Annotated in this window: 57 protein-coding genes and 2 pseudogenes; 23 read left to right on the top strand and 36 right to left on the bottom strand. The window is 51.7% G+C overall.

What is annotated here, in order from left to right; genetic code table 11:
* The first annotated feature begins 52 nt into the window (after positions 1-52).
* A complete protein-coding gene (gene chaA / locus HA49_RS03135) occupies positions 53-1,144 on the top strand; it encodes a sodium-potassium/proton antiporter ChaA (RefSeq protein WP_038020509.1) in 1,092 nt (363 codons plus the stop codon).
* 557 nt (positions 1,145-1,701) lie between these two features.
* Here chaA and kdsA read toward each other — a convergent pair.
* The 6 genes and pseudogenes from kdsA to hemA form a co-directional block, all read right to left on the bottom strand.
* Positions 1,702-2,556, bottom strand: coding sequence for a 3-deoxy-8-phosphooctulonate synthase (kdsA, locus tag HA49_RS03130; RefSeq protein ID WP_038020508.1), 855 nt, complete (start codon positions 2,554-2,556; stop codon positions 1,702-1,704).
* A gap of 35 nt (positions 2,557-2,591) precedes the next feature.
* Positions 2,592-3,401 carry an invasion regulator SirB1 gene (gene sirB1, locus HA49_RS03125; protein WP_038020507.1) on the bottom strand — a complete coding sequence of 270 codons (810 nt, stop codon included), beginning with the start codon at positions 3,399-3,401 and terminating at the stop codon, positions 2,592-2,594.
* Positions 3,398-3,796, bottom strand: a complete 399-nt coding sequence (locus HA49_RS03120) for a SirB2 family protein (protein ID WP_038020506.1) — start codon at positions 3,794-3,796, stop codon at positions 3,398-3,400. The genes sirB1 and HA49_RS03120 overlap by 4 nt, the downstream gene beginning before the upstream one ends.
* A 15-nt stretch (positions 3,797-3,811) precedes the next feature.
* Positions 3,812-4,645 (bottom strand): peptide chain release factor N(5)-glutamine methyltransferase, encoded by an 834-nt coding sequence (gene prmC, locus HA49_RS03115; RefSeq protein WP_038020505.1) that lies wholly within the window; start codon positions 4,643-4,645, stop codon positions 3,812-3,814.
* Positions 4,645-5,728, bottom strand: a pseudogene (prfA, locus tag HA49_RS03110) (peptide chain release factor 1). The gene prmC and the pseudogene prfA overlap by 1 nt, the downstream one beginning before the upstream one ends.
* Positions 5,729-5,770: 42 nt before the next feature.
* Positions 5,771-7,027, bottom strand: a complete 1,257-nt coding sequence (gene hemA / locus HA49_RS03105) for a glutamyl-tRNA reductase (protein WP_038020501.1) — start codon at positions 7,025-7,027, stop codon at positions 5,771-5,773.
* 211 nt (positions 7,028-7,238) lie between these two features.
* Between hemA and lolB the strand changes: the two genes are divergently transcribed.
* The 4 genes from lolB to HA49_RS03085 all read left to right on the top strand — a co-directional run bounded on the left by lolB (position 7,239) and on the right by HA49_RS03085 (position 11,176).
* Positions 7,239-7,865: a lipoprotein insertase outer membrane protein LolB gene (gene lolB / locus HA49_RS03100; RefSeq protein WP_038020500.1), complete on the top strand. Its 627-nt coding sequence runs from the start codon at positions 7,239-7,241 to the stop codon at positions 7,863-7,865.
* Positions 7,862-8,731, top strand: a complete 870-nt coding sequence (gene ispE, locus HA49_RS03095) for a 4-(cytidine 5'-diphospho)-2-C-methyl-D-erythritol kinase (RefSeq protein WP_038020499.1) — start codon at positions 7,862-7,864, stop codon at positions 8,729-8,731. Before lolB ends, ispE begins: the two co-directional genes overlap by 4 nt.
* Before the next feature lie 111 nt (positions 8,732-8,842).
* Entirely contained in the window at positions 8,843-9,790 is a 948-nt protein-coding gene (gene prs, locus HA49_RS03090) for a ribose-phosphate diphosphokinase (RefSeq protein WP_025901877.1), read from the top strand.
* A 234-nt stretch (positions 9,791-10,024) separates the two neighbouring features.
* Complete coding sequence (locus tag HA49_RS03085) at positions 10,025-11,176, top strand: GGDEF domain-containing protein (RefSeq protein WP_038020497.1); 1,152 nt, start codon at positions 10,025-10,027, stop codon at positions 11,174-11,176.
* Here HA49_RS03085 and HA49_RS03080 read toward each other — a convergent pair.
* The gene (locus tag HA49_RS03080) at positions 11,156-11,425 is read right to left on the bottom strand and encodes a DUF2583 family protein (RefSeq protein ID WP_414716476.1); all 270 of its coding nucleotides are present in this window, start codon (positions 11,423-11,425) and stop codon (positions 11,156-11,158) included. The two genes, HA49_RS03085 and HA49_RS03080, sit on opposite strands and share 21 nt — an antisense overlap.
* Before the next feature lie 187 nt (positions 11,426-11,612).
* Here HA49_RS03080 and pth point away from each other — a divergent pair, with 187 nt between their 5' ends.
* The 5 genes from pth to HA49_RS03055 all read left to right on the top strand — a co-directional run bounded on the left by pth (position 11,613) and on the right by HA49_RS03055 (position 15,383).
* Entirely contained in the window at positions 11,613-12,200 is a 588-nt protein-coding gene (gene pth, locus HA49_RS03075; RefSeq protein WP_038020496.1) for an aminoacyl-tRNA hydrolase, read from the top strand.
* Positions 12,201-12,315: 115 nt separating this feature from the next.
* Positions 12,316-13,407, top strand: a complete 1,092-nt coding sequence (ychF, locus tag HA49_RS03070) for a redox-regulated ATPase YchF (protein ID WP_038020494.1) — start codon at positions 12,316-12,318, stop codon at positions 13,405-13,407.
* 738 nt (positions 13,408-14,145) lie between these two features.
* On the top strand, positions 14,146-14,682 hold the full coding sequence (locus HA49_RS03065; RefSeq protein WP_038020493.1) for a carboxymuconolactone decarboxylase family protein: 537 nt from the start codon (positions 14,146-14,148) through the stop codon (positions 14,680-14,682).
* 160 nt (positions 14,683-14,842) lie between these two features.
* Positions 14,843-15,088, top strand: a complete 246-nt coding sequence (locus HA49_RS21575) for a cupin domain-containing protein (RefSeq protein ID WP_211259041.1) — start codon at positions 14,843-14,845, stop codon at positions 15,086-15,088.
* A 1-nt stretch (position 15,089) separates the two neighbouring features.
* Positions 15,090-15,383, top strand: coding sequence for a LysR family transcriptional regulator (locus HA49_RS03055; RefSeq protein ID WP_038020492.1), 294 nt, complete (start codon positions 15,090-15,092; stop codon positions 15,381-15,383).
* Positions 15,384-15,575: 192 nt separating this feature from the next.
* On the opposite strand, the gene HA49_RS03050 is transcribed toward HA49_RS03055, so the two are convergent.
* From HA49_RS03050 to HA49_RS03035, 4 genes are all read right to left on the bottom strand, one after another.
* The gene (locus HA49_RS03050; RefSeq protein ID WP_038020490.1) at positions 15,576-16,772 is read right to left on the bottom strand and encodes an L-dopachrome tautomerase-related protein; all 1,197 of its coding nucleotides are present in this window, start codon (positions 16,770-16,772) and stop codon (positions 15,576-15,578) included.
* A gap of 64 nt (positions 16,773-16,836) precedes the next feature.
* Complete coding sequence (locus tag HA49_RS03045) at positions 16,837-17,838, bottom strand: zinc-binding alcohol dehydrogenase family protein (protein WP_038020489.1); 1,002 nt, start codon at positions 17,836-17,838, stop codon at positions 16,837-16,839.
* Positions 17,839-18,016: 178 nt separating this feature from the next.
* Positions 18,017-18,871: an N-acyl homoserine lactonase family protein gene (locus tag HA49_RS03040; RefSeq protein ID WP_038020488.1), complete on the bottom strand. Its 855-nt coding sequence runs from the start codon at positions 18,869-18,871 to the stop codon at positions 18,017-18,019.
* Positions 18,872-18,946: 75 nt separating this feature from the next.
* Positions 18,947-20,152: an MFS transporter gene (locus tag HA49_RS03035; protein ID WP_038020487.1), complete on the bottom strand. Its 1,206-nt coding sequence runs from the start codon at positions 20,150-20,152 to the stop codon at positions 18,947-18,949.
* A 158-nt stretch (positions 20,153-20,310) separates the two neighbouring features.
* On the opposite strand from HA49_RS03035, the gene HA49_RS20545 reads away from it, so the two are divergent.
* From HA49_RS20545 to HA49_RS03005, 6 genes are all read left to right on the top strand, one after another.
* On the top strand, positions 20,311-20,868 hold the full coding sequence (locus HA49_RS20545) for a TetR/AcrR family transcriptional regulator (RefSeq protein WP_052752422.1): 558 nt from the start codon (positions 20,311-20,313) through the stop codon (positions 20,866-20,868).
* A 54-nt stretch (positions 20,869-20,922) separates the two neighbouring features.
* Positions 20,923-21,888 (top strand): LysR family transcriptional regulator, encoded by a 966-nt coding sequence (locus tag HA49_RS03025; RefSeq protein WP_038020485.1) that lies wholly within the window; start codon positions 20,923-20,925, stop codon positions 21,886-21,888.
* A gap of 151 nt (positions 21,889-22,039) precedes the next feature.
* Positions 22,040-22,978: a GlxA family transcriptional regulator gene (locus HA49_RS03020; RefSeq protein ID WP_038020483.1), complete on the top strand. Its 939-nt coding sequence runs from the start codon at positions 22,040-22,042 to the stop codon at positions 22,976-22,978.
* A 153-nt stretch (positions 22,979-23,131) separates the two neighbouring features.
* Positions 23,132-23,947 carry an SDR family NAD(P)-dependent oxidoreductase gene (locus tag HA49_RS03015; protein ID WP_038020482.1) on the top strand — a complete coding sequence of 272 codons (816 nt, stop codon included), beginning with the start codon at positions 23,132-23,134 and terminating at the stop codon, positions 23,945-23,947.
* A 55-nt stretch (positions 23,948-24,002) separates the two neighbouring features.
* Positions 24,003-24,764 carry an SDR family oxidoreductase gene (locus HA49_RS03010; protein WP_038020481.1) on the top strand — a complete coding sequence of 254 codons (762 nt, stop codon included), beginning with the start codon at positions 24,003-24,005 and terminating at the stop codon, positions 24,762-24,764.
* A gap of 45 nt (positions 24,765-24,809) precedes the next feature.
* Entirely contained in the window at positions 24,810-26,012 is a 1,203-nt protein-coding gene (locus HA49_RS03005) for an MFS transporter (RefSeq protein WP_038020480.1), read from the top strand.
* Positions 26,013-26,063: 51 nt separating this feature from the next.
* Here the strand turns inward: HA49_RS03005 and HA49_RS03000 are convergent, their stop codons facing one another.
* Positions 26,064-26,621 carry a TetR/AcrR family transcriptional regulator gene (locus HA49_RS03000; RefSeq protein ID WP_038020478.1) on the bottom strand — a complete coding sequence of 186 codons (558 nt, stop codon included), beginning with the start codon at positions 26,619-26,621 and terminating at the stop codon, positions 26,064-26,066.
* 106 nt (positions 26,622-26,727) lie between these two features.
* On the opposite strand from HA49_RS03000, the gene HA49_RS02995 reads away from it, so the two are divergent.
* Positions 26,728-27,564, top strand: coding sequence for an SDR family oxidoreductase (locus HA49_RS02995; protein ID WP_038020475.1), 837 nt, complete (start codon positions 26,728-26,730; stop codon positions 27,562-27,564).
* 284 nt (positions 27,565-27,848) lie between these two features.
* Here HA49_RS02995 and HA49_RS02990 read toward each other — a convergent pair whose 3' ends face one another.
* From HA49_RS02990 to HA49_RS02970, 6 genes are all read right to left on the bottom strand, one after another.
* Positions 27,849-28,373, bottom strand: a complete 525-nt coding sequence (locus HA49_RS02990) for a VOC family protein (protein WP_038020473.1) — start codon at positions 28,371-28,373, stop codon at positions 27,849-27,851.
* 183 nt (positions 28,374-28,556) lie between these two features.
* Positions 28,557-29,432, bottom strand: coding sequence for a DUF7281 domain-containing protein (locus HA49_RS02985; protein WP_038020471.1), 876 nt, complete (start codon positions 29,430-29,432; stop codon positions 28,557-28,559).
* The gene (locus HA49_RS21105) at positions 29,429-30,256 is read right to left on the bottom strand and encodes a hypothetical protein (RefSeq protein ID WP_156994527.1); all 828 of its coding nucleotides are present in this window, start codon (positions 30,254-30,256) and stop codon (positions 29,429-29,431) included. Before HA49_RS21105 ends, HA49_RS02985 begins: the two co-directional genes overlap by 4 nt.
* A gap of 80 nt (positions 30,257-30,336) precedes the next feature.
* Positions 30,337-32,193 carry a hypothetical protein gene (locus HA49_RS02980; RefSeq protein ID WP_052752420.1) on the bottom strand — a complete coding sequence of 619 codons (1,857 nt, stop codon included), beginning with the start codon at positions 32,191-32,193 and terminating at the stop codon, positions 30,337-30,339.
* Positions 32,190-32,783, bottom strand: coding sequence for a condensin complex protein MksE (locus HA49_RS02975; protein ID WP_038020469.1), 594 nt, complete (start codon positions 32,781-32,783; stop codon positions 32,190-32,192). The genes HA49_RS02980 and HA49_RS02975 overlap by 4 nt, the downstream gene beginning before the upstream one ends.
* Positions 32,780-34,036, bottom strand: a complete 1,257-nt coding sequence (locus HA49_RS02970; protein WP_038020467.1) for a hypothetical protein — start codon at positions 34,034-34,036, stop codon at positions 32,780-32,782. The genes HA49_RS02975 and HA49_RS02970 overlap by 4 nt, the downstream gene beginning before the upstream one ends.
* A 143-nt stretch (positions 34,037-34,179) precedes the next feature.
* Between HA49_RS02970 and HA49_RS02965 the strand changes: the two genes are divergently transcribed.
* Complete coding sequence (locus HA49_RS02965) at positions 34,180-35,118, top strand: BrxR family helix-turn-helix transcriptional regulator (RefSeq protein WP_245610146.1); 939 nt, start codon at positions 34,180-34,182, stop codon at positions 35,116-35,118.
* A gap of 916 nt (positions 35,119-36,034) precedes the next feature.
* Here HA49_RS02965 and HA49_RS02960 read toward each other — a convergent pair.
* The 4 genes from HA49_RS02960 to HA49_RS02945 all read right to left on the bottom strand — a co-directional run bounded on the left by HA49_RS02960 (position 36,035) and on the right by HA49_RS02945 (position 39,563).
* Positions 36,035-36,442, bottom strand: a complete 408-nt coding sequence (locus HA49_RS02960; RefSeq protein WP_038020465.1) for a GNAT family N-acetyltransferase — start codon at positions 36,440-36,442, stop codon at positions 36,035-36,037.
* A 113-nt stretch (positions 36,443-36,555) separates the two neighbouring features.
* Positions 36,556-37,122 carry a phosphoglycerate mutase family protein gene (locus HA49_RS02955; RefSeq protein ID WP_245610145.1) on the bottom strand — a complete coding sequence of 189 codons (567 nt, stop codon included), beginning with the start codon at positions 37,120-37,122 and terminating at the stop codon, positions 36,556-36,558.
* 143 nt (positions 37,123-37,265) lie between these two features.
* On the bottom strand, positions 37,266-38,060 hold the full coding sequence (locus tag HA49_RS02950) for a PhzF family phenazine biosynthesis protein (RefSeq protein ID WP_038020461.1): 795 nt from the start codon (positions 38,058-38,060) through the stop codon (positions 37,266-37,268).
* Positions 38,061-38,129: 69 nt separating this feature from the next.
* Entirely contained in the window at positions 38,130-39,563 is a 1,434-nt protein-coding gene (locus HA49_RS02945) for an aminotransferase-like domain-containing protein (RefSeq protein ID WP_156994525.1), read from the bottom strand.
* Between the two features lie 97 nt (positions 39,564-39,660).
* On the opposite strand from HA49_RS02945, the gene HA49_RS02940 reads away from it, so the two are divergent.
* A complete protein-coding gene (locus tag HA49_RS02940) occupies positions 39,661-40,431 on the top strand; it encodes an arylamine N-acetyltransferase family protein (protein ID WP_038020457.1) in 771 nt (256 codons plus the stop codon).
* Between the two features lie 240 nt (positions 40,432-40,671).
* Positions 40,672-41,400 carry a MerR family transcriptional regulator gene (locus HA49_RS02935; protein WP_038020455.1) on the top strand — a complete coding sequence of 243 codons (729 nt, stop codon included), beginning with the start codon at positions 40,672-40,674 and terminating at the stop codon, positions 41,398-41,400.
* A 59-nt stretch (positions 41,401-41,459) separates the two neighbouring features.
* Here HA49_RS02935 and HA49_RS02930 read toward each other — a convergent pair whose 3' ends face one another.
* Positions 41,460-42,074, bottom strand: a complete 615-nt coding sequence (locus tag HA49_RS02930) for a TetR/AcrR family transcriptional regulator (RefSeq protein ID WP_038020453.1) — start codon at positions 42,072-42,074, stop codon at positions 41,460-41,462.
* Between the two features lie 165 nt (positions 42,075-42,239).
* Here HA49_RS02930 and HA49_RS02925 point away from each other — a divergent pair, with 165 nt between their 5' ends.
* Together HA49_RS02925 and HA49_RS02920 are read left to right on the top strand one after the other, a co-directional pair.
* Entirely contained in the window at positions 42,240-43,730 is a 1,491-nt protein-coding gene (locus HA49_RS02925; protein WP_038020452.1) for an MFS transporter, read from the top strand.
* Positions 43,731-43,988: 258 nt separating this feature from the next.
* Positions 43,989-45,164 carry an MFS transporter gene (locus HA49_RS02920; protein ID WP_038020450.1) on the top strand — a complete coding sequence of 392 codons (1,176 nt, stop codon included), beginning with the start codon at positions 43,989-43,991 and terminating at the stop codon, positions 45,162-45,164.
* A gap of 65 nt (positions 45,165-45,229) precedes the next feature.
* Here HA49_RS02920 and HA49_RS02915 read toward each other — a convergent pair whose 3' ends face one another.
* From HA49_RS02915 to HA49_RS02860, 13 genes and pseudogenes are all read right to left on the bottom strand, one after another.
* A complete protein-coding gene (locus HA49_RS02915; RefSeq protein WP_038020449.1) occupies positions 45,230-45,415 on the bottom strand; it encodes a tautomerase family protein in 186 nt (61 codons plus the stop codon).
* Between the two features lie 13 nt (positions 45,416-45,428).
* Positions 45,429-45,977 carry a YbhB/YbcL family Raf kinase inhibitor-like protein gene (locus tag HA49_RS02910; protein ID WP_038020447.1) on the bottom strand — a complete coding sequence of 183 codons (549 nt, stop codon included), beginning with the start codon at positions 45,975-45,977 and terminating at the stop codon, positions 45,429-45,431.
* 244 nt (positions 45,978-46,221) lie between these two features.
* Positions 46,222-46,812 carry a cupin domain-containing protein gene (locus HA49_RS02905; protein WP_156994523.1) on the bottom strand — a complete coding sequence of 197 codons (591 nt, stop codon included), beginning with the start codon at positions 46,810-46,812 and terminating at the stop codon, positions 46,222-46,224.
* 145 nt (positions 46,813-46,957) lie between these two features.
* A complete protein-coding gene (locus HA49_RS02900; protein WP_038020445.1) occupies positions 46,958-47,794 on the bottom strand; it encodes an aldo/keto reductase in 837 nt (278 codons plus the stop codon).
* Positions 47,775-48,293 carry a hypothetical protein gene (locus HA49_RS21725; protein WP_156994521.1) on the bottom strand — a complete coding sequence of 173 codons (519 nt, stop codon included), beginning with the start codon at positions 48,291-48,293 and terminating at the stop codon, positions 47,775-47,777. Before HA49_RS21725 ends, HA49_RS02900 begins: the two co-directional genes overlap by 20 nt.
* The gene (locus HA49_RS02895) at positions 48,202-49,140 is read right to left on the bottom strand and encodes an NTP/NDP exchange transporter (protein WP_156994519.1); all 939 of its coding nucleotides are present in this window, start codon (positions 49,138-49,140) and stop codon (positions 48,202-48,204) included. The genes HA49_RS21725 and HA49_RS02895 overlap by 92 nt, the downstream gene beginning before the upstream one ends.
* Before the next feature lie 412 nt (positions 49,141-49,552).
* On the bottom strand, positions 49,553-50,632 hold the full coding sequence (lptG, locus tag HA49_RS02890; RefSeq protein ID WP_038020444.1) for an LPS export ABC transporter permease LptG: 1,080 nt from the start codon (positions 50,630-50,632) through the stop codon (positions 49,553-49,555).
* Positions 50,629-51,699, bottom strand: a complete 1,071-nt coding sequence (gene lptF, locus HA49_RS02885) for an LPS export ABC transporter permease LptF (protein WP_038020443.1) — start codon at positions 51,697-51,699, stop codon at positions 50,629-50,631. Before lptF ends, lptG begins: the two co-directional genes overlap by 4 nt.
* 75 nt (positions 51,700-51,774) lie before the next feature.
* Positions 51,775-52,338, bottom strand: a complete 564-nt coding sequence (locus HA49_RS02880) for a YtfJ family protein (protein WP_038020442.1) — start codon at positions 52,336-52,338, stop codon at positions 51,775-51,777.
* 25 nt (positions 52,339-52,363) lie between these two features.
* On the bottom strand, positions 52,364-53,194 hold the full coding sequence (locus tag HA49_RS02875) for a hypothetical protein (RefSeq protein WP_038020441.1): 831 nt from the start codon (positions 53,192-53,194) through the stop codon (positions 52,364-52,366).
* Between the two features lie 2 nt (positions 53,195-53,196).
* Positions 53,197-54,531: a lipopolysaccharide biosynthesis protein gene (locus tag HA49_RS02870; RefSeq protein WP_038020440.1), complete on the bottom strand. Its 1,335-nt coding sequence runs from the start codon at positions 54,529-54,531 to the stop codon at positions 53,197-53,199.
* 126 nt (positions 54,532-54,657) lie between these two features.
* Entirely contained in the window at positions 54,658-55,353 is a 696-nt protein-coding gene (locus HA49_RS02865; protein WP_038020439.1) for a nucleoside/nucleotide kinase family protein, read from the bottom strand.
* 59 nt (positions 55,354-55,412) lie between these two features.
* Positions 55,413-56,040 (bottom strand): annotated as a pseudogene (locus HA49_RS02860) (nucleoside/nucleotide kinase family protein).
* 374 nt (positions 56,041-56,414) lie between these two features.
* Between HA49_RS02860 and HA49_RS02855 the strand changes: the two are divergent.
* A complete protein-coding gene (locus HA49_RS02855; RefSeq protein WP_038020862.1) occupies positions 56,415-57,146 on the top strand; it encodes a nucleoside/nucleotide kinase family protein in 732 nt (243 codons plus the stop codon).
* Positions 57,147-57,171 lie beyond the last annotated feature (25 nt).

Below are 57,171 nucleotides of genomic sequence, written 5' to 3'. Positions count from 1 at the left end.
GCAGAAAGATCCGCAAATAGTCCACTCTATAAATAACGCGTGAGGAAACAGAATGCCAGCGCATGAAAAAACTCGTCATACGGAATACTCGCTTATTTTCCCGATTGTCGCTTTGATAGTCTTATGGTTTTTTAGCCATCAGACCTCAATGCCCGTGGTCATCGCCATTAATATTCTGACGCTGGTCGCCATTCTGTGCAGTGCATTCAGTGTGGTCCGTCACGCTGATGTGCTGGCTCACCGCTTAGGCGAACCTTTCGGATCGCTTATCCTTACCCTGTCAGTTGTCATCCTCGAAGTCAGCCTGATTTCTGCGCTGATGGCTACCGGTAATGCTACCCCCGGGCTGATGCGTGATACTTTGTACTCAATCATTATGATTGTCACCGGCGGGCTGGTCGGTTTCGCCTTACTGTTAGGAGGACGAAAGTTCGCGACTCAGTACGTCAATCTGGCCGGAGTAAAACAGTATCTGATTGCTATTTTCCCGCTGGCGATTCTGGTGCTGGTTTTCCCTGATGCGTTGCCCGGCGGAAACTTTAGCACCGGTCAGGCGTTGTTAATTGCCGCTGTCTCTGCGGCCATGTACGGGGTATTTTTGCTGATACAGACCAAAACCCATCAGAGTCTGTTTATTTATGAGCATGAAGATGAAAGCGATGATGGCGACCCACATCATGGAAAACCCTCCGTGCATAGCAGCAGCTGGCACTCTGTCTGGCTGATTATTCACCTGGTGGCGGTTATTAGTGTCACGAAAATGAATGCCCCGGTGCTGGAGCAGTTGCTGGGAGACCTGAATGCACCAGAGCAGTTCACCGGCTTCCTGATTGCGCTGTTAATCTTATCCCCTGAAGGGTTAGGTGCGATAAAGGCGGTGCTGGCCAACCAGGTACAACGGGCAATGAATCTGTTCTTTGGCTCAGTACTGGCGACGATTTCATTGACTGTCCCTGTGGTAACACTGATTGCGGTCTTTACCGGACAGCCACTTATTTTCGGGCTGGAAGCGCCTCAGATGGTGATCATGGGCAGCGTGTTATTACTGTGCCAAATCTCCTTCTCTACCGGTCGTACCAATGTACTCAATGGCGCGGCACACCTGGCACTGTTTGTCGGCTATCTGATTACTATCATGCTGTAAACCCGATTTCAGCCCGGAACCCCGCCGGGCTGAATAAAGCTTCCCACCCGGTTTTCCGCTGCACAACAGATTCTCCGTATTTGCCACCCGGCTCTGTTAATACTCTTCTGCCCTTTGATATCGCCATTTCTGTACAGGGGCAACCTGGCACCGCTATAGCGGTTCGCTTATCCATCCTGCTAATGTGAAGGTGCAAAATAACGTCATCTTCGGTAATGAATATTCATTTCAAAACTGACGAACCACCGGTGACGGCCCGGTAAAATGACCCGGTGTTAACCGCAGGACAGCACTGTCCCTGTCACAAAACGACGGTATTTAACTGCATTTTAATCAGGGTATCTGATAAAAATTAATTCTGATTACCCCTGATCTTATAAGTCAGCGGTATACATCAGAACCCCGTGATTGTCGGAAACTTTCCGTGGATGACTGAACTGATATTCAGCAATTATCGGGCATTATTCAGTGACAGTGGGAGTTGGGAGAGCACAGAAACCCGAAAGAGACTACAGCGACAGTCCGGCTGTCGCTGTAGTTGGCCTGCACAAGCCGGATTAGCGGCTGGTATCCAGCGCCGGGAATGATTTCACCAGTTCATCAATCGCTTTCATTTGTAACAGGAAAGGTTCCAGTTTATCCAGCGGCAGTGCGGACGGGCCATCACACTTAGCGTGGTCCGGATCCGGATGAGCCTCAATAAACAGACCAGCGATGCCGACTGCCATCCCGGCACGTGCCAGTTCAGATACCTGAGCACGGCGTCCGCCGGAGGCCGCACCAAACGGGTCACGGGTCTGTAATGCGTGAGTCACATCGAAAATGACTGGCGAATTGTTAGTCACTTTCTTCATCACATTAAAGCCCAGCATATCCACAACCAGGTTATCGTAACCAAAGTTACTGCCACGGTCACAGAGGATCACCTTGTCATTACCGCCTTCGGCGAACTTATCAACGATGTTCCCCATCTGTCCCGGGCTGACGAACTGTGGTTTTTTAACGTTAATCACGGCACCGGTTTTTGCCATGGCTTCAACCAGATCTGTCTGGCGGGCAAGAAACGCCGGCAACTGGATAACATCCACCACTTCGGAGACTGGCTGAGCCTGTGCTGCTTCATGCACATCAGTAATAATTTTTACGCCGAAAGTACTTTTCAGCTCAGCAAAAATCTTCATCCCTTCTTCCAGGCCCGGACCACGATAAGAATGGATAGAAGAACGGTTTGCTTTATCGAAAGACGCTTTAAACACGTAGGGGATGCCGAGCTTATCGGTGACGTTGACATAGTGTTCGCAGATACGCATGGCGAGTTCGCGGGATTCGAGAACATTCATCCCCCCGAACAACACAAATGGCAGATCATTTGCTACCCGGATGTCCCCAATAGAGACTACTTTCTCTGTCATACCGTTGTTCCTTAAGTTACTGATATCAGCGCGGCTTAGTGCAGCGTGATTTGTTTATTTTCAATGGCGTGGATCTGTACCTTAATCATTTCACTGACAGGATCTTCAGGACACTGTTCAATAAAATAATTTAAATCACTCAGTGCGATATGTTCGCATTCGAGCTGTGCATAAATCAGTCCACGGTCACGTATTTCGTAAGGGTCTTCCGGGTCGAGTTGCAGTAACACTTCACTGACGTTTAACGCCAGTTCAAGCTGCTGCTCATCCATCAGAGCGGCCTTCAGGGTATCGAGCATTTTGCGGATAACCACTGAAATTTCCGATTCATCCAGGTCTTCATCATACAGCGTGGAGGTCGGCCCCATACTGCCTTTGACCCAGACATCCAGGGTATGTTCATCCAGGGTGTCGCCATTAAACGGATTGATTAACCACATCTCACCGTCCACCCAGTCTGCACGGACAATCAGTTGGGTCGGAAAAATCACCGGTAACAACGGCAGCGATAACTCACCGGCAATATAGAGCAACAACGCCCCCAGCGATACCGCCGTACCCTGACGGGTTTTTAGCACATTATCCAGCCACAGCACATCAGATAAGCGGTAAACCCCGCTGGCGCCGCCAAAGCCCCACTCACCGTAAAACAACTCCATCAGTTGTTCGAGCTGTTTTTCTGCGTCGCTTTCCTGTGCCAGGTGAACACGTGCCTCGTCCACCATCTGCACTAACTGCCGCCGTACACTGTCTGATGGAAAATCAGCACGTATCTGCTGCATCACTCTGATCATCGCTTCACACAATGAGCAGTCGGTAAAATCAAAATTGGTTGCGGAACTCATAACATCCCCAGTAGCGGCACTCTGTTTATCGCCAGCCAGAGAATAATCCCCAGCATTAACAGAGCGGCGCAAAATGCAATTCCGCGGGTAAACTGCGAAAAATTACGTCGGCCAAAGGCGATAAATCCTAAGCCGATATACAGAACTACCGCAAATATTTTTTCGGTCAGCCAGCGACCGTCTTCAGTAAACGGGAAGTAATGGGTGATAAAAATCAGCATTACTCCGCTTAGCAGCAACAGCGTATCATTAATATGTGGGGTGATTTTCACCCAGCGACGCTGCAGCATCACAGAGTTCACGGTTTTCCAGTAAAAGCGGCTGACAAACAAAATCACCGTCAGACAAACGGTAATCAGATGCAGTGTCAGTATTGGTGTAAAAAGAGAGCTCATTTATCCTGCCATCGGTTAGGAAATAAACTGGCCATAACTGACCCGTGGATTTCCTGCGTAATCATTACGGGTCGCGACCTGCCGGTAACCACTGTGGTGCAGTAACAGGCGTACGGCTTCCCCTTGTTGCCAGCCATGCTCCAGAGCCAGCCAGCCAGCCGGGTGCAGCCAGTGACGACTTTGATCAATAATATGTCGTAAATCTGCCAGACCACCTTCTTCAGCCACCAACGCACTCAGGGGTTCAAAACGTACATCCCCCTGTTGCAAATGGTGGTCAGCAGCATCGATATAGGGAGGGTTGCTGACGATCAACTGATAGTGTCTGGCGGGCAGTTGGCTGAACCAGTGACTCTGCATGAAATGACAATTATTTAATGCAAGCTGTGCCGCATTTTCCTGCGCCAGCATCACTGCTGCCGCCACCCGATCCACGCCAGTTATCTCGCAATCCGCACGCTCTGAACCGAGCGCCAGTGCAACCGCACCACTTCCAGTGCCCAGATCCAATACGTCACAGGGTGTTTCCGACAATAATTCCAGTGCCACCTCCACCAGCATTTCGGTATCCGGACGCGGGATAAGGGTGCTGTTGTTCACTTTCAGTGGCAGTGACCAGAATTCTCGTTCACCTAATAAATGAGCGACCGGTTCACCTTGCTGGCGGCGCTTCAGCAGCTCATCCAGCCGCTCCTGCTGGGCTGCAGTCAGAGTGGTATCATCAAACGCAATCAACCAGCTACGGGACTTTTCCAGTACATAACCGAGCAGGATTTCACCGTCCCGTTTCGGACTTTCACTGTGTTGTAACACCACACGGCTGTGTGCCAGCCAGTCCCGGATACGCATTAATCCTGGCCTGCCAGGGCAGCTAGCTGATCTGCCTGATACTCCTGAACAATAGGTTCAATCAGGCTATCGAGTTTGCCTTCCATCGTTTCATCCAGACGGTATATTGTCAGGTTAATCCGGTGGTCGGTCACCCTGCCCTGTGGGAAGTTATAGGTACGAATACGGTCTGAACGGTCACCACTGCCCAGCAGGTTACGCCGTGCTGAGGCTTCGGCTTCGTGGCGACGCGCCATTTCTGCGGCATGAATACGAGCCCCTAACACTGACAATGCTTTAGCTTTGGTTTTTATGCTGTGATCGTTCGTCCTGGCACTCCACCACAATACCGGTCGGCAGGTGGGTAATCCGAATCGCGGAATCGGTGGTGTTAACGTGCTGACCACCCGCTCCTGATGAACGGAATGTATCGATTTTCAGGTCTGACGGATTAATTTCCGGCAGTTCAGCTTCCGGAATTTCCGGCATAATCGCCACCGTACAGGCTGAAGTGTGAATACGCCCCTGTGACTCGGTTTCCGGGACACGCTGCACACGGTGGCCGCCGGATTCAAATTTCAGCCGGCCGTAAGCACCCTCACCGGCAATTTTGGCAATCACCTCTTTATAACCACCATGCTCACCTTCGTTGGCGCTGATAATTTCTACCCGCCAGCGGTTGGTTTCGGCATAACGGCTGTACATCCGGAACAGATCTCCGGCAAACAGCGCGGCTTCGTCACCGCCGGTGCCGGCACGAACTTCAACGAAACACGGACGTTCATCATCCGGGTCTTTAGGCAGCAACAGGACCTGTAATTCCTGTTCCAACGTCTCACTGCGGCTTTTGGCTTCCTGCAGTTCGTCGTGCGCCATATCGCGCATTTCCGGGTCATCGAGCATCAGTGTTGCGGTTTCAATATCTTCCTGAACCTGCTGCCATTGGCGGAAACAATGGGTCACGTCGGTTAACTGAGCATACTCTCGGGACAGAGCCCGAAAACGCTCCTGATCGGCAATAACCCCGGCATCCCCCAATAACGCTTCTACTTCTTCATGGCGTTCCTGCAGCGCTTCGAGTTTGGCAACAATTGATGTCTTCATGTATTTGAGGTTTATCCAGTCACAGAAAAGGGCGACCCGGCATTATTCAATGCCAAGGCCGTCACGTAAAATTTGCAGACGTTCATCGTCCCCGTCACGGGCAGCCTGCTGAAGAGATTTCGTCGGGGCGTGAATCAGACGGTTGGTGAGTTTGTGCGCCAGATCCTGCAGGACCTTTTTAGCATCCTGCCCTTGTTCCAGCGCCAACATTGCCCGTGATTCCAGTTCTTCACGGATCTGATCGGCATGGGAACGATAATCGCGAATGGTGGTCACTGCTGACTGCGCACGCAGCCACGACATAAACTCACCACTTTCATGGACCACAATGCTTTCGGCTTCGACTGCCGCAGCTTCACGCTGGGCCATATTCTGCTGAATAATTGCCTGTAAGTCATCCACGGTATATAAATAGGCATTCGCCAGCTTGCCGGCTTCCGGTTCCACATCGCGCGGTACTGCGATATCCACCAACAACATCGGCTGGTTACGTCGTGCTTTCAGCGCACTTTCCACCATCCCTTTACCGATAATCGGCAGCGGGCTGGCGGTGGAGGAAATAATAATATCGGCATCCTGCAACCGTGAAGTAATGTCGCCAATTTCGATGACTTCAGCCTCTACTTCTTCTGCCAGACGCTGGGCACGCTCACGGGTGCGGTTAGCAATAATCAGTTTTTTTACCTGATGCTCGCGCAGATGGCGAGCCACCAGTTCAATCGTTTCCCCTGCCCCAACCAGCAATACGGTGACTTTAGACAGTGATTCGAAAATCTGCCGCGCCAGCGTACAGGCAGCAAACGCCACCGATACTGCACTGGCACCGATATCGGTTTCGGTACGTACCCGCTTGGCGACCGAGAAGGTTTTCTGGAACATCCTTTCCAGTTCACTGTTCAGTACGTGGCCGCGCTGAGATTCAGCGAACGCTTTTTTTACCTGACCGAGGATTTGTGGCTCACCCAACACCAGCGAATCGAGGCCGCTGGCCACGCGCATCAGATGGCTGACCGCAGCATTGTTTTCATGCCAGTACAGGCTCTGTCTGACATCTTCCTCTTTCAGCTGATGATAACTGCACAGCCAGCGCACCAACTGTTCCTGTATATCATCATTTTCGTCCACACTCAGGTATAACTCAGTGCGGTTGCAGGTTGAGAGTACCACGCCACTTTGTACTTTTGGCTGTGATAACAGGCTGTCCAGCGCTTTATCAAGTGTGTCCGGCCCAAAAGATACCCGTTCGCGCAATGCGACAGGTGCCGTTTTGTGATTGATTCCGAGTGCTAGAAGCGTCATGGCAATTGTGGTTGGGTTGTCCCAATAATGTCAGGGTTATAGGACTATTCTACAAGATGAGTCAGATCAAGAAAAGCCATACAAAAGCTATGACTGTAATAAGATTAACCTGATGCCACACAATAATCCCTGAATAGCATTGACGGTTAAATGCCGGGACGGTAGCGTTTAGCCCATCTGCAGTAAAATCCGGGTCTGAGGAGATGACTACGTGAGATTAACCAATACCCGCCGGCTGGTTCGGCTGTTACCTTTTGCCAGTCTGCTGTTAACCGCCTGTGTGACTAACGCGCCACAGGGTCCCGGGAAAAGTCCGGATTCCGCACAATGGAAGCAACATGTCAGTGAAGTCAAACAGGTCACCGCATTCCAGACCCGGGGGGCATTTGCCTATCTGTCTGAACGGCAAAAAGTCTATGCCCGTTATAACTGGCAACAAACCGCCGGCGATCGTTACCGGTTACTGTTGACCAATCCACTGGGCAGTACCGAAATGCAGCTTGATACCCAGGGAGAGACCGTACAACTGGTGGATAACACCGGTAAACGCTATTTCAGTCATGACGCGACCAAAATGATTTCTGAGCTGACCGGAATGAAAATTCCGCTGGAAAACCTCCGCCAGTGGATGCTGGGTCTGCCGGGCTCTGCCAGTAACTATACTCTGAATGACAACTACCAGTTACGCACCGCTACCTATACTCAGGACGGCCAGACCTGGAAGGTGACCATTAATGCCTATCGTCAGGATGTTAAACCGGCTCTGCCAGCAGATTTGGAAGTCACCACCGGAGATTTAACCATCAAACTGCGTATGGATAGCTGGAAACTGCCATGAAGACAACCTGGCCCAGCCCGGCAAAACTGAATCTGTTCCTATATATCACCGGGCAGCGCAGCGATGGCTATCACAACCTGCAAACGCTGTTTCAGTTTCTGGATTACGGCGACAGCCTGCAGATCGAAATCTCCCTTGACGGTCGGCTGGTCATGGCACAACCCGTCACGGCTGTCGCCGATGAGGATAATTTAATTATCCGCGCGGCACGGCTGCTTAAAGCCGCAGCGCTTAAGGATAACCGGGTAACAGAAAATGCCGGTGCAGTGTTTGCCGTAGAGAAGAAAATCCCGATGGGGGGTGGACTGGGTGGCGGTTCCTCGAATGCTGCCACGGTACTGGTGGCACTGAACCAGCTGTGGCAATGTGGATATTCTGCGGAATTTCTCGCCGCACTGGGTCTGCAACTGGGGGCGGATGTCCCGGTATTTGTGCGCGGCTTTTCAGCCTTTGCCGAAGGGGTTGGGGAACAACTCCACCCGGCCACCCCACCCGAGAAATGGTATCTGGTGGCCCATCCCGGGGTCAGTATCCCTACCCCACTGGTATTTAGTGATCCGCAGTTGACCCGTAACAGCCCGCACCGGACATTAAACCAGCTAATGAATAGCAACTGGCAGAATGATTGTGAGCCAGTCGTAAGAAAACGTTTTCGTAAGGTTGATGAATTGCTGGTCTGGCTGTTAGAATACGCGCCATCACGCCTGACCGGGACCGGCGCCTGTGTGTTTGCTGAGTTTGATTCCGAGGAAGCTGCCCGGCGGGTTCTTGAACTCTCTCCTGAGTGGATAACGGCATTTGTAGCGCGTGGGGTGAATACTTCACCGCTTCAAACAACGTTATCTGAGAGATCAGCGTGTGCGTGACAGTATCAACCTGTTCCAGATACTGCGCGTATCGCATTTATACACCTGTGTGAACCTGCTCTGCGACACCACGCAGAGGGTTCTCTGGACGTAAAGCCTGAGGTTTTTCTCGTGCCCGATATGAAGCTTTTTGCTGGTAACGCCACCCCGGAACTAGCGCAACGCATAGCCAACCGTCTTTACACTAACCTCGGGGACGCCGCTGTCGGCCGTTTCAGTGATGGTGAAGTCAGTGTTCAGATTAATGAAAACGTACGTGGTGGTGATATTTTTATCATTCAGTCCACCTGTGCGCCAACTAACGATAACCTGATGGAACTGGTAGTCATGGTTGACGCGCTGCGTCGTGCCTCTGCCGGTCGTATTACTGCAGTTATCCCTTACTTTGGTTATGCCCGCCAGGATCGTCGCGTTCGTTCTGCGCGTGTCCCGATTACCGCAAAAGTCGTTGCCGACTTCCTGTCAAGCGTTGGTGTTGACCGTGTTTTGACGGTCGACCTGCATGCCGAACAGATTCAGGGCTTCTTTGACGTACCGGTAGACAACGTATTTGGCAGCCCGATTCTGCTGGAAGATATGTTACAGCTGAATCTGGAAAATCCTATTGTGGTTTCCCCGGATATTGGCGGTGTAGTGCGTGCCCGTGCGGTGGCTAAGCTGTTGAACGATGCGGATATGGCTATTATCGATAAACGTCGCCCACGGGCTAACGTTTCTCAGGTCATGCACATTATTGGTGATGTCGCCGGCCGTGATTGTGTGCTGGTGGATGACATGATCGATACCGGTGGTACGCTGTGCAAAGCGGCTGAAGCACTGAAAGATCGTGGTGCCAAACGTGTTTTTGCCTATGCCACTCACCCTATCTTCTCCGGGAATGCGCTGGAAAACCTGCGTAATTCAGTGATTGATGAAGTCGTGGTGTGTGACACGATTCCGTTGTCTCCTGAAATTAAAGCACTGCCTAATGTCCGTACTCTGACATTATCTGGTATGCTGGCTGAAGCGATTCGTCGTATCAGCAATGAAGAATCTATTTCAGCGATGTTTGAGCACTAATTATTGCTTAAGTGTTGATAATTAAAAGACCGGGCTTCATGTCCGGTCTTTTTGATTAAAATGACTGTGTTGCTTATCTGTTAAAAATAACAAATCCCTGCCGCTATAATTATTGACCTATTTTTTGTGATTTCTTGCCGGGAAAATAAATTAACCCATCTGCCGGTTATTAAGTCAGACCATTTACTTATATTGGTGCATTGCTTAATTTAGCGCCTTATTCGGGGAAGGCATATGTTACTTGATATTTACACACTGTTTATTTGCGAATTATATATTCTGGGATTCCTGACCATTATTTATGTTTTTGCCTGGCTGGGCGGTAAACGCCAGCGTGAACTCGGCTATATGGCATTAATTCTGGCCATGACCATGAGTGCGGTTTTCCTCAGCAGCCTGCGTAGCAAAGGGTATCATTTTTTACCGGTAGTGGTCTCGAACACGTTGCTTTTACTCAGCTACGGTCTGATGGTTAATATCATGCGTTCACTCGGAGAACGTCCTGTGGGCTATCTGTGGCTGAGCAGTTGCCTGCTGTGGCCGCTGTTCTGTCTCTCTCCCGCTTTTTATCATAATCTGCCGTCACGTATCGTCACCATTACATTGTTATGTGGGCTGTATAGCGCTGCATTCTTTTATGAACTATGCAGACTAAGGCAAATAATCAAAACGACATTCTGGCCGGCGATAGTGCTGGTTTCTATTCATCTGTTATTTCAGTTTGCCCGGCTACTGTTCGATCAGTTTGTCCCGGACAGCCGTAACGGGGCTATCGGCGGCAGTCATTTTTCTTTATATGTCATTCTTGAGTCTATTTTATTTATTATCGGATTATCCTTTACCCTGCTGGCCATGGTGAATGAACGCAGCCAGATGAAGCTTGACCGGATGTCACAGATCGATCCGCTGACTAACACCTTAAACCGACGGGGACTTTATCTGGTGGCTGCCGATATTATCAGGCGTAGCCAGCAACGCCCCTGTACCGCGATTATTTTCGATCTTGATCATTTTAAATCGATTAATGATACCCACGGTCACTTTAAAGGGGATGAAATACTGTTGGATTTTTGCCGCCGGGTGAGTGAAAAAATCCCCCCTCATCTCTGCTTTGCGCGACTCGGAGGTGAGGAGTTTGCGGCTATCGGGTTACTGAACCAGCAACAAGCGGGTGAATTATGCGAACAAATCCGACAGGCAGCCGAACAGTCGCTCAGCAGCCCGATTCCTTATACGGTAAGTATTGGATTTACCACCGGATCAATTAACGATACCCGTAAGCCGTCGCTAAACAGTTTGCTGGAAACCGCTGACTTTGCCCTGTATCAGGCGAAAACCAGCGGCCGTAACCGGGTCTGTTTTCAGTTATTTATGACGGGTGTGTAATTTGCAGCCGTTGTAACGCAATAAAAAATAGCGGTCACAGACTTTTTCCCGGCCGCCTAATTGCGCTCCCGTCAGCCATAACAATGCCCCAAGGAAGATGGCAAATATCGCCAACCCCACTGCCAGATCCGGCAGGTGAAACGACGGCAGCTGATTCAGTACTGCCACGACTATGCCGGCCAGAATGACCACCAGCCCGGCTCCCATGAGTGTATTCCCGTACATCAGACACTGTTTATGTTTCATCATGTCTCTCCCCGCACAGCGAACAGTTGAACAATTAAATAAAATTTTAATTAACAACTTTACACTTCACTGCTACACAGATCACAAACCGGTAACTTAATGAACATTTCATGCGATCTTCACAGGCCTTTGTGCTTCTGCCTGCCACACAGTAAAATAAGCGTTTTCGAATCACAGCAGGAAAGAAATAGTGAGCAGCATTAAACTGATTGTGGGACTGGCAAACCCTGGCGCGGAATATGCCGCAACACGGCATAATGCCGGAGCCTGGTACCTGGACCTGCTGGCAGAACGGCATAATCAGTCGTTAAAGGAAGAGCCAAAATTTTATGGCTACACCGCGCGGCTAAATCTGGCCGGTAATGATGTCCGCCTGCTGGTACCCACCACTTTTATGAACCTGAGTGGTAAAGCCGTGGCTGCGATGGCCACTTTTTATCGTATCGCTCCTGAAGAGATTCTGGTGGCTCACGATGAACTGGATATGCCGCCAGGCGTCGCAAAATTTAAGCTGGGGGGCGGTCACGGTGGCCACAACGGGTTAAAAGATATCATCAGTAAACTGGGCAACAACCCTAATTTTCACCGCCTGCGCATCGGGATTGGACACCCTGGCGACCGTAATAAAGTCACCGGTTTCGTACTGGGTAAACCCCCTCAGAGTGAACAGAAACTGATTGACGAGGCGATTGATGAAGCGGCACGCTGCACCGAAGTGTGGCTGAAAGATGATCTTCTGAAAGCGATGAATCGACTGCACGCATTTAAAGCTGGCTGAACCCTGCCGGAAATCCGCGCCTTCATGGCCGGTTGTGTGTATAATGCGGCGAAATTTTACAGATCCGACGGCTGCCTGGTGTGCAGCCGCCAATACGTTATAAGGTAACTCAAGCATGGGATTTAAATGCGGTATCGTGGGCCTGCCAAATGTTGGTAAATCCACCCTGTTTAACGCGCTGACTAAAGCAGGTATCGAGGCGGCTAACTTTCCGTTTTGTACCATTGAACCTAATACCGGCGTGGTTCCCATGCCTGACCCGCGTCTGGATAAGCTGGCAGAAATCGTAAAACCGCAGCGCACCATCGCCACCACGATGGAATTTGTTGATATTGCCGGTCTGGTGAAAGGCGCTTCCAAAGGGGAAGGTCTGGGAAACCAGTTTCTGACCAACATCCGTGAAACCGAAGCTATCGGCCATGTGGTACGTTGTTTCGAAGATGACAATATCATTCACGTTGCCGGTAAAGTCAGCCCTGCCGACGATATCGAAGTGATTAACACCGAACTGGCGCTGTCCGACCTGGACACCTGTGAGCGTGCTATTCATCGCTTACAGAAAAAAGCCAAAGGCGGCGATAAAGACGCTAAAGCTGAGCTGGAAGTGCTTGAAAAATGTCTGCCACAGCTGGAGAACGCCGGTATGCTGCGCGCTCTGGGTCTGGATGAAGACGAAAAAGCGCTGATTCGTTACCTGAGCTTCCTGACCCTGAAACCAACTATGTACATTGCCAACGTTACCGAAGATGGTTTCGAGAACAACCCGTTCCTCGACCAGGTGCGTGCGATTGCCGATCAGGAAGGCTCTGTCGTGGTTCCGGTCTGTGCAGCAGTTGAATCTGATATCGCTGAACTGGACGATGCTGACCGTGAAGAGTTTATGGCCGAACTGGGCCTGGAAGAACCTGGTCTGAACCGCGTCATCCGTGCCGGTTATGCCCTGCTCAACCTGCAAACCTACTTCACCGCAGGTGTTAAAGAAGTCCGTGCCTGGACCATCCCTGTCGGCGCTACCGCCCCACAGGCCGCCGGTAAAATCCACACCGACTTCGAAAAAGGCTTTATCCGCGCCCAGACCATCGCCTTTGATGACTTTGTGGCCTGCAAAGGGGAACAAGGTGCCAAAGAAGCCGGCAAAATGCGCGCCGAAGGAAAAGACTATATCGTCAAAGACGGCGATGTTATGAACTTCCTGTTTAATGTCTGATGCTTAAAACTGCATGAAAGGATAGCCTTTCGCGTAGTCAGGCATAGTAATGAAAATCCACGCTTAGGTGTGGATTTTTTCTGTGAGCACTGCATAGAAAACCGGAATGACGGCTCAATACCATCAAAACCGGAAAATAAATCGTTGAGAAACTCATCCCCCGGGATCAGTCATGGTTGCCAGGTCATTTACAACCCTGCCATGAATCTGAAACAAGATTAAATAGCCTAAAGACTAATGTCTTTCTTACCCGCCGGATTTATCGAGTTATAGGCCAGAGCCCTCGATTTCAACTGAAATTACAGCGTAAAAGTTCCGGGAAAAGGAATGGGATCCAGATGAACTTGCTGATCAAGCACGGGAATCGTAAAGACAGTTGTCACGAATGTAATGACCTCACTCCAGGAGACGATTTTGGCTGCAGTACCATCCCTCTGGCCTGATACATCCCCCCGCACATCAGATCTCTATAACTTTTACTCAGCATACTGATATTCACAGTGCTTATGACCAGACTAATTTTGAACTGGTGTAAAAAATCCAATACCTCCCCTTGTCCCGTTCGTTTAAGGTAGATTGTTCTGGCGCGGATTTTCACTCCGCTAGTGTAAGTCTTAAACTGGACACTGACTTTTTGCTTCTCTCCTCCCGCAGTATTGTGCTCCTGAACTCAGCGCGACAAAGCACTTAAGGGTCTGTTAGCTGAATATTTAATACAATGAAATCAGGAGTAAAGCCATGAACCGCTTACAAACGATTACTGAAAGCGAAGCCACCGGTAAAACTGCACAGCTGTTCAGTGTGATTAAACGCAGCATGGGTAAAGTCCCTAACGCCTATCTGACCATAGGAACTCAGTCCCCGGAAATCCTTGAACAGATGCTGCAACTGAACGCCACGTTGCACAAAGGAAGCCTCAGCGCGCGCGAGCTGGAAGCCATTAACCTCGCAGTAAGCGAAGAGTCGGGCTGTGACTACTGTCTTGCCGCCCATACGCTGATGGCTAAAAAGGCCGGATACACAGACGATCAAACGCGTGAGTTACGCGAAGCCCGTTTTAGCTCTGATGCACGCATTGACGCACTGGTTCAGTTTGTTCAGTACCTGGTATCGACCAGGGGAACCGTGGCAGCGGATCGCGTTCATACTTTCCGTGAAGCCGGCTTCAGCGACCAGCAGGTTGTGGATACCATTGGTGCTGTCAGCGCCATTCTGTTTACCAATATGGTTAACCGCGTAAACGACACCGTCATTGATTTTCCAAAAGTGAGCTGATTCTTGTGCAGCAGAGGCGGAGTGTCACCCGCTGCTGCTGTTCATTGCCACTGCCTGTGAACCTGTTAAGCAAACTGACATAACAGATAATACTACGCGGAAGTCAGCACGCTTCAAACCAGCCGCGATAGCAAGGAACCTGCCGGAGTCTGCCACCACCATGCTGGCAGGCATCTACTTAACCGACCGTACGGATGCCAGCATCCGTACATTTCGGGCTTATCGTAGCGTTCATCCTCACTTCCACCGCGAATGCGATGAATACCTGTACGTGCTTTCAGGAGGCGGCACATTCTGGATGGAGGATCCCTCAACCAAGGCTGAGTTCGGGCGTATAGCGCCGGGGCTTTTCACTTTTTCTGAAAGCCTTGCCGTATCCGGCAGGTCTGATTTATTCGCGGAGTAATATGAAGAGAACCGTTCACCCCGTCGGCATCGCCGCCTTTGTTTTAACCGCGCGGCTTGACAGCTTTTCAGCAGCAGCACAAGAGCCTGGCATGAAGCGTTCTGCCGTGACCAAAATGGTCAGACTCCTGCTGGCGCGCCTCGGGGTAAAGCTGATGGAGCGATTCAACCGCATGGCGGTCCTGACGCCGCAGGGAGAAAACTATCTTCAGCAGTGCCGAAACGCTTTTGAGCTTATTGATGAGACCGAATATAAGCTGCTGGCATTATCCGCTGCTCCCCTCCGGGCTGTATAGTAACATCCTTCCGGACGGGTATGGTCAGCGCCTCTTCGATAAAAAGCGTTACGTGCCCGCTCCATATAAAACTGATAGTAAAACCCGTCTACCACTCACTGAAAATCAATGTGGCCTTCATCAAAGTCATACATTTTACTGAACATGTCTGCTCCTGATAGCAGGGGCCCGTGGCCCCTGAGATGAGATGGTTTAGTGCGTTGGTGCGGGTCCTGCGTTAATTCTGATGCGTAACAGGGCATAAGGCTTCTGACGCAAATCTTTACCACCATGGAAGGCTGGCTGACGGTTCAACTGGTTCGTGGTGAAATACAGATAACCATCCGGCCCAACCGACAGGGTATCTGGCCACAGAATTTCGGGGCCGTGAGCAATGGTTGTCCATTCACCGCCTACCGGAAGCTTACGGATGGCATTACGTTCATAGTCACCGGCATAAATTGTGCCCTTCGCATCACTTTCCAGCCCGTCTGACGCCCCTTTTTCACCCAAATCTTTTACAGCCGCCGAGAGCTGAGCCTCAGTGACAGTAGGATCCCGAAGCATCGCCGTGGAAACGGCATACAGGTGACGTCCCGACAACGGGCTGTAGTAAAGAGTTTTACCGTCCGGGGAGATGGCGATGCCGTCGGAGGCTACGCTGAACGGTGCGGTAGTGCCGTCCGCATGACGCTGAAGCAGCGTTTCACCTTCTACTACGGGTGAAAAACCGGCCTCAGGGGACGTAGAACGGTCTCCTTCCAGACGGCGTAGTGCTTTACCAGTGTCCAGGTCAATGACAATAATCGCTCCAGTACCGGATAGTGAGGAATCGGTCACGTACGCCACACCGGCCTTACCGATGCGAAAGTCAAAGCGCATGTCGTTGACGTAGGTGGTGGGTTTGATCACATCAGCCGGGAAAACAACTGTTTTCTCAACCTGATTAGTTTTCAGGTCAACCGCGACAAGCTTCGCGCCGCCTGCCACAGGTTTTGAAAAACCTGGCGCGGCGGTATCCAGTATCCAGACGCAGCCCCGGCCGTCGGCCACCACGCTCTGCACGCTCAGAAGATGCGTGCGGGGAGCTGCATTATCAGCGGTATTTATCGTGGCGTCAGGGTAAGGCACGAGCTTGTTGCCTTTTAATTCGGCCACGGTAAACGGAACGTCATCACCCCAGCGCGGGAAGTTAACAAAGATACGGCCCGTTTTAGTAACGGTGATCCCTGTCGGCATGGCGCCGCTGAATGTTGCGACCACTTCCGGTTTGCCGATCGCGCGATCCTGAGCCAGCCCGCTAATGGCTGGCAACTCGTGGGCGTCTTCCGCCAGAGCATTCAGGGTGGCCGTGCCTGCTATCAGCGCCACAGACAGCGCTAATGCCGTTTTCATCATACATGTTTTCATCAGTGTATCTTCCTGAGTTATTGAATGGACCAGCCAGCGAGCCTGCTACCGACCGGCAGGGTAATCAGAAGCCTTCCAGCACGATTTTTCCGCGCGCCCGGCCGCTTTCGATAAATGCATGAGCCTGGCGAAGGTTATCCGCGCTGATTTTTCCGTAATGTTCACCTTTCGTGGTGCGCAACGTGCCATCCTCAATCAGGCGGCGTACGCTCTCCAGAATCTCGTTCTGACGGATCATGTCCGGGGTCTGGAACATAGAGCGGGTGAACATGAGTTCCCAGTGCAGTGAAACGGCTTTGCGCTTGAGCGGCACCGCGTCCAATGTGTCCGGGTCGTCGATTACTGCCAGTCGGCCCTGTGGCGCCAGTACTTCCACAATCTGCTGATAGTGCTTATCTGTGTGCGTTAGGCTTGCAACGTAGCGTACGGAAGACACACCGATTTCACGCAGGCCTTCCAGCAGCGGACGGGAGTGATCGATGACGTCATGGGCGCCGAGTTTACGCACCCACTCCGCCGTTTCCGCGCGTGAGGCGGTGCCGATAACGCGCAGGTCTGTCAGCTTGCTGGCCAGCTGAGTGAGCACTGAACCCACACCGCCGCCCGCACCTATGATGAGGATCGCATCACCGTGCCCCCCGGTGACCTCCAGGCGGTCAAAGAGTAGTTCCCAGGCGGTCAGGGACGTGAGTGGCAGCGCAGCCGCTTCGGCGTCGGTCAGGGAAGCCGGTTTATGGGCAGCAATACGCTCATCAACCAGGCTGTATTCTGCATAAGATCCGGGGCGGATAATGGAGCCGGCGTAGTACACCTCATCACCCGGTCTGAACAGTGTGACGTCTTCACCAGTGGCTTCAACGATGCCCACCGCGTCCCAGCCAGGAATACGTGGCTGCGTGACGGGCGAGCTGGCGCGCACTTTCGTGTCAGCAGGATTGACGGAAATGGCCCGGATTTTCACCAGCAGGTCGTGACCAGCCGGCTGAGGCTTTGGCAGTTCGGTTTCAAAGAGAGAACGGGGGTCAGTAATGGGTAGTCCGTGCTGGGTATAAACGATCGCTTTCATGATGTGTTCCCGTGTCATTTAGGTGTCATATCTCACCGAAGTGTCGGTGCGTTATGTGAAGAGTACGGGAGGTGATGTCGCAGAAAAACGGGGTAACGGCATCAGCACTTTCACTCGCGGAATGAAAATACAGACCACGGCGAACGGACAAAAAAACGGGCCCGCAGGCCCGGAGGAATTACAGAAGGCGATAGGCCGACACGTCGGTAACGCGGGCTTCGGGATTTGAGATGGCGTTATGCAGAAGACCCACAACTCTCCCTCCCTGAACCAGCGCCGGAATATCATGACTCGGCAGCATAAACCGCACGCCAGATAGTGCTTTCTTGATGGCCGTTTTTTCTTCCAGCGTGGACATTGCCCGATTACCGGTGATGGTCGGCTCGCCGGGGTTCAGGCTGTCGAGGAAAGGATCGATGAGACTACCCTCCAGGTTATACACCACGTCTCCGCAGATGTTTGCCAGCCCTCCATCAGTCTCCACCAAAACGGAAATCGAGCCCGGAGTGTGCCCCCCGCTCAGGCGCACCGTTACGCCCGGGATCACTTCTTCCTCAAAGCTGCCGTCCACGTCAAACAGGCGCAACGCGCCCCGCGTGTAAAGTCTGTCGAGCAGGTGACGCGTATCCTCAAGAGCATACATGGCCGGCCCCATAATCCCAGAGGCGGCAAAAGAGAGCTCACGGCGGGAAAGGCTGACTGTGGTGGTCATGGGAAAAAGGTAGTCGCCGCCGGCGTGGTCAACATGCGCATGGGTGTGGATAACATAGCGGATATCCGCAGGCGTGAGGCCATGCTGTGCGATGTTCCACTCCAGCGTCATTTCGCGCGTCTGCTCCGCCTCAAAGCCAAACTGGCTGTAGTACGACGTGGAACGCGAACCCGAATCGATCAGCACCGGGTATTCGCCGCCGGTGATCAAAAAGGACAGTGTGGGAATGGTGGTTCTGGTCCCGGCGTCCTGGAATAACACCAGTCCCGATTTGTCCAGTGTGATGTTGCCAAGGTTAAGGGGAAATATTTTTAAGGCCATTTTCTTCTCCACATTTCAGTTAAATATTTTTCGCATCGCAGGGTTATCCCTGTCTGCTTCAGGGAAAATCAGTTTTCAGGCATCGTTTACGGGAAACGTCTGACGCTGGCGCCGCTGATACAGACCCAGAATAATCAGCACCAGACAGACCGCGATAAGGATGAAGGCTCCGGTATAAACGGCAGCAGAAAGGCTCAGGACTGTGGCCGTTTTACCCAACGCAATAGCCAGCCCGCCGGTAAACAGATAAGCAAAGACAAAAACCATAGACATGGCGTTTCCCCTGTCTTCGGGGCGGGTCTCCCGCGCTATCATCGCCAGTCCGCCGAACGTCATGGCGGCGTATCCGGCACCCGATACCAGCGAGGCGCCCACAAAATACGCCAGGCTGTGAGCAGAGACAGAAACGCACAGGCTCACCATTCCCGCCACGGACAGTACGGAACCCATTACGATAGCCTGCCGTGCTTCGATTTTTCTTACGAGACCACCTGCAAGTCCGAGCGTCACCGGAAACAGCGCCAGCGCCAGGCTGTTAATCCACGCGCTCGGTGAACCAATCAGGTTGCGTGCGACCTGTGCACCGAGGGAGGAAATCAGTACGCCATGCGTATAGGCCCCCATCATCGCCAGCGCGGCATGAGCAAAGTTCCGGCGCAGATAGGGGGGAATCTGAGGACGCGCCAGCAGGCGACGGGTTACCCCGGAGGGTCGGTCAGACGGGATTAAAAGGCATAGCAGGAAAAGCACAAGCAGCAGCGCGAACAGCACGTAAAAGCTCAGACGCGTGGGCGCGGGCGCCCACGTTACCAATGCCCCCGCCAGCAGCAGCGCACCGGCGAAACCCACCGACTGAGCGCCCAGGGTAACGGAGGAAGAGCGAGCGGATCCCCCTTCTCCGGCATAGTCGACCAGGGCTGCGGCAGAAGGGCCAGCAGACAGCCCGACGCCTATCCCCATCAGTATCCGTCCCGCCATTAGCGTAGCGACGTCTCCGGCCACAGCAAACATCAGTACCCCGGCGGCGGAGCTGAAAAGCCCTGCCAGCATGACGCGTTTGCGACCCAACTTGTCGGACAGACCGGCCGAGAGCAGCATCGTCAGGACCACACTCAGGGGATAGAGACCAAAAATGATCGCCAGCACCGTCATCGACAGCTTCCACTGCGTCGCATAAAGCGGATAGATCATCGCAGGGGCCGCGCTGGTCCAGAGTGTATGCGCCACGACGGCAGTGCTTGTCCAGAAAGCGAAACGGGCAGACGTGAGAGGAGTGTGCATCAGAAAGCCTTAATTTTAAACTGTTCATTTTAAAACTAACTGCAGAAATGATGAGATTGCAAGTTATTTTGAACCGATCGTTTTTTTATTTTTATATGCTGGCTTTTCCCGCATTGAAAGTGCATATTAAAACGATTGGTTTAAAATGAGCATTTGTGATGGCCAGACCGAAAAAGATAAGTAATGAAGACGTTCTGAACCGCGTGATCCCTGTATTCTGGAAAAGCGGTTACGCGGGTGCCAGCCTAGGGCAGCTTGAGGAAGCCACCAACATTAACCGTTCAAGCCTGTACGCAGCTTTCTGCAACAAGGAACAGCTGTTCGTCAGCGCACTTGAATACTATGTCAGTAGCGCACCCGCGCAGTTTCTGTTACAAAACCAACCGTATGGCTGGCAGAATATTGAAGATTTTCTGCTGGCTGCGCCTTTTAACAACCCGGCCTTTAACGGCTGTTTTCTGGTCAACTCTTTCAGGGACGTCGGCGCATTGCCTGCTGAAGCACTGAAGATTGTGCGTAATTTTCGTGACACGGTCACCGCACAGATTCGTATGAACATTCCGGCGGATGAAGCCGGAGATGATAGTGACGTAATGGCTGAAATTATCTGGTCAACCCTGGCTGAGGCGTGTCTGGAAGCAAATGATATCCTGGACAGAACTGCCTGGCAGCAGCGCGTGACTCGTCTGCTGAAATTTTTGATGCCTGCCCGATGAACACAAGCGCCCTGTCTGCGTGGTACTGAAAACGTTTTGCACTCTGGAGCCTGCATGATACGTCTTGAAGATGTTACGTTGTTCGTCCGTTCTGCCGCTCTGGGCAGTTTTTCCAGTGCAGCCCGTGAGGCCGATATTCTTCCGGGCCAGGTCAGCGCCGCGGTCAACCGGCTGGAGCGGGATCTGAACAAGCGACTGTTTGCACGCTCAACCCGCAGCCTGCGTCTCACTGCCGAAGGTGAAGCCTGGCTGCCCTATGCGCAGGAAATGCTGAATATCCTTCAGGCAGGCACCGAACGACTTCTGGGAAGGGACAATGAAATTCAGGGAGAGTTGAAAATAGCCGTCCCGTCAGACATAGGACGCAACGTTTTGCTGCCCGTGATCACTGGGTTCTGCGAGAAGCATCCCGGCATATCGGTGCGAATCTTCATGTCTGATAACGTCAGTGATGTGTTCCGCGATCCGGTGGATGTCGCCATCCGCTACGGTATTCTGGAAAACAGTAGCTACGTTGCCCTGCCGCTGGCCGAGAATAACCGGCGGGTGCTTGTCGCTGCGCCAGCCTATCTGAAAAAGCATGGCAGTCCACGTCAGCTTGACGACCTGGTTTTACATCACTGTCTGCTTTATACCCTAAACGGTCACGTGTATGATAAATGGTCCTTTCCGGAAAATGGCATCAGGCGTCAGCTGACCGTTAGTAGCAGGATGCTGTGTGACGATGCCGACCTGGTGCATCGATGGGCTGTCGCGGGAATGGGCATTGCCTACAAATCATGGATCGATGTCAGCGAGGACGTTCTGGCCGGCCGGCTTGAGGTTCTGCTGCCGGAACAGCCCGGTGAAGGGGTTCCGCTTAATCTAATTTGTCCCCACCGCAAACAGTTTTCTCCTGCGATACGCGAACTGCATGCGCAGTTGCGTGAACAACTCAAGGCCGTGACTGCGCTGATGCATACCCATCCTGCTTTTGTTCCAGATGCTCAGGATGCGCAGCCCGCTAAACTGAACGAATAAAACAGCTATTTCAGAGAAATGGCTTTTTCTGGCAGTTATTTTATGAAGGTGAAATCGGTGAGCGAAATCTGGGTATTATCTGTGCTCACCTGCTTGCGGCGAAGCCGTCTACAGAGACGTATACGACGTCAGACTACTGAAGGAGAAGATGATGCACCGGGTAGGCTTACTGATTTCCGATCATTTTCAGGTTCTGGGATTATCCACGCTGAGTATCTTTGAGTTTGCGAATCAGGTCGCCGGCGAACCGTTTTATGACTGCACAGTTTATTCAGAGCACGGCGGTTCCGTTAAGTCTTCTTATGGCTTCGCCGTGGACAGCCAGCCAATTGCTTCAGACATTAACATTGATTCCTGGCTGGTTGCGGGAGTGCTGACGCCGCTGGAGATGCCCGCCTCACCGGGTATCGTGGACTTTCTGCAGGTGAATGCACCCCGTGCAAGACGGGTGGCTGGGATCTGCACCGGGGCCTTCGTGCTGGGACAGGCCGATTTACTGTCCGGGCGGCGCGTCACGACGCACTGGATGCATGCACAAAGCCTGAAGACCCTACACCCCTCCGCGCGGGTCGAAGAAGACCGGATATTCATTATTGACGACTACATTTGGACGTCTGCAGGCCTCACCGCCGGACTCGACATGACGCTGGCTATGGTAGAAAAAGACCTGGGTGCCGGGGTGGCACGTACCGTTGCGCACCTGCTTGTCATGCATCACCGCCGCTCCGGGGGACAGACGCAACATTCCGAAATGCTGATGCTTTCCCCGCGTAGTGATCGCCTGCAGTCTGCTCTGGAATATGCGCGTAACAATCTTAGCAAAGCGCTGACTATCGAAGACATTGCGGATGCGGTCCACGTCAGCGCACGGCAACTCAGCCGATTGTTCCGTTCTGAAACGGGCAAGTCTCCTGCCAAGGCCATTGAGGGGCTACGGCTGGAAAATGCCCGGCTGCTGATTGAGCAGAGCAAGCTGTCAATGGAGGTGATTGCGCGTGAGTCCGGATTCCGCGATCGTCGCCACATGCGTGAGGTTTTCATCCGCGGCTACGGCATTCCACCGCAGTCGCTGCGCACCGGTAAAGACTGACCGACCTTCCCCCGCATCACTTCCCTACCCGATCATGGTGTCCGGATTGCCGGTCACCATGATGTCCGAAATCACGACCTTTCTCGTCAGCCACGCCGGCGCGTGACTGCGTACTATGAATTCACCAGCCCGATAAATGACAAGGTGAACATCATGACGCAGCAAACACAAAATAACCTCGGTACCGCCGTCGTCACCGGCGCCTCAACCGGCATGGGTGCACTATACGCCGGCCGCCTGGCACTCATGGGCTATGACCTCATCATTGTGGCACGCAATCACAACCGCCTGAACCAGCTGGCTGAACACATTACCACCGACAGTGGACGCAACGTGGAAGTGGTTGCAGCGGACCTGGGAGATGTCACACAGCTGAACGCGCTGGAAGAAAAGCTGCGTCAGGACGCGAGTATTACACTGCTGGTGAATAACGCCGGTATCGGCACGCACACCCCGCTGCTGCAGAGCAAGGCTGAGCAGATGACGGCCATGATTAACCTTAACGTCACCGCTCTGACCCGCCTGACCTACGCGGTGGTACCGGGCATGGTCGCTCGGGGTCGAGGCGCCATCATAAACATCGCCTCGATCGTCAGCATTGCCCCTGAGCTACTGAACGGCGTTTACGGCGGCAGCAAGGCTTACGTTCTGGCCTTCAGCCAGTCGCTTCACCACGAACTGGCCGTGAAGGGCATTCAGGTGCAGGCCGTGCTGCCCGGTGCTACCGCCACGGCATTCTGGGACAACGGTGGTTTGCCGGTTGATCAGCTCGACCCGGACATCGTCATGAGTGCCCGGGACATGGTAGACGCGGCCCTCACCGGGTTTGCGCGTGGCGAACTGATTACTATCCCGTCCCTGCAGGACGAAACGCTCTGGACTCGCTATGAACAGGCGCGTCAGGCCATGGTGCCGTACCTTGGCAGTGACGCACCCGCTGAACGCTATCAGCCAGTATCCGTACACTGAACCACCCTTTTTCAGCCTCACAACTTTAAAAACTATCTTATGAAGGAGTAAGACTATGAAACTGACCAACAACACCATCTTCATCACCGGCGGCACTTCCGGGATTGGCCGCGCAATGGCAGAAAGGTTCCATCAGCTGGGTAACCAGGTGATCATCTCCGGGCGTCGCGAAGCGCTGCTGAAGGAAGTTATCGCTGCAAGCCCGGGAATGGCCTATGTAGTGCTGGACGTGACGCGCGCCGACAGCATCAAGGCCGCCGCACAGAGCGTGCTGGAACGCTATCCGACACTGAACGTGGTTATCAATAACGCCGGCATCATGCCGTTTGACAATGCGGCGGGCGAGCTGGATGACGCGCAGGCGGTAACGCTGCTTGACACTAATATTCTGGGCCCGGTGCGCGTCAGCGCGGCGTTTATTGAGCACCTCAAGCAGCAGTCGGAGGCGGTGCTGATCAACAATAGCTCTGTACTGGCCTTCCTGCCGTTGGCGACCAACGCGCTTTACTCGGCCACCAAGGCTGCGATCCACTCCTATACCCTGTCACAGCGCTTCCTGCTGCGTGACACCGGCGTACAGGTTATCGAGATTTCTCCGCCTTGGGTTGATACGGACCTGATTTACAAGAGTGGCGACCCGCGCGCCATGCCGCTGGATGCGTTCATCAGTGAGACGTTTGACAAGCTTGGGACGGACACCATTGAAGCCATCGTTGATCGTGTAATACCTGTCCGTGATAACCCGGGCTCAGACGAACATACCCTGGTGAACCAGTTCAACCAATCTGTGGCAGATAACCCAATCCCAGTCCAGTAAACGTTACAGGGGTCCCGGCCCCTGTTTTTATGCAGGAGTTGATAAATGAACACTGTCATCACGTCTTCCCAGCGCCGTGCCCTGCGCGCACTGAGTATCGCTTATTTTGTGCAGGCTACCGGTGCGCTGTCCGTTGCCGGCAGCCTGTCCGCTATTTCCGCAGGCTGGCAGCTGACTGATGCGCAGAGCGCACGCTTACTCAGTATTTTCGGCCTTACCTTTGCGCTGGCGGCCCCGTTGGTTCAGGTGTTGTTTGGTCACCTGCGCCGCCGCAAGCTCGTGCTCACAGGCATCGGGCTGTTTGGCCTGGGCGCCTTTGCTTTTGCACTTTCACCGGGCTACAGCGCCCTGGTTGCTTCGCGCATCGTGATGGGGGCTGGCGCGGGGTTCATCGGTCCGGTGCTGGTAGCGCTGGGTTCAGAACTGGTACATGAGCAGCAGCGAGGACGGGCTATTGGCATGGTTCTGCTCGGGGTCTCAATGGCAAGCCTTGCCGGAATTCCGCTCGCTACATGGATTGCCAGCCTGTGGGGCGCGAAAGCGCTGTTTGCACTGGTCGGCCTGGTGAGTCTCCTGAGCGGGCTCAACATTCTGCTGACGGTGCCGGATGAAAGTGCAGGAACGCGCATCAGGCTCACCGAGATGCTAGGCGTGCTGTCTGAGGGAAAATACCTGACGGCCTTCCTGGTGGTGTTTTTTATCACCTCCGGCGTTTACAGCTTTTACTCTTTTATCGCTCCGTTGATCCGTGATACCTACACCGGCGGCACACAGGCGGTTTCCGCAGCGCTGGCCGTAATCGGGATTGCCGGCGTGCTGGGCAATCTCTGGGTTACTCGCGCGGCAACACGCTTTAGCTCTGAAAAGTTGTTACTGACGGGCATGACGCTGCTGATCGTGGATACGGTGCTAATTGCCGTGCTGCCCAAAGCGCTGGTCGTGCTGCTGATAATGCTGGTTTTCTGGGCATTTGCTACAGACCTGCTCTGGCCCAGCCAGCAACGCAGGATCGTTGAGCTATCGTCTGTCCGGCATCGTGGCATTGCGCTGGCGCTGACCAGTGCTTTTATGTTCGGGGGCATAGGCCTTGGCTCGGCGGTGGCTTCCTGGGTTTATCCGATCACGGGGTTGTACGGGCTGGCCGCAATGTCAGTGGCCTTCATTGTTCTGGCGCTAATCACTCTGCAACTGTCAGAGAATTACAGAAGGCCGGATATTGTTTCTGAACCCTGCCAGAGCGAAGCCTGAACCCTGTATCCCCATGCTTGCCTCACGGTATTCCTTGCCGTGAGGCGGTTTTTATTCCGACCTGACCAATTTTTCAATCATTTGCTGCAGCATATTCCTGATGTCGCCGGCCTGGATGTCATCGCAGAATACGCCAAACGGCCCGAGGGCGGACCATGCTGTAGCAAGCGCCATTATGCTGGTCATTAAAAACGCCGGTGGAAAGGCGTCGCTTACCTGCCCTGCTGCCTGCGCCTGTTGAAGCGCAGCCATTTTCTGGACAAGCGACTCACCTCTTTCGCTGATGCCCTTAGCCTGCTGCTCAAGCGAATACCAGGCCATCAGCTTCATAATGCGCGGATTGTTTTGCGCAAAATCGAAAACCTCAGCAGCATATCCTGCAAGATCATCGGGCCTGAACGACAGCCTGTCATATACTGCTGTCAGGTGTGTGCTAAGGACTGTCAAAAATAACGTCTCTTTGTTTTCAAAATAGATATAAATCAGGTTCTTGTTAAAACCCGCCGTCCGGGCTATGCGTTCAACCCTCGCCCCCGCAATGCCCCAGGTGGCAAATTCGTCCGTTGCGGCTTCCAGTATTTTTGCCTTGCTCGCTTCAGCATCTCGCATTTCTTTTTACCTAAACAGTCAAACCGGTGGCCAGTTTACTGATTGACTAACGGGTTAGATAGTTATAAATTCACAACTAACTAAATGGTTAGTTATAAGGATTTTTATGTTTAACAAAACGTGGTTTATCACCGGCATCAGCAGTGGTCTTGGCTTAGCTATGACCAGACAACTTCTGCGACAGGGAGACCGTGTTATTGGAACGGTCCGTAGTCATCACACTGTTCAGGCACTGGCTGCGGAATACCCTGATACATTGAGCATATTTAAGCTCGATCTTTCACTGACCGATTCTGTTGAAGCCGTTGTTACCAGGGCTTTCAGGGATACCGGGCGCATAGATGTTGTCGTGAACAACGCAGGATATGGACTATTCGGACCAGCCGAGGGCCTGAGCGCTGAGCAGATAAAACATCAGCTCGATACCAATTTGCTCGGCCCCGTGCTTGTGACCCGGGCTGCACTGCCTTTCCTGCGTCAACAAGGGGGAGGAAAAATCATTGCAATTTCCTCTTACGGTGGCCAGGCGACACACCCGGGGGCATCGCTGTATCACGCCAGCAAGTGGGGTGTGGAAGGATTCTTCGAGTCACTGTCTAAAGAAGTGGCATCGTTTGGCATATCAGTCAATATTGTAGAACCCGGGTCCGCGCGCACGGCTTTCCGGAGTACCGCCGGGGAACAAATGGGGTCGCTACCTGAGGTCTACAGGGACACACCACTGGGACAAATGCTGAGTCGATTAAACGATGAAGAATATGTAGCAAAAGGCGCACCAGAAAAAATGGCCAGTATAATTTTAAAACTTGCGGAGACGGAGTCAAATCCACTGCGGCTCGTCCTGGGAAGTGATGCCTATGCCTTTATGGAGACTGCGTTAGAAGAACGTCTTCTGAGACTTAATGAGCAAAAAACACAGGCCGCCGCGAGCGATTTTGAATAGCTACACTCCTCAGCACAAGCTGTGTTTAAATATACACGGGATTAAAGTATCTTCTAAAATTAATGGTTAGCTTTTTCGTACCCGTCAGATTCTCTTAAATTCATACTTCATCATGTATTTTTTTGGTGAGATTTTAAGACCATAAGCAGAATTTTATCCGGGGTGAAAATTCTGTGGAGCCAGGCATCTTATACGTAGTCGGGCCACAAATACCCAGTGGTTTTGGTGTTACCGTGCAAAATCGCCTTGCGTTTACAGCAAGCACAGGGTGATGCGCATTTTTCTTAGGATGCAGGAATCCACCGGGAAGCGGTGGCTTCTTTGTCATATTTCAATGCAGAAGGCAGGGTAATCAATTCAATCAGCACTCCGAAGGGTGTCATACCGAACCATGTCTGGTTTCCCTTTCCTTCTTCGTAAGAAAAACAGTCTGAGGGACCTTCAAACATTTTGACTCCATACTCACGCATTCTTTCACCTGCCAGATTAATATCATCAACATAAACTGAAAAATGATGAATACCTGGCTGAGCGATATTAGCTTGCCGATTGCCAAAGTCAGGCTGGGTTTGAAAGAGTTCAATATTGCAGCCATTAGCCAGGCGCAGCATGGCTAACCCTGTGACTTTCATTTCTGCGGGAAAACCATTAAGAGGATACATATTTTCGCCTGAGATTTCTTTATCATGTTCATCGGGGGGAACCATTCTGTAAAGCACTTCCGCACCCAGCGCATTAACAAAAAAATCTTCAGCTTCCCCGAGGTGACTGACAGTAATACCTATATGTTCAATACCACGAAACGTCATTGCTACCTCCTGTTTATCTAACGTTCTGGAATAATCTTCATAAGTAATTCTGGCATAAATTTGTCTTTTTTCATCTTAACAGCGCAGAAAATCATTTAAATCATGAGGATATAACATTAGATCATGACCTCCGGATGACCATGACCCCGAATAAGCTCCAGGCATAATCAGGAATAACCGCCTTCATTGTAACCACACAGCTTCCTGTTCCAGTGCTTTGCCGGTTCGTTGCATGGCGTGGATAAGTTGCTTCACCTGCATCTCAAAATGTCCGGATGCGACATGATTCTGCATGGCCCGGAACTCGCGTTGGGTAGTCTGCCAGAGTAAGTCACTGCCAAATTCTGATAAGTGTTTTTGCCAACCCGGCATTAGCCACATCTGCACGGCACTCCCCAACTTTGCCCGAATGCGAGCATAATTGAGCAGCCCGACGCCATCATAATCAGGGAAAAAATATATCCTGGGCGCTCGCGGATATTCTGATAACCAGTCAATAACGCTGTTGGGCAGTTGTCCGCTGTAATAAGCCACACTGCATGGCTCATTTGAAGGTAGCCAGTCCATCTGATCAAAGAGTGCCTGATTTTCTACCAACCACAAAGAATGCGAGGTACACCATGTACTGCCTGGCTGAATTGCCAGGACTGCAGCCCCGAGATGGTCTGTGCTGTCGCTCAAATTCAGCAGGTAGTTGCCGCCGTTGTGCCAGCTCACCGGCCCACCCCCGGCCTTCAGCAATAAATACGTCGTGTTATGCCGATGCTCTGCTCCTTTACTGTTGCGCGTACTGGCTATGTTGCGCGCCCTATTGGGTAGAAGTGTATCGAGATTATCTGGATCGACAGGGACCAATTGCCGCCATTGCTGCTCCACCACATCGGGCAAAATCACTTCAAAAATGACTCCATTTCCCCTAGCCTGCCTGGCAACGCTCGCTGTCGTTTGACTAAAATGCTCAAGGGCTCGCCGCTGGTTTTCAGTCAATTGTGAACTCGCAAGACAACGTTCTGGCGATTTCCGTAGTTTTCTTAGTGCAGCAATAAGTTCCCGGCTCATGAGTTCCCCCCTCGGGGCAATAAAACCTGCCAGCTTTGCCTATTGATATAATTTTTGCCGCTGCGGTGGTGAATAGGAACACAGTACCGGGCGGTAGTCAGTGGTGCAGGAGAAGCACAGATCAGCGCAAAACCAAATTGCTCCGCAATCTCAATTAGGCTCTTCTGATTGCGAGAATCCAATGCCAACGCCTCATCCAGATAGCAGACCGTACGGATCTTTTTCGCCTTATGCTGCAATAAGTACAGCATTGCGAGACCCGTTACCAACTTGGCCATCAACACAGTACCGTGAGATGCGGCACTGTCTATATCTTCAAACGATTCTTCTGGCCCGCCTGGTTTGCCAATGACGAATTCCAGGCTAAACAGATCGGCTATTTTTAGCCCCTGCTGATTATTACCCACATCGAATAAATATTTTTTGGCACGTTCTAAATCATCGTTATCCAGCACACTTTGCTGGTTGAACAGATCAAAGCTCTCACCGCTGTCGACTTGCGCGGCTGTACTGAGCAACGTATCGATGGCTTTAACTAATTCAATATCGTCCCGGACTTCAATTTTGAATACCTTAAGATCAGACAACTGACGCTGGCTAATCAGCCGATTGAAGTCACGCATTCGTCCTTTGAACGCATCCAGTCCCTGCTTAAGCTGCTTTAGACTGGCGACAACACTTATCACTGCACTACGAGCACGTTTTTCGAGAGCTTCCTTTTCTTTTGGAAGAATGCGATGAAAATCCAGGATCTTAGCCCACTCAACATCATCACCTTCACTGAACTGGAACTTGGTCAGTCCAGCCGCATGCAACGACTGCAATCCCTGCTGCAGTGTTCTATGCAACTCCTGTAGCTGTCTGCAGGCAGACTGATAAGCCTGTAACCCCTCATACAGATTATCTAACGTCCATTCATCCCCCCTAACCAAGGATGATGAGGGCGTTCTTGCAGGTGACTGAACATTGGGCTCAGATCTTCACGCCGATGTCGCTCAGCTTCAATCCAGGCGTGCTTGTTGGTCAATTTATCCTGTTCTTGTGCGAGGGCATTGATTTTAGTCTGTAACTGCTCCGCCCGTTCAGCAGAGGCTTCCAGCTCGCCCTTAAGCCGTGCCAGGCAAGCATCGAGAGCAGCTATCTGCGTAGTTCGCTCATCATTCTGTGCCAGTAATTGCTGCCAGGAATCGAAATCCGCCAACTCGCCTTCCAGTTGCTTCTTTTCTTTTTCCAGTTGCTGCTTATGCACATTTGCTGCATCCCACTTCTCAGCAACACCTTGCTGTTCTCGTAGACTGCCTATCTCCCTCTCAGTATCGTAAATTCGCTCATCTAACTCGATTTCGCTCATTTGCTGAAACTGCGGGGATAACTCTGCCAGGTTTATCCGTAAACAATCCAACGCCAGAACATCTTCAGGCATCTGCGCCAATTTTTGCTTTAGTCGCACCACATCCAGTTCAAACGCCTGCGGCCCTAGCCTCATAACCCCTGGTTGTAACACCCGATCCAGTCGCGATAACTCCTGTTCGGACAGTTGGCTGAATAACCGCCGGTATAAATTGTCCGCCAGCGTTGTCTTCTGCGTCATCAGCGCCCGAAGCTCTGCTTGCCGTTGTACCAGATCCAATCTAATGGCTTCCACGCTTCGCCCCCTGGTCTGGCCCAACAGAGTTATCTGTCTTTCAAGGCTTTCCTGCAGCCTGACTAACTGTGCCTCAAGCTGCGCTCTGCCAGAATACAAGGCGAAGCGGCGTCCCAATGCCTTTTGCTGTTCGTCTTGCCCGAGAAGCGCATTTCGCTCCTGCTGCCGGCTGTTCTCCTCTAGCGTGAGGTTCCTGTCCTGGAGGTTCTGTTGTCCCTGTTCTTTTTTGAGCTGCAGTATTTTCTCAGCCAACACCTCACGACTACTCTGATAATAGGCCTGCCACTCTGCCAGCCCGGCTTCAATTTTTGGCCGCCACGCGACTATCTGCCCTCTGATGGTCAGCCGACTCTCAACCTGCTCCGCCAGTTCCTTAATTCGTTGCTCCTGTGCCAATGCCGCCTGATATTGAGCACGTTCACTATTGACCTCGCTAAAAGCCTTTTCCCATTCCTGCCTGAAATCAATGGCAGCATCGGTCAAGTCCCGTTTAAATATTTCAAGCAGATGGTTTTTGACATCAACCGAGGTAAGTTTGTCTAGCCGTAAGGTTTGCGTCAGTACCCGCCGATAGGCATCTGCATCGGATTGGTGTTCGAGATGGAAAAGCGTGAAATCAGGTTCGCTACCTGCATTTTTTTTTCTACTGCCGTAGAGCGCATCGCGAAATTCGCCAGGTTGTCTGTAGAGCGTGACTAAGCGCTCGCGACTGGCCAGATGGCTCACCAGCTGCGGCTCCGCCACTAAATTTCCATCTGCCAGGCGATAATCCTCCAGATCCAAATCCCCTTTGTAAGCAAAATACTGGTAATCGTGGCTGACTCCCTTACCAACACAACCGAGCACTACGGTCCCTGTCTGAGGCAGACATGCCTGTAAGAGGATGTAAGAGCAGTTATTGGGAAAGTAAAACCGTCTGGATTTCTCACGATCATGGGCACCAAAATCCATCGCCCGTTGATCTATGATCAGAAGAAACTGAAGGGCATTGATAAGACTGGTTTTTCCCGTGTTATTCGGCGCAATAAGGGAAACTGATGCATCAAGTGGAAGCTCAGCACGCTGATAACCGGCACTGCCCAAAAGTACCAAACACTCAAACCCGGACTGCATCATACATATTCCTCCTTATCCTCTGGTTGGTCATCACTGTTTGACACTTGCCCTTCGATAATGCTGTCTTGTAAGGACATCAAAGACTCGAAATGTTCCAGATAGCGATTAACGGCTGGCAGCAGCTGCCAATACCCGTAGTGATCCAGAGCAAACCCAAATCGGGTCGCGCTCTGTAGCAAAGCGGTGAATTTATCCAAATCAAGGCTTTCAGCCACCAGCAGTTCCTGATGTTGCCGATACGTTTCAGCTATCAACGACTTGTCGATGCGCCAGTCACCAAAGCGTGATAATGGCTGACCCACATCTGCCTGAGTATTGAACAGGCACATAAAGAGTAAGGCGAGCTGGCTGCTCGTCTTGTTCACCCCGTTATTCGCCTCATCACTGTGAAACCAGGCATAACCCCGCTGAGCAACCCGCAACTCAAATCCCATTGCGGAAAACAGGGCTTGGTATTTTTCCTGCTCGCGTTCCAGTTCTGCCCAGAGCACGGGATCCGCTACGCGATTAAGATGCTTACCATTATTAAAAAGACGGAACAGGTCGTTCAGGGCAGGGAGTGCTTCCAGTTGAGAGACAAAGTCATTCATGATGGTTCTATCCGATGGGGGTAGTATTGGACCTGTACTGCTTGCAGATCGGTTTTGGTACTGTCCTGGTGGTGGGTGGCTTTCCAGTCAGGCTCTCTGACTAACTCGTGATAAAGCCGCAGCAGGGTAGCATCAGTATGTTCAGCGTAGTGTTGTTGTAACCAGACCAGCAGGTTTTCCACCGGCATGCTGGATGCCAGATGAAACCTTAGCTCTTCCTCATCTATGGTCTGCAATGAAGATTCATCGAATGCCATGTCATCAGGGAAGACTACCGGTTGAGGCGTATAAGCCAGCGCTTCGGCCATCAGTTGTCGGATTTCATCTCCTGCCATCACACGCCGGGAATATTCCTGCCGCCAAACCGGTAAGTCTTCTGCTGCTTTACGTGACGAGAGCCCCTTCATTAAACCCTGCTTGCGTACCCGCCCGAGCAGAAAGCTTACCGCCGCCGATAAGCTGTTATGCTCTCTCAATTCCTCGCGCAGAGGTAATAACGTACTGGCGCATTGCTGTGCCACAATTCGCCCCTGCCGCTGCAGCTCTTTGGCCTGATAAGTAACATGACGTAATTGCAGTTGGTGAGAATAGAGTCCCCCCTGGATATTCATCGCTTCAACCGCCTTATCAAGCACTTTTTCTGCTTGTTCCAGATAGGGATAAAAGGTGCCAGAAATCCCGGAGTCCATCATCTCGTTCATCGGCTCAACGTACTGATCATACGCTTCGAGTACAGAACGGTAGCGATACTGGATTGGCTGAGCGGAATCACTGGATTTAGCTTGCTCAGCCAAATCCATAATGGCATGGCGATCAACGTCCAATTGCAGACTAATTTGGCGAAACAACTCTGACAAACGAACGGCCCCTTGACGGATCAGTTCATGATTGAAGGGGTCCAACCCTTCCGAAGTTTGCATAATCGCCTGTTTAATTCCATCAACTCTTGCTTTGAGAACAGACGAAAGACCTAACTCATGTTCGCGTGTAAGACTGCGAACAAACTCCAGCACCAGTGGATTAAGTTGCAATGTTTGGGTTCGCTCTAAATATTGAAGCACGTCACTTTTACATAAAACACGTAATACTTCCGCTTTATCCGGCTCTCCATCAGGGGCATAGTGATGCTTGCTGATAATGCCAAGAATGGTCTGCTCATCAAAAGCTAACCATTCCCGAGAGCGGCGGGCTAACTCCTCTACGACCTCCCAATGTTTGTACAGCTGTAATATTAACCCCTTAGGTGTAGCCATTTTGTTTTACCCTGTCAGTTCAGCGAGAACCCTTCTTTGTAGGATTACGCTGTGCATAGGACTCAAATTCTTATCTGGTAAACACTTGTAGCCAGCTCAGTATAGGTAGCCAGAACGGCAATTCCGATACTGATTACATACACATGTCGCATTTTGGAGCACATATGCCGCTAAAAGAGCTAACCTGGGATCAGACGCTTCGCTTTCACTTGCTCGAGATCGTTCTGCAGTGGGAGGGCCGCCTGACCACCAATCACCTCTGTACCGCATTCAACATCGGACGCCAGCAGGCATCACGGGATATCAATCTCTATCTCAAGTCCTATTCGCCCGAGGGACTGATCTATGACAAAAGACTGAAGGGATATAAGCCCACCGCCCATTTCGTTCCCCGCTTTAGTGAGGGTAAGGTGGATGAGTATCTGATGCTGCTGCATCGGGAGAAACAATATCAACGCCCGCACGAGGCGGGTGTACTAAACCTGCCACTGATGGATCTGCGTTACGGGCATATTGAGATCCTGGATGTACCCAACCGCCATATCGATCCCATCATCGTACGCGGACTGGTGCAGGCTGCCCGGAATCAAATGCGGGTCGATGTAGACTATGTATCACTGAGTTCAGAAGAAAAGAGCGGTCGTAACATCGTGCCACACACCCTGGTCTATGACGGTATTCGCTGGCATGTACGGGCGTTCTGTGAGAAAAAGAGAGAATACCTGGACTTCGTTATGAGCCGCTTTCGGGGCGAGCCTGATCTACTTGATACATCGCTTCATGGCCGTGACCAAGACCTTGAATGGAATACCCTCGTAACCGCCGAAGTCATCCCTAATCCTTGTCTGAGTGCAGGACAGCAGTCCATCATTGCCAGTGACTATGCCATGACAAATGCACATCTACTGATCGAAAATAGAATTCCATTGATGCACTACACACTTGAGCGCATGAAAGTGAGCTATGACGGCGAGCACGAAAGCCATCCTCTGCTCTATCCCCTGGTGTTGGCCAACCGAGAGGAACTGATCCAGCAAGGTTGTATCTTCAAATTAAAAAATGCTGATTTAATTAGAACGTGAAATGTGAATCGCGGCGGATTTAGGTATAAAAAACTTTGATAATTCAATGCCTTTTACCACTGGCGTTATGAAGACTAAAGCATTTTCGATTAATTTCAGGCTCAATAACAAGCACAGCAGGTTGGAAAGCCCGTCACCTTTAAAAAAATGAGTACAAAAATGGGTTCAAATAATATCTGTAATATTTAAATGTATTTTTTTCAATATGATAAAACACAAATCACGGATCAATGTCTGTTTCCGGACACTGCGCGAAAGAAAACCTTTTGCGTAGTCAGGCTGAATGACGGAAATCCACGCTCTGGTGTGGATTTTTTTGGGTGGTGCAAAGAAAAACCTTAATGCTCACTCAGGACGAGCTAGCAATGGCCCATACTCCCCGATAGTGATCTATCTTTAAGCGTCAGTAACATGAGCACATTTATTATTACATAACATCAACAATACAGGACAGTGCAAATCATAAATATTAATTGCGGTTGCAGTGAGCAGTTTACTCTATTCACAGGGCCTTAGGGTTATGTCTGCCGAAATGGGCCTGAATACCTGTATATGCCGAATTAACCGCGTACTTAAGTCCGGGATCCTCTGTGCCCGGGACACTTCAAGGTGAGTATGGATTCCAGACTTCCACTGTTCGCTTACAGCAGAAGTCCGGCCCAGTTAACTGGGCCGCAATGTGCCAACAGAGGAAATTGATGGACTGCTACCGCGGGGTTACCTGTCTGTTCTCGTCTTTGTTCTGAACAATGTATTTAAGACCTGCACCCTGTCCCCTGACTCTGGTTTGGACAATCAGCACACTTTACTGACCAATTATTTAAAACCAAAACCTCCCTCAATCCCCTTTATCAGAATCAAAACGGTCTTCCCCAAAAGACACTGTCACCCGTCGTTCGAACAGAACTACACTCTGCTAAAACTGCTTTACCATCCGGATAAACGTCAGCCCTTTGCGGATAAAAGGGTTGCCTTCGGTGATAAAACCGGCGCGCTGATAAAAAGGAACGGCAGTCAGCCGGGCATCAAGAAACACGCTTCGCACACCTTCCTGTTGCAGCTTACTTAAAACCTCTTTCAGGAGTAGCGTTCCTATCCCCTGCCCCTGCAGTTGTTGTCGGGTGGCAAACTTTCTGATCTGCACCCGATCTTCACCGTCACAGAAAACAGACAGGCAGCTAATCACAGCGCCGTCTCTGACAATACCAAAATGGCGGGCAACATCATCTCCCGGAACCCGGCTTTCATCCCGGGGTAAATCCGGCCACAGAACCTCATGCCGCAGGTCGATGCAGTCTTCAATCGACAACTCTGTTAGTTTCATTATTTTTTCCTTTCAGAATATGCAGGCATGTTATCGCTGGAACTCCCGGCTGTAAGTTTTAAACACTAAAACGCCAGCTTGACCAGAATAGTGAATCAACAAAATGCTGTTGGTTAATCTCCCCCGGGAGACTCAAAGACTGCGGCCCCCCAATACCCTTTGCCAGCCCGGGCACTCTCTGTCCAGCCTTGTGATATCAGTTCCCTGGCAATCAGCCGGTTGATCATACCGTGCCCTGCCAGCAGCACAGACTGGTTGTGTTCTGTGGATGTATCTATCAGCAATTGCGCAGCCTGCTTTGCGCGTGCTTTCGCCATGGATAAAGATTCCGCATTCGGGGACAAACCACACAACCAGAGTAGGCGAAAGATAACTGCCCAGTGAGAGGGTGACAGCTTTAGCAATGGAACAGGGAATACCGGCAATTCAGCTTCCCTGAACAACTCACAGGTCATTTCAGGTAGCCGTTTTAGCTTACTGGCAGAGGAAACTGCTCTCGGTAACGGACTACTTAACGTCTTCAATGGCCTGTTTACCAGGTCCTGGCAGGACTCCGGCGGTTTATCATCACCAGTATCGGAAAGGTCATACTGTTTTATCCATTCAGCCATTGCTGAAGCAGAGATCATTTTCGCACTGGTCAATGCCGGTTTTCCGTGACGCATCAAAATAATCTTCAAACGCGGTCTGGTCCTTTTATCATGGTAAACAGCCCGTTCATGGGTTGGGCAGTTATACTGAATACCGTTGTAATACTGGTGAACCGGACGGTTAACCTGTCAGCCCCGCTCACTGTCTTTCGGATAAGGTCCACCTCTCCCCCTCAGTCCAGCCACACCTTCCCCACCAGATAGGTTTTTGCCTGACCACCGATCAGTACCCGGTCGCCGTTAAGCTGGCAACGGAGTTCGCCGCCGCGCTCAGATTTCTGGTAAGCCAGCAGTTGGGTTTTACCCAGTCGGTCGGCCCAGTACGGAATTAACATGCTGTGAGCGGAACCGGTGACCGGGTCTTCCGCTACGCCTTCACCCGGGCAGAAGAAACGGCTGACAAAGTCATACCCGCTATCTCCCGGTGCTGTCACACAGACCATTTTCCCCAGCGATTTCATGGCAAAAATATTCGGGCGAATAGCTTCCACCTGCTGCTGAGTTTCCAGCACCACCAGATAGTCCCGCGCGGCCCGGACTTCCCGGTAACCGGTGATACCTAAACACTCTGTCAGCAATGCAGGCGGTTGCTGCACCGGCTCGCTTAACCAGACCGGGAAATCCAGTGTCAGCCATTCACCTTCACGAGATACGGACAGCGGACCAACAAACCGGGTGGTAAAATTAATGGTGTCGTGAGGATAATTCAGATGTTGGAAAATCACATGCGCCGCCGCCAGGGTGGCATGTCCGCACAGGTTGATTTCACTCTGAGTGGTAAACCAACGTAGCTCAAAACCATCGTCATTAGCGACAAAAAAGGCTGTCTCTGACTGGTTATGCTGCTTTGCCATCTTCTGCATCAGTTGGTCGGGCAACCACTGGTCAAGCGGACAAACCGCAGCCGGATTACCGCCAAAAGTCGTGGAAGTAAAGGCATCGACCATATAAAAATCAATTTGCTGCATAGGGTGATCCTCTGTTTATTTCCTGCAGATGACTTTATTAACAGTGTACAGTGTCGCCTCCCGGCTTTTTTACTGTCCTGCCGCCAGCTGGCAGCATATCTCACCAATCTTAGCTACCGCCTGTAGCAGTTGTGGTGTCGGTTCGTTGGCACAATTCAGCCGCAGATAGTGCTGTAATTCCCCTCCGGGCGAAAACAGCGGGCCAGGGCTGACACCGATCCCCTGTATTAATGCCTGACGGTGGACCTCGGGAGCACTGACCTGAGATGGCAGTTCGACCCACAGCAGGAAGCCAGCGGCCGGGATATTTATCTGTGTCCCCGCCGGGAAACTGGTTTTGACCTGACGGATGACCGCCTGAATCCCGTCGTGTATCCGTTGCTTAAGGCGCTTCAGATGCCGGTCATAGTCACCACTGCCAAGGATGTCACAGGTAGCGGCTTCCAACAGCGGTACTCCCGCCCAGTCACCCGCCATCCGCGCCTGCAATACCCGGTCATGATAACGGCCGGCCACTATCCAGCCGATACGCCAGCCCGGAGCGAGCGTTTTGGACAGCGAACTGCAGTAAATCACATTGCCATGCTGGTCGAATGCCTTGCAGGCCGGCGGTCGTTGTCCTTCTCCTGCCAGATCCCCATAGACATCATCTTCTATCAACGGGATTCCTGCATTTTCGGTTATCGCTACCAGTTGCTGCTTACCGTGCAGCGACATGCTGGCCCCCAGCGGGTTTTGTACGCAGGGTGACACCAACACCGCTGCAGGACGGTGACGATGAATCGCCTCAGCCAGAGCTTCCGGCAACATGCCCTCAGCCGGGTCAGTCGTGATTTGTAACGCCTGTAACCCCAAATCTTCCAGTAATAACAGAGTACCGAAATAAGCAGGTTGCTCAATGGCCACCACCTCTCCCGGCTGACACACGGCTCTCAGTGCCAGCCGCAGAGCCTGGGTCGCCCCGGCGGTAATAATCACCTCATCCGCGCTAAAGCTGGCTCCCCACTGAGCAGCACGTACCGCTATCTTATTACGCAAATCGGCACGGCCCGGTGGCAGGCTATAGCTCTGGCCATGCGCCTCAAGCCTTCGTGCGGCGGACTGCAGAGCCCGTTGCAACGTGTCGGTCGGCAACCAGGATGGATCAGGAAGTGCTGCCCCCAGTGGCACCAGCCGCGTTTCAGTACTGCTGAACAGCGAACGTGCTACCGCCGAAAGTGTCACCGGCACAGGGCCGTCAGCATAGCGTGGCTGAGGGGGGTGAGTTTTGTGGTTCTGCTGGCTGACAAAATAGCCGGAACGTGGCCTGGCCTCTATCAACCCGTCGGCTTCCAGACAACGCAGCGCTTCCAGCGCTGTCGGCAGGCTGACCTGCTCACGTTCGGCCAGTTTACGGGCGGAAATCATCCGGTCACCGGCCTGTAAAACGCCCGCAGCCAGTGTCTGACGCAACATTTCAGCTATCCGGCGATACTGCGGGGGCATAGGAGTTACAACTGACATAACCAATCTGTACAGGGTAATTTTCAATAAATCTGACTATACAGCCAATCTGCAGTGCCATCTATAGTGACGGACATCAACCAGACACGGAGGCATTATGCACAGCGATAACTTTGATCTTTCGGCCTATTTTAGTCGTATTCACTATACCGGCACGGCGGCAGCCGACACTGCGACACTGCATGCACTGATGCGCCATCAGCTGTTTGCCATCCCGTTTGAAAATCTGGATGTGCAGGCAGGTAAGGTGGTGTCACTGATCCCTGAAGAGATCACCGATAAACTGCTGTATCAGCACCGTGGTGGCTATTGTTATGAGCTGAACGGGCTGTTCGCCATGGCATTACAGGCATCCGGTATTCGTTACCGGTTTGTCGCCGCCCGGCCGATGTTCTACCCCGCCCGCCGTCCGAAAACCCATATGGCGCTGGTCGCGGAAACCGAAGGCCGCCAGTGGCTCTGTGATCTCGGATTTGGCAGTTATGGTATTCGTGCCCCGCTGGCGCTGGATATGACTGACTGCGAAATTCCCCAGGATTTTGATACCTTCCGGCTGACAAAGGATGAAGAAGGCGTGTATCTGTTGCAGGCAAAAGCCGAAGGCGTATGGGCCAACCAGTACAGCTTTGACCTGTCGCCGACCGAATGGGTTGATTTTCTGCCGGCGAACTATCTGAACTCTACCCATCCGGAAACCATTTTTGTGCAAAAGCGGTTGATCATGCTGCATAACGTCTCACAACGGCTGATATTACTGGGCAATACGTTAAAGACCATTACTGCCAAAGGTTCCGTAAAACAGCAGATTGACGAAAAGGATATCGTTGAAGTGATGAAAAAACGCTTTGCATTAGCAACCGGCGGATAATTCTGTCAGGCCGTGAATTGATCTCACCCGCTCTGTGTTTGCCCTGATTACAGACAGAGCGGGCGCGATACGTTGATAAAATGTTCATGACCTGCTCATTTCCCGCCAGCCTTGACTGACAGATTAACCCGTCAAAATGTGCTTAGCTTAAGCCAGCTCCGGGTATCACCTTCTGCTGAATTTCCCCCGTCGGGCTTAGCCGTAGTATATTAGCGTCACTTTCAATTTCAGGCGTGTGGCATGGCTTATCCGATTGGTGAATTTTCTAAACGTTGCGGTATCAATGCGACGACTCTGCGTGCCTGGCAACGGCGCTACGGGCTGTTAACCCCGCAGCGTACCGAAGGCGGTCATCGTCTGTACAGCAATGAAGATGTTGAGCTGGCGCTGAAAATCCTCGACTGGATAAAAAAGGGTGTACCGATAAGCCAGGTGAGGCCGTTGCTCAGCCGTCCTGAACAAGGACAGGCCAATAACTGGTTGCAGTTGCAGGAGCAAATGCTGGAACTGTTGAAAACAGGCAAAACAGAAGCATTACGCCAGCAGATTTATAGCGCAGGGCGTGACTATCCACGTTCAGAACTGGTCACTGAACTTCTGCGTCCACTGCGGAGCAAATTTTCCGCCAGGGTACCGGCAATGATGACACTGCGTGAAATTCTTGACGGTATCATCATCACTTATACCGCCTTCTGCCTGGACAAAGACCGTAAAAGCCGCGGCGACAATTATCTGATCAGCGGCTGGCAACTGGCTGACCCCGGGGAAGTATGGCTGGAAGCACTTAAACGCAGCGGGGGTAATTACCGGTTTGATGTACTGCCACAGGTACCGGACACTCTGGCACCGGAAGTGGTCGCCGGACGACGCTGGCTGTTAATAACCCACGGTACACTAACTTCCTCTATGACCCGACAGGCAGAGCATTGGCAGCAACAGGGCGTAATGCTGGAGATTATTACCTTATAAGCCAGCCGTCCAGAACAGCAGTTGGCCTGCAGGCAATAACCTCCGTTCAAATAAATGGCTTACTCCGGCTGGCAACTGAGCAGCTGCATAAACTGACGTGTTAAAGCTTCAGCCAGGTGTTCCGCCTGTAACGGGTCGCTCACCACAATATTATCCACCGCGCCATGCATCCCGTGATACATCAGTATTGCGGTCAGGTGGAGATCGTCAGATTTCCAGCTACCCGCCTCCTGCCCGGCGCTAAGAATTGCCAGAATCTGACTGAGCACCGCATCGCGGTCCCGGTTGCCACGGGTATGATAATGGTGGTCGTGATACAGCATATCGTGCAGATCCATTCCCTGAAGATAGGCGGCAACTCCGGCATGGCACCAGGCCCTCAGCCGTCCGATACTGTCTCCGACTGCACAGCTCTCCACGGCCTGCTGGAGGGTTGCAATAAATTGTCGGGTAAAACGTTCACGTAACGCATCCAGCATTTCGTTCTTCGAGGCAAAATAGTGATAAAAGGTGCCTTTGGCGACACCTGCATCACGTACGATGTCACTGATTGTGGTGGCTTCAAACCCTTTGCTGATAAATAACTGTTGTGCCGCATCCATCAGTTCATCAAGCCGGACCTCTACGGGTTTAGTTCTGGGCTGCGGACGTTCAGGTATGGCGGAGTTTTTCATTTAATCGTCCCGGGACAAGCATTTCGCGGTCATCGTAACGGATGTTACGGGCCTTGACCAGTCGCCCTACTTTTACTGCATCGCTAAAACCCCATTGACCGACGGTCAGTCATAAACTATATTGATAATCGTTCTCATTTAATTTGGATAATCAGGTCACTCCTTATGCAACAGTTTCAGCGTCCGGCGCTGGTGATTGCCGTTTGCCTGGGCACTTTTATGGCATCACTGGATATCAGCATTGTCAATGTCGCCCTCGACACAATGCAGTCCTCTTTAAACACTACTATGGCAGGATTGCAGTGGGTGGTCGATGCCTATGCGCTGTGCTTGTCCGGGCTGATTCTCTCCTCCGGACCACTGGGTGACCGTTACGGGCGTAAACGTATCTGGTTGGTGGGAATTGCCTTGTTTACCGTTGGGTCAGCAGTTTGTGCATTGTCCGGTTCGCTGCCGGTCCTGCTGGCCGGCCGGGTCATTCAGGGTATTGCCGGGGCTGCGGTTATCCCGGGAGCGCTGACATTACTGTCCCATGCGTTCCCTGATCAGAACGCCCGGCTGCGGGTGATTGGACTCTGGTCCTCCATCAGTGCCGTATCACTGGCTCTGGGACCATTACTTGGCGGCTGGCTGGTCAATAGTGCGGGATGGCCATCTATCTTTGTTATCAACCTTCCTGTGGGGATTGTTGCTCTGCTGCTCGGCGCCTATGGATTACAGGAAAATGCTCATCCGGAACATGCAGCACTTGACCCGTTGGGCCAGGTACTGAGTATCCTGACTCTGGGTTGCCTGACCTACGGGCTGATCTCCGCCGGCCAGTCTGGCTGGCTGAGTATTACGGCCTATGGGTCAGTTATGTTGTCTGTACTGGCGTTTGTCGCCCTGCTCTGGACAGAACAGCGGGTTGTCCGTCCTCTGCTGCCGCTCAGCCTGTTCAGCAATATAGATTTCTCCGGTTATACCCTGGCCTCGGCGGTTCTCGGGTTTTCCTCTTATAGCAGCATTTTTTTAGTTTCTCTGTTTCTGCAACAGGCTCAGGGACAGACGCCGTTTGATACCGGCTGGAAAATGGCCCCGGAATTTATTGCAATGGCGGTAACGTCATTGTTGTTTGGCCGCATTTCTGCCCGTTTTCGCAGTGAATCGCTGGCAGTCAGTGGATTTATCATCACCGGCACGGGTTTATTACTGCTGTCACGGTTACAGGCTGACAGTCATTACAGCAGCATGGCCCTGTGGCTGATGATTCTAGGGGCCGGCATGGGGGTGGCTATTCCCGCTGTCAGTGGGCTGGTGATGCGAAGTACAGATGCGCAACGTGCCGGAATGGCTTCCGCTACCATGAATGCTGTGCGCCAGGCAGGAATGACACTGGGTATCGCATTACTGGGATCCGTGATGAGTTTGCATGCCAGACATCAGCTCACTGGTCAGCATATTCATCAACAGCCTCTGAACGTCATTCCGGTTAATCGTCAGGTGATAACTGCCCCCGATGGGCTGCTGACTCTGACACGGCACGCCTATGCCAGTGGATTTTCGCTGGCGGTATTGTGTGCGGGCCTGGTTAGCCTGCTGATGGCGGCTGGTTTGGCACTGCTCTGCTCCCGACGCTTCCGCTCTGCAAATCCTCCGGAGGTTTCCGCCGGATAATGTGTTTCAGCTCTGATTGTGCGCTGCTGCGCTTCGGACCGACGGCGCATCGCTGGCAGTGATATTGGCAGAATTGTTGCATTTTCTTGCAATTAATCAGTTCAGTGAATACTATCCTCCGGCTAGGCTTGTTATTTCCGTAACGGTCAGTCCGTTACGCGTAAGCGTTAACGTTACCCAACGCACGGCTTCCGCAAAGATCTTTTGCGGAAGATATTTGCGTTCCTGAAATGCCTTCCGGGCACAGTGAGTAATGTTATGTCATCTGAAAATACCCTGAATCCGCCAGCGTCTGCCGGCAGCCATCACCTGTTACCCATTTCTGTCTCTCTGTTTCTCTCGTATCTCTGCGTCGGTCTGCCGTTACCGGTGATCCCATTGTATGTCCACCATCAGCTCGGGCTCAGCAATACCATGGTGGGTATAGCCGTGGGTATTCAGTTTCTGGCCACCGTGCTGACCCGGGCTTACGCCGGTCGTCTGGCCGACAGCCGCGGAGGAAAACGTTCTAATTTGCAGGGTATCTGTGCCTGTATACTGGCAGGTACCACTTACATTGCCGCCGATCTGCTGCCGGTAGATAACCTGACTAAATTCGGGATTCTGATTGCCGGGCGTCTGGTGCTTGGCTTCGGTGAGAGCCAGTTAATCACCGGTCACCTGACCTGGGGACTGGGACTGGTCAGCAAGCAACAGTCCGGGAAAGTGATGTCGCTGGCGGGTATGGCAATATACGGTGCGCTGGCGGCCGGTGCTCCACTGGGGATGGTGATTAATCAGCACTGGGGTTTCCTGGCACTCGGTGCATCCGTTATTATTCTGCCTCTGCTGGGATTACTGAATAATCTGCGTATTCCTGGTGTCGCACCGCATCACGGTAAACCGGTCTCCATGTGGCAGATGCTGGGTCATATCTGGCCATTAGGTGTGGCACTGTTTCTCCAGGGCGTGGGGTTTGCGGTGATCGGTACTTTCATTTCGCTGCTATTCACATCACAGGGTTGGCCACATGCCGGGCTGGCGCTCACCTGCTTTGGTGGTGCATTTGTCTGTATGCGAATTTTCTTTGGTCACCTGCCGGATAAGGTGGGCGGATTACCGGTGGCACTGGTTTCGTTTGTCATTGAAACGCTGGGTCTGTTGTTAATCTTTTTTGCCTCACAACCGGCGCTGGCGCTGGCAGGTACTGCACTGACCGGTTTTGGTTGTTCTTTGATCTTCCCGGCATTAGGGGTGGAAGTGGTCAAACGTGTCGAACCGCAGGTCAGAGGGACCGCCATGGGAACATTCGCAGCATTTCAGGATGTCTCATACGCAGCAACCGGTCCGTTGACCGGGGTACTGGCGACTCAGTTGGGTTACTCTTCGGTGTTTGCGGTGGGGGCGGCCTGTTGTGTGGTCGGACTGGGGCTGATACTCAGGCTCAAGCGCTAAAATGTTGTGCAGGCGGCAGCACTGAGTGGCTACCGCCCTGTACTACTCTGTAGAATCAGAGCAGTTTACAGTTTATCGAAGCGTTTGCCGCCACGGGTTTTATGCTGCTTTGGCACTTCATTCAGAGAAACGACTATATATTCTTCTTTCACACCCAGGGTATTTTTGACAACTTCAAAAATTCCCTGCATCAGTTGATCTTTCTGTTCTTCGCTGCGACCAGCGGCAAGGTTAACCACGACTTCAGGCATACTCTGTTCCTCTTTATTGGTTAGGTAGTTCGTAACGGGCAACAATTCCTGCGGCAGCCAGCGTATGACCTTTCAACTGTTTCGCCAGTTCTGCTTTATCCATTCCCTCTGACAACGCATGAGTATCCAGGTCGGTGGCAATCAGGGTGAAGTTATAATTATGGACATCCGCATTGGCCGGCGGACAAGGTCCGGCATAACCGGTACCGCCGCGAACATTAATGCCGGAAGTATACAGCGACTTTTTCGCCAGTTCACCGCTGGCAAACTGATGTCGGGTCGCATCGATGCCATAACCGATGAAATGCATCACACCCAGCCCGTTCGCGCCCTGTGGATCTTCGATTAATAGCACAAAACTCTTTGTCCCTGCCGGAGCATTACTCCAGCTGAGTTGCGGAGAGGTATTATTGCCGGGGCATTTACCACCACCACCCATCGATAACGGTGCTACCCCACCGTTACTAAAACTGTCTGAGGAAAGGCTGAAAGGTGCGGCAAGAGCCGCCGAAGAGAGTGTCAGTAAACCAGTAAGTAACAGAGATTGTGTTATTCGCTTCATGCAGGTTCTCCTGAGGTTTTCGGAGTATCAGTTTCTGACTCCGGTCGCGGCTCGCTGACAACAGCACCGCAAAATATCCCGTAAGGGTAAGGCGAATAAAGCTTAGCACCCCTCTGTCAGCGGTGAGTTGCCATTATGGCGTACTGATCACAATCAGAAAAATTACCTGGCCTGCAGTCCAGCGCTGATACTACACGCTGTTTTCTGCCACCTGAAGAGATCTATGGCATGGCTATCCTGAATGTCATACCTTCTGTAGTGCTGCCACCAATGGTGCATGGTCAGGCAACGGCAGCCCGGCCATTCGCCGGATCGCCGTAGACGAAATGGCACTACGGCACACATCCCAGCACTGATCTTCGGGGTAAGCAGCCAGCACCTGAAAATCATCACTGCTGCTGACGAGCTGCTGTCCGGTACCCGCGGGCAAAATCAGCATGTCTCCCGGTGTTAAACTCCGGAGTTTCCCCTGTGCTCCACCAACTCGCATCACTCCTTCTCCCTGCATCACAGTCAGTAGCTGATGGCTGGTACTGTGAAAATGCTGAAATGCGAAAGGTGCCGCCTGCCATTGTGCCTGCCAGCCGTACTGTCGGAGCAGATGACTTACAGCGGCTGCATCCGTCACTGCAGCCTCAGGTAAACTGACGTGGATAACCGGTAACTGCGGGTTGTTTGGAACCCAGTCATCCGCCGTAAAATACCAGTGCCCGGAGGCTGGCTGGCCGGAGGAAAGCTTTAGCGGATTTGAGGCAGCTCTGGCCGCCAGCGGTGACAGCACAGTCAGTACTGCTATCCCCTGAATTAATTTTCGTCGTGAAATATCTCTCATCATCAGGCTCCCGAAACAATAATTCGCTGAATACCTTACGGCATAACAGGCCGTAGTATGGACGCTCAACGCCGGGCAGACAGCTGGCGGCGGTTTATCGTACTGCTGATAATTTCAGACTAAGCCCCCGCGCTTATCGCCTGCAAAATCAGCGCATTTCTAATCGGACTTTTTTATCCGGTGGTGGAAACGCCGCATCGATGGCCTGCAAATCTTCCGGTTGCAGGGTAAATTCCAAAACCGCAGCATTTTGGCGAATATGTGCCGCTTCACCAGACTCAGGAATAGCGATGGTCTTACCGTTACGAATTGCCCACGCCAGCAGTATCGTCGCCGGGCTGGTCTGCCGCCGGGCAGCGATGGCCGTGATCGCCGGATGACGCATTAAATGAGAACCGCTGCCGCCGAGGGGTGAATAGGCCATTAACGGGATTTTGTGCTGTGTACACCAGGGCATCAGATCGTATTCAATGCCCCGACTGGCAACATTGTAAAATACCTGATTAGTGGCGCACTGATTGCCGCCTTCCACAGCCATCAGGTCCTGCATATCCCCGGTATCAAAATTAGAGACTCCCCAGGCTTTAATTTTTCCCTGGGATTTCAGTTTTTCAAATCCGCTGACCACTTCGTGAAGGTCGTTCCCTCCACGCCAGTGCAACAGATAAAGATCCAGCACATCTGTCTGTAACCTTTTCAGGCTGTCATCACAGCTCTGCTGCATCATGCGGGAATTAGCATGTGAAGGATAAATTTTTGACACCAGAAACACCTGTTGGCGAATGCCTTTAAGCGCTTTACCTATCAGAGTCTCTGACCGTCCATCGCCGTACATTTCAGCCGTGTCTATGACCTGCAAACCCAGTGATACCCCGGTACGCAGCGCGTCTATCTCTTCCGCTTCACTGTGCCTGCCCTGGCCGAGATGCCAACTACCCATGCCGATGGGTGCGACTGATTGCTGGTTAATGATGACCTTGTTCATAGCTTGCCTCCTTGATTTGTGGGTGCTGATTATCTGTCATAAGGCGTTGCCTGCGTCCCAGCCACAAACTGTTGACCCACCAGATAAGTGACAGAGGCACGGCGACCCAGGCCAGCATGGCGGCCGGTAAACCAATGGCCCCCATTGCTGTCCAGCTCCAGGCTCCGGCCTGATCCCCGGCACGGTAGACAGCAGTATCGATAAAGCTTTTGGCTTTATACTTATCTTCACGTTGCAGCACGGTGAACAGCACCTCACGTGCGGGACGGGCCAGTGCGAAATTGCCCGCCCGACGCAAAACGGTAAAGGCAATAACCGCCCACAAGGTTGGCCACAGTGACAGCGCCATAAACCCGGCAATCGTCAATACCGGCAGAAAACAGAGTACCAGAGCGGTGCCATAACGATTAAGCAGCCGGCTGGTGATAAACAGCTGGGTAAGTAAGGTCAGGATGTTTACCGCCAGATCGGTGGCCGCAAAAAAAGGTTGTCCTTGCATCTTCACTGCTGAAAGCATGTTGCACCAGCTCCGCCTGCCGGAAGTAAAGCAGAGTTGAGGTGGTGGAAAATAACAACATGTACAGACATATATTCCTCAGATAGGGCGAACGCAGGGTATGAGTGATACCGGCAAACACAGAACCTCCGACCGGAGGCACCTCTTCATTATGGCCCAGTTGTTCCCCCTGCGAGGAGGCAGACAGCCCCCCGCCATGCCGGATCAACCGGTGAACACAAAACACCGCGACTTCCAGTAGTACCGCGGAAACAATTAACAATCCGGTGGTGTTCATGACCCGCGCCAGTAGTGTGGTCACAAATGATCCACCGATGGCCCCGACCGTTGCCCCGGCCGCCATTAACGCAAATAACCGCCTTGCCCGTTCGGTGCTAAACAGGTCAGCCACCAACACCCAGAATACCGAGACGGCATACAGATTAAATACTGAGACCCAGACAAAAAAGACCCGTCCTACCCAGACTCGTTCACCCTGCGGTAACCACATCATCAGGCCGGCAAAAACCAGCAGATTCATCACAAAAAAGCGGTAGATCACTGGCAATAAACGCTGACGAGGAAAGGTACGCGACAGCGCGGAAAAGGGCAGATTGAGCAACAGCATGCAAATCAGAGTCGCGGTAAACAGCCACTGTAGATTGCGTACCCCACCCTCTACACCGAGGGCATCCCTGACCGGACGCAGGATATAGTAAGAACACAACAGACAGAAGATATAGGCCATGCACCAGAGTAAGGGGCGCCACTCTTCCGGCCGGACGTTAAGAAAACTAAGAATTGCAGAATGCCTGCCTGGCTCTTGTCTGAATGGGTTACTACTGACCATAACGAGTTCAGCTCACTGTTCAGAAAACCGTTGCCACTGGCAGTCATGCCTCCGGTTTTACGCCGGAACAGAATGCCGGTAACGCGAAAAACTTTATAGTAAAACTAGGCATGATCCCTGATAGTGTCAATTCACCGTCCGCGCTTCCTCCAGCCTGAATACCGGCGCTAACCAGCGCACATGTACTGTGTTAAGCGTTCAGAGCTCCCATCACGGCGGCCAGGATCTGCGCGAGCTTTTTGTGTAAGAAATTACAAAATGAATGTCATTCCGGACAGAGATCTTCATAAGTTCGCTAAGGAACCAGGCGACACACACGAGGCAGAATCAGGGTGCTGGTATGCGGTAAGTAGTCAGCAGGATATTCTGCACCACACCTTGTGTCGCGCGATGCAGAAAATCTGACTACGGCTTATTGTTGCCGGTCGAAACGGCTGACCAGCCATAATGCCAGTAGCAGTATTAGCAGTGGCGGTCCCACCGCCGTCAGAGTGGCATTAAAAGAGAGTAATAGTCCGAGGTTAAGGATTATCTGGTAAGCAATATAGGTTAGCAGACCCACAATCACCCCGAGGGCCAGCCTGGCTCCAGCCCCGGTGGAACGAGGAGCGCTGAAAGTAAATGGGACGGCCAGCAGAATCATCGCAATAATCAACAGAGGCTGCCCCGCCTTTTTCCACAAGGCTATCCGGAACTCATTGTCTGGCTGGCCGGTATTCTTTAAATAGCTGATATAGTGTCGCAACTGGCTTACAGAGAAGCTGTCAGACGGCTGTGTCAGATCTTTCAGACGGACATCGGTAAAAATAGATTTCCACTGTAGCTGGTCCAGGTGATTAATGGTTTCTGCCCCGTTATTCCACTGCTTTTCGGTGACATCACGTAAAGTCCAGACTCCCTGGCTGCCGATGGCGGCGGTCCTGGCATAGAGGTAAGAACGCAGTGTCAGGTCGGGATTATAATCAAAAATCTCGATATCCACCGGTTGATTGTGAGAGTCCAGATATCTGACGGTAATAAACTCGTTTTTGTTTCTGGCCCACAGATTATTGCCTGCATTTTCCCCCTCTCCGCCCTGTGCCTGTGCGGTACTTTTAATTTCCTGAGCCCGCTGCTGCAAAGGAGCGGCTACCCACTGATCGAAAGCGCCGGACAATAGTGCCGCGCACAAACCTGCCCCGAGAATCACCAGGGCAATATGCCGAACCGAAACTCCGGCACTACGGATGGCCGTTAGCTCAAGGGTCTTAGAAAGCTGCCCCAGCCCGACAATCCCCCCCAACAAGGCAATAAACGGCCCTAAATCGATCAGACTCCGTGGGATGGTCATCACTACCACCAGTAGTGCCTGGGTCCAGTGGTAGCCTGTCGGTGTGACATCTTCCAGTTCATTAATAAGATTAAAGGTAGTAAACAGTGGGATCAGTAATCCTGCTGCCGCGGCAAACCCTGCCAGCAAATTGCGGATCAGATAACGGGTAATAATGCTCATCGGGCTTTTTTCCGCAGTAGCGAAAAGTCTCTGGCGATAAAGCCCAGTAAACCCAGGGCCATTAATACCGTCACCAGCCACCCTCCCGGGATTGCCGGCAGAGAACCATTGGCGACCAGGGTGCGACAAACATTACCGCCATAAAAAATGGCAATGAACAATAATGTCAGTGGTAATAGTGTCGCATACCGCCCCTGACGAGGTCGGGTACGGCTTAGCGGGATAGCCAGCAACACCATCAGTAGGGTATTAATGCCACGACTCTCACGCCACTGCAGCTCTGCGATATTTTCCGGGGTAGGATGGCGGATTAACTGACTGAGCGATGCCGATTTACGCATGATATCGGTGGTATCGGCAGCCGGTTTCAGAGCGATGTTCAGGTTACTATAATTCTGCATATTGTCATCTTTGCCCTGTCTGTCCAGACTGTAGGCAGTCCCCCCTTTCAGCAACACAGAGGGAGTCTCAGGCGAAGGATTGGTCACGACCACCGAATGTGAACGGTAGAGGTTGGTCTTATTATCTGAACGGGAATAGATCAATGCATCATCCAGCTGATGGGCTGAAGGATCAATACGCGTAGCCAGTACCATCCGTCCGCTACCATTGACGTTAAACTTATTCGCCTGCAAGTGAGTGACATCCAGCGCGGACAGTGACTGTTGCTGTAAGCGGTAGATATTAGCGTACGCCCAGGGCCTTCCATAAAGCGACAATAGTGCCACCAGCACGGCCAACGGAACGGCCAAAAACAGCACAGCTTTATACAGCTTCAGCGGACTGGCCCCCGCGGCAAAGATAGCGGTAATTTCAGAATCGGTATACAACTGCCCCAACGCAACCGCAGTGGCAACATACAACCCCACCGGCAACAGCATTTCAAGGGCAATCAATACCTTGTAGCAAACGACATCGAATACAACCTGCAATGCCAGTGTACCGTTTGCCGCATCAGTCAGGTAGCGCTGTGCGGAATAGCTGGCAAACATAAAGATCAGGAAGCCGACAATAATCATCACCAGCCGGTTAATCCCCAGCATCACATAACGTTCAATCAACGACATTGCATTTTCCCGTCAACCACATTAATGCCCGGGAGGATTGCCCGCCGTAAATAGTCCGGAGATCTGTACATAACATTACTCTTTAGTGGTCAGCGTGTTGACCAGACCGATGACCCGGGTCACTTCGGCAGGTGTCAGAGCGCCATCTTTTGCCCACTGAACCCGGCCGGCATTATCCAGCACGATAATCGTTGAGCTGTGGGGCTGCAACTGCCAGCGGCTACGACCGGTACCATTGCTGTCAACAATGAACTGCGCCCAGGGGTATTCCCTGAGATTCTTTTCAATTTTATTACGGACAAAATAGCCTGTCCCCGGGATAGCATCATCGGTATTAACGATGGTCGTCGCCTGAAATTTCCCCCGGGGAAACGCTGCATTTTTTACAGCCGTAATCAGTGCACTATTCATATCCTTAGCTGACGTACGTCCGGCGATATACTGAATTATGCGCACCTTCCCGGCGAGTTGACTGCTGTCCCATCGCTGGTAACGGACCTCGTTATTGACCAGAGACAGCTCACCGCGATCGCTGATGGACAACGACGGGACCGGCTGGCCGTTGACGAAATTATGAGCAAAAGCCATCGACGGCAGCAACACCGTGACTAACATTATCAGTGACCGGTAAAGGTTCATTTCATCTCTCCCTTAGGGTGAGTCGCTACGCAGGAAATATTGCCAGCAGCTGTTCCAGACGGTGACGAATATCACTGTCCAGTGGTGCAGGACGGTCGTAGGAACTTCCCCCTGCCAGTTTGTCGGCAACCATCACATCATGCCGGTCACCCATTAGCCCGTTAATCGCTGCCATAAAACGCGAAATTTTACGCGCTTCGCGATTATCAGGTTCAAGTGACCGCAGAGTGTCATAGAAGGATACCTGTTGACTGACAACTTTGCGTACATCATGAAACTGTTTACCTGTGAGTTGTGAATTGGCCAACAGTTCCCGCAGTTTCTTTATCTGGTTACGGCGATAATCCACAAAACCTTGTTCTGAATCCATATCAATATGATGCAGCGAGAAGCGCACTTTAGACCAGACGGGTTTACTCAGGAACAACCGCAAAATATTGCCGTAAAAACGGAGCTTTTGCTGATTACCGTTACGGAATGCATCCTGAAAATGACCCAGTAATACCGTAGTCATATTAAACAAAGCACCAGACTGATGTTTTTTGCTGTAAAGACGTTGAGCAAAGCGTAAATGCTTATAGCGTGCGCGGATATATTTGTAGCGCATTTTAACCGCCAGCGGCTTATCACTATCCTTCAGAAAATCATCAACCAGACCCAGTAATTCTTTACGGGTAAAACCGTCTTCCCAGAATTGCAGACAAAGCGCATAATTCTTTTGCATGATCTGTTGCGGACAAAACAGGTCAATATGTTCCGGCAGCGCATATTCGGCATCTACCACATCATCTTCATCCACCGCACTAAATAATAATTCAGTCGCGTCGGTGGAAAATTTTTGCCAGTTGTTACTCATATTTAATGACTCTCCGGGGCCATAGTAAAACGCAGTCCGCTACGCCGCCGGTAAGCACGTAGTGTCGGAATAAATGTCAGTAACACATCCAGACATTGTCCGGCAAAATAGGCATAAGCGGCCCCCTGTACGCCAAACAGATAGGAAATGCTGATAAGCAGGCTCAGGTAGCAGACACAACCCAGCATCTGCACTATCAGGAAGGCCCTTTGCTTTCCTGCCATAAACAGCAGTGATTCCTGTGGGAAGCCCATCATGGCAACAATGGTAGCCCCCAACATGATTTTAATTAAATCATAAGCTTCCAGGTATTCATGTCCAAAGACCACCGAAATCAGGGGCTTACCCACCGCAAATACCAGTAACGCCACAGCGACCCCTATCCCACCCGCGATTAATGCCGAGCGTAAACCGAGTACCCAGGGTTTGGTGGTTCGCGGGTCAAGACGCATGATTTCCGGGTAAAAACTTTTTTCCAGTAACTGAGCAGGTGTCCCGGTTGCATCAAAAAACGTCATCGCAATTTTAAATAAACCCGCCGCTGCAGGGCCAAGTACTATCCCGACCAGCACGGTACTGCAGGAGTTTCTGGCCGCCCAGATAGTATGTGCAATATTGGTGGTCCAGACAAAATCCCAGGCTCCCTGCAAACGGCGACCACTGCTGAATAATGCAGGTTTGAGTGCATTATGAATATCACGACGTTTTAATTCCTGACCTGCAAACCACCAGAAAAGAGTTCCACCGACCAGATTGGATAAATACCAGGTGATAATAAAACCGGCAAATCCGAGGTGACAAAAATAAGAGATCAGGCTACCTATCGCCTGTAAAAATGGTCTGACCGCCTGCTGAATGGCAATTAAATCGAAACGGTCAAATGCCCGCAAAATACCGGTGGGAGTAGAAGAAGTCATCGACGGTATTAACGTACAATACAAAATCGCCAGCCAGAAACTTTCCCGATCCAACCCCAGGGAGTGCGCGAGAAATGGCAGAACAGCCATCCCCCCTAATATCGCAATCACACTACTTGCTATATCCAGGCCGAAAGAAAATGAGATCACTTCACGGAAGCGTGGAATATTTTTCGCTTCCAGTGCCGGGGTACCAAATTGCACCACAAACTGCCAGGTCTGAAATTTTATCAAATCACTGACAGCCTTGGCATAGGCCTGTATCACGACCAGAACACCAAATAACTGTGGGGTCATCCCCTTACCTGCACAGGAGAGTGCCAGCAGGCCAAGCAGTGCACTTGCCACACTGCCCGATCCTAAATAGGCGGCATTTCGCAACATTGAGCGGAATGCACCGTCTGAAAACCAATGCTTCATTTCTGTTACCTGTCATCATCACCGTGGGTGACCAGAACCCTGCATACCCGGGCGCGGATCGGTGCTGTTCGCGGTCTTACTTTTACTCATTTTACCGCGCCCGCCTGCATAATTGCTGTATTATTGTTACCGGCTGCCCCGCGCCTCAATGGCCTGCAGGGCCTGGCTTAACACCTGGTCATAGGCTGCCCTGGCATCCAGCTCGGCAATTTTAGCCCCGTTATACTCAATACGTACCATCTGAGAAATCTTATCTTTCAGTTCCTCATAGCTATGGTCCGGCTTACGTGACAATGCGGTGTCTACATCAATATCAAGTCTGAGAATCAGCTCAGGGCGTGTCTTCGCCATTTCGCGGTAAAGCTCACGCTCCTTTTCTGCCAATCGGGTCTTCAGCCAACCGGTCACCCGCTCAACACCAATGCCCGGTCCGTCATAATAAAATCCTGATATCTCTGCCTGCGGATATCGATCGCTTATCACCAGTACTCCACTTTGTGCCAGACGTACCGCTTTACGCAAATTCGACGCACGCCACAGAGAAAAGCCATACATAATGACCGCGGCCCAGAGTGCCGGCCCCTGGTTACTCATGCGCTGAGTCTTATCGGATTTGGCGGCCAGACGACGTTCCAGCCATACTCCGATAACCGGGAGTTTCTTGATTTTATCGCCATCTTCACCGGAAATAAGCCCAAGATAGCGACGTTCCGTAGGCTGCTGCTGTTGCAATTTTTTTACAATATCATTTGTCAGGGTTGATTTACCGGTGCCGTCACTTCCGACTACCGCAATCAGTCCCTTTATATAATCTGCCGACAAACTTTACTCCGTCTGTGATTGTTCTGTGTTAACCGGCCGCAGGTGCTCAGGTCCGGGAATTACCGGGCAGACTCTGACAATGCCTGATCGATCGCTTGTAAAGACTGGCTGAGTATCTGAGCGGCAGGGTCCCTGCCATCCAAATCCAGAATCCGTGCGCCGTTAAAATTAAGCTGTGGAATAACGGCTATTTTCTCCCGTAAGGCAGACAGCTCGTGATCGGGTTTCCTTGCATAGGCTGTTTGCTCATCAACATCCAGCCGTATCAGCAACAGTGGCGGATAAGAGGCCATCCAACGGTAAAGTTGTTTTTCCTTACTGCGTAACCAGCTTACCCAACGATTTCCGCCATGGGTCTTTGCCAGTTGGGCACCATCGAAACGGAAACCGGCCACTTCGGCCTGTGGGTATCGGTCGGTAATCAGCAACTGACCCTGACGACCTTTCGTCAGCATTTTTCTGAACTTATAGCTACGCCAGCAGGAGAGCAAAAAAAATCACCAATGCAGTGGCATTACCCGGTGGCTGCGACGGACGCTTATGAACCTTGTCTGATTTGGCCACCAGGAAACGCCCCAGCGCACCACCAATCAGCGGCAGCTCACTGATCCACTTACCAATAAACCCGGAGGACTGGCCAAGGTAAAGTAATTCTGTAGGTTCCTGCGAAGAAAAGTGACTAACCAGACTGGCAGCAAGTGTTGATTTTCCGGACCCGTCGCAGCCAGTAATCGCGATAACGCGCCCTGCCGTATGAGTTTTTCCGGCGTTTCTCTGTTCTGACACCACAAGACATCCAATAGCAAAAAATCTATTTTATTCTAATTATTTACAGGTTCAAGAAATTTATCCGGCCCGGGACAAATAATGGCGGGAGGTGCAAATAATGAATTATGACCCGGGTTATTTTTTGTGTTTTTCTTAATATTTTGTGCGCAGACGGGCGAATATTTATTGCAATTTTTAACCGACATATAAATATCAAATCTGCAGCAGTTGCTGGCGACATTTTACCGGCAAAATGATATATTAAGGGTCTTGTATTATAAGAGCTTATGATCATGAATTCCAGACTCCCACCGCTTATTGCGGTCATTGGCAGTGATGGCTCAGGAAAGTCCACTGTCTGTGAACAACTTATTACCGATATGAACAATTATGGCCCTGCCATCAGGGTTCACTTAGGAAAGCAGGCGGGTAATGTTGGCCGTGCTGTGGCTCAGTGGCCGGTGATCGGCCGGTTTCTGGACAAAGCCATTACACGCAATACTAAAAAAGTAAAAACCGGAAAATCTAAGGTTAAGTTTTTACCTTCACTGGTGATTATGGCGTTTGTGCTGCGTCGGGTATTACGTTTTCGCCGCATGATGAAATATCGTCGTGAGGGGTTAATTGTTTTGACTGACCGTTTTCCGCAGGCACAAATTCCCGGCGCTTATGATGGCCCGGTGTTCCCGGTAAATACCAAAGGCAATCCGGTTATCCGCTGGATGGCAGGTCGTGAACTCAAAGCATTTAAATGGATGGCAGCACAGAAACCTGATTTAGTGATTAAACTGAATGTGGATCTGGATGTCGCTTGTCAGCGTAAACCCGATCATTCAAAAGAACAGCTGGAAAAGAAAATCGCCACCACCCCATTGCTGACCTTTGAAGGGGCGAGAATTATTAATATTGATGCGAACCAGCCGATCACTGACGTTATTTCTCATGCTGAATCAGCCATTCGTCAGTTTATGGATACTCACGGTTATCAGATTCAGGCCACGCAGAATATGGCTCAAAACACCTGAACTGGTGTCCGATAATCAGAAAAAA

The sequence above is a fragment of the Tatumella morbirosei genome (assembly GCF_000757425.2).
GTDB lineage: Bacteria > Pseudomonadota > Gammaproteobacteria > Enterobacterales > Enterobacteriaceae > Tatumella > Tatumella morbirosei.
The sequence above is the reverse complement of the archived record's forward strand: the minus strand, read 5'-3'. Positions and strand labels throughout refer to the sequence as shown.

Coding starts and splice junctions, on each gene's coding strand:
- HA49_RS03035 (WP_038020487.1), bottom strand. CDS start 20,152: ATGCACACTCCTCTCACGTCTGCCCGTTTCGCTTTCTGGACAAGCACT.
- HA49_RS03025 (WP_038020485.1), top strand. CDS start 20,923: ATGATACGTCTTGAAGATGTTACGTTGTTCGTCCGTTCTGCCGCTCTG.
- HA49_RS03020 (WP_038020483.1), top strand. CDS start 22,040: ATGCACCGGGTAGGCTTACTGATTTCCGATCATTTTCAGGTTCTGGGA.
- HA49_RS03120 (WP_038020506.1), bottom strand. CDS start 3,796: ATGAGCTCTCTTTTTACACCAATACTGACACTGCATCTGATTACCGTT.
- HA49_RS02895 (WP_156994519.1), bottom strand. CDS start 49,140: ATGGTCAGTAGTAACCCATTCAGACAAGAGCCAGGCAGGCATTCTGCA.
- HA49_RS02980 (WP_052752420.1), bottom strand. CDS start 32,193: ATGATGCAGTCCGGGTTTGAGTGTTTGGTACTTTTGGGCAGTGCCGGT.
- prmC (WP_038020505.1), bottom strand. CDS start 4,645: ATGCGTATCCGGGACTGGCTGGCACACAGCCGTGTGGTGTTACAACAC.
- HA49_RS03010 (WP_038020481.1), top strand. CDS start 24,003: ATGAAACTGACCAACAACACCATCTTCATCACCGGCGGCACTTCCGGG.
- ispE (WP_038020499.1), top strand. CDS start 7,862: ATGAAGACAACCTGGCCCAGCCCGGCAAAACTGAATCTGTTCCTATAT.
- hemA (WP_038020501.1), bottom strand. CDS start 7,027: ATGACGCTTCTAGCACTCGGAATCAATCACAAAACGGCACCTGTCGCA.
- ychF (WP_038020494.1), top strand. CDS start 12,316: ATGGGATTTAAATGCGGTATCGTGGGCCTGCCAAATGTTGGTAAATCC.
- HA49_RS02995 (WP_038020475.1), top strand. CDS start 26,728: ATGTTTAACAAAACGTGGTTTATCACCGGCATCAGCAGTGGTCTTGGC.
- HA49_RS03045 (WP_038020489.1), bottom strand. CDS start 17,838: ATGAAAGCGATCGTTTATACCCAGCACGGACTACCCATTACTGACCCC.
- HA49_RS02925 (WP_038020452.1), top strand. CDS start 42,240: ATGCAACAGTTTCAGCGTCCGGCGCTGGTGATTGCCGTTTGCCTGGGC.
- HA49_RS02870 (WP_038020440.1), bottom strand. CDS start 54,531: ATGAAGCATTGGTTTTCAGACGGTGCATTCCGCTCAATGTTGCGAAAT.
- HA49_RS03065 (WP_038020493.1), top strand. CDS start 14,146: ATGAACCGCTTACAAACGATTACTGAAAGCGAAGCCACCGGTAAAACT.
- HA49_RS03000 (WP_038020478.1), bottom strand. CDS start 26,621: ATGCGAGATGCTGAAGCGAGCAAGGCAAAAATACTGGAAGCCGCAACG.
- HA49_RS02900 (WP_038020445.1), bottom strand. CDS start 47,794: ATGAACAAGGTCATCATTAACCAGCAATCAGTCGCACCCATCGGCATG.
- HA49_RS21575 (WP_211259041.1), top strand. CDS start 14,843: ATGCTGGCAGGCATCTACTTAACCGACCGTACGGATGCCAGCATCCGT.
- chaA (WP_038020509.1), top strand. CDS start 53: ATGCCAGCGCATGAAAAAACTCGTCATACGGAATACTCGCTTATTTTC.
- HA49_RS02990 (WP_038020473.1), bottom strand. CDS start 28,373: ATGACGTTTCGTGGTATTGAACATATAGGTATTACTGTCAGTCACCTC.
- HA49_RS03055 (WP_038020492.1), top strand. CDS start 15,090: ATGAAGAGAACCGTTCACCCCGTCGGCATCGCCGCCTTTGTTTTAACC.
- HA49_RS02880 (WP_038020442.1), bottom strand. CDS start 52,338: ATGAACCTTTACCGGTCACTGATAATGTTAGTCACGGTGTTGCTGCCG.
- HA49_RS02950 (WP_038020461.1), bottom strand. CDS start 38,060: ATGCAGCAAATTGATTTTTATATGGTCGATGCCTTTACTTCCACGACT.
- HA49_RS02970 (WP_038020467.1), bottom strand. CDS start 34,036: ATGGCTACACCTAAGGGGTTAATATTACAGCTGTACAAACATTGGGAG.
- HA49_RS02875 (WP_038020441.1), bottom strand. CDS start 53,194: ATGAGTAACAACTGGCAAAAATTTTCCACCGACGCGACTGAATTATTA.
- HA49_RS03080 (WP_414716476.1), bottom strand. CDS start 11,425: ATGATGAAACATAAACAGTGTCTGATGTACGGGAATACACTCATGGGA.
- HA49_RS21725 (WP_156994521.1), bottom strand. CDS start 48,293: ATGCAAGGACAACCTTTTTTTGCGGCCACCGATCTGGCGGTAAACATC.
- HA49_RS02960 (WP_038020465.1), bottom strand. CDS start 36,442: ATGAAACTAACAGAGTTGTCGATTGAAGACTGCATCGACCTGCGGCAT.
- kdsA (WP_038020508.1), bottom strand. CDS start 2,556: ATGACAGAGAAAGTAGTCTCTATTGGGGACATCCGGGTAGCAAATGAT.
- HA49_RS02945 (WP_156994525.1), bottom strand. CDS start 39,563: ATGTCAGTTGTAACTCCTATGCCCCCGCAGTATCGCCGGATAGCTGAA.
- HA49_RS03050 (WP_038020490.1), bottom strand. CDS start 16,772: ATGAAAACATGTATGATGAAAACGGCATTAGCGCTGTCTGTGGCGCTG.
- sirB1 (WP_038020507.1), bottom strand. CDS start 3,401: ATGAGTTCCGCAACCAATTTTGATTTTACCGACTGCTCATTGTGTGAA.
- HA49_RS02935 (WP_038020455.1), top strand. CDS start 40,672: ATGGCTTATCCGATTGGTGAATTTTCTAAACGTTGCGGTATCAATGCG.
- lptF (WP_038020443.1), bottom strand. CDS start 51,699: ATGTCGTTGATTGAACGTTATGTGATGCTGGGGATTAACCGGCTGGTG.
- lptG (WP_038020444.1), bottom strand. CDS start 50,632: ATGAGCATTATTACCCGTTATCTGATCCGCAATTTGCTGGCAGGGTTT.
- HA49_RS03005 (WP_038020480.1), top strand. CDS start 24,810: ATGAACACTGTCATCACGTCTTCCCAGCGCCGTGCCCTGCGCGCACTG.
- HA49_RS02985 (WP_038020471.1), bottom strand. CDS start 29,432: ATGAGCCGGGAACTTATTGCTGCACTAAGAAAACTACGGAAATCGCCA.
- HA49_RS02930 (WP_038020453.1), bottom strand. CDS start 42,074: ATGAAAAACTCCGCCATACCTGAACGTCCGCAGCCCAGAACTAAACCC.
- HA49_RS02975 (WP_038020469.1), bottom strand. CDS start 32,783: ATGAATGACTTTGTCTCTCAACTGGAAGCACTCCCTGCCCTGAACGAC.
- HA49_RS02920 (WP_038020450.1), top strand. CDS start 43,989: ATGTCATCTGAAAATACCCTGAATCCGCCAGCGTCTGCCGGCAGCCAT.
- HA49_RS03015 (WP_038020482.1), top strand. CDS start 23,132: ATGACGCAGCAAACACAAAATAACCTCGGTACCGCCGTCGTCACCGGC.
- HA49_RS02940 (WP_038020457.1), top strand. CDS start 39,661: ATGCACAGCGATAACTTTGATCTTTCGGCCTATTTTAGTCGTATTCAC.
- HA49_RS02910 (WP_038020447.1), bottom strand. CDS start 45,977: ATGAAGCGAATAACACAATCTCTGTTACTTACTGGTTTACTGACACTC.
- HA49_RS02965 (WP_245610146.1), top strand. CDS start 34,180: ATGTCGCATTTTGGAGCACATATGCCGCTAAAAGAGCTAACCTGGGAT.
- HA49_RS02855 (WP_038020862.1), top strand. CDS start 56,415: ATGAATTCCAGACTCCCACCGCTTATTGCGGTCATTGGCAGTGATGGC.
- HA49_RS02915 (WP_038020449.1), bottom strand. CDS start 45,415: ATGCCTGAAGTCGTGGTTAACCTTGCCGCTGGTCGCAGCGAAGAACAG.
- HA49_RS03040 (WP_038020488.1), bottom strand. CDS start 18,871: ATGGCCTTAAAAATATTTCCCCTTAACCTTGGCAACATCACACTGGAC.
- HA49_RS03085 (WP_038020497.1), top strand. CDS start 10,025: ATGTTACTTGATATTTACACACTGTTTATTTGCGAATTATATATTCTG.
- HA49_RS20545 (WP_052752422.1), top strand. CDS start 20,311: ATGGCCAGACCGAAAAAGATAAGTAATGAAGACGTTCTGAACCGCGTG.
- HA49_RS02905 (WP_156994523.1), bottom strand. CDS start 46,812: ATGATGAGAGATATTTCACGACGAAAATTAATTCAGGGGATAGCAGTA.